Source organism: Streptomyces laurentii (assembly GCF_040635425.1).
GTDB classification, from domain to species: Bacteria; Actinomycetota; Actinomycetes; order Streptomycetales; family Streptomycetaceae; genus Streptomyces; species Streptomyces laurentii.
This window is the reverse complement of record NZ_JBEYHT010000056.1, coordinates 1-51,012: the sequence shown is the minus strand read 5'-3', so window position 1 is coordinate 51,012 and position 51,012 is coordinate 1. Positions and strand designations below refer to the sequence as shown.

Here is a 51,012-nt window from a genome sequence, read left to right as displayed (position 1 = left end):
TTTTCCCGCCAAACGACGGAATAGCGGTGGCCGGTGCCCCGGAACGTCCGTTCCGCGACACCGGCCAACACGCCCCTTCCGTCGTGCTCAGTACCAGGTGTCGATCGTGGCCTCTTCGCAGAGCCGGACGACCGGCCTGCGGCCCGGGACGACGGGGTCCTGCGCGAGCCGGACCCGGACCCCGGGACGTACCGCGTGCGGCGGGCCGTCGACCCGGCAGCGCACCACGAACCCCTCGGCCATGTGCACCGGCCAGAGGTCGGACTGGGCGGCGCTGACCCCGCGCCGTACCGAGATCACGCCCTCCCCCGTGCTGAGTTCGGGCGCCAGGTCGGTGGAGCCGCAGGTCGGACAGAGCAGGCGCTGGAAGGCGATGGTGTTGCACCAGCGGCAGCGCTGGAAGTAGAGCTCGGACTCGTCGGCCGAGACATCGGCCAGGACGGCGCTGGTTCCGTTCGGCAGGCCCGTGGATCCGGTGGGGAACACGACACTTCTCCTTGCACTGGGCGGCTCAACCATGCACGGCGCAAAGATATGGCACTGAGTGCCAGTAAATAAAGACCTGAGTTCCCTCATGTGACGATACTGAGATCCCCGGGAGTCCGAGGAGCCGCAGGAGCCTTGTCCGTCCCTGGAGTTCCAGGGGATCGGGGAGCCAAGGGATCCGAGGGCCTGGGATATCCGGGCCCTGGAACGTCTCAGTCCTCGCCGAGGCTCGCCTCCACCTCGCGCACCACACGCCACATCGGCGTGGACCGCTTGGCGATCACGACGACCACGTCGTCCGGCTCCCGCTCGCCGGCCGCCCCCGGGCCCGCGCCGCCGGGTACGGCGTCCGGGTGCCAGGTGTCCCGGACGAACTCCAGGGCCCGGTCCACCTCGGCCAGCGGGTCGCCCTCGCCGCCCGAGCGCAGCCAGTGCCGCAGGGCGTGGTTGTGGGCGGCGACGACGGCCGCGGCCAGGACGTTGGCCCGCAGGGTGCCGTCGCGGCGGTCGGCGAACCGGGTGCGCAGGTAGTCGCCGAGGGTCTTCTCGTACCGCCACACGACGGAGAGTTCGTACGTGCGCAGCCCGGTGACCTCGCGGGTGAGGCGGTAGCGCTGGACGGAGAAGGTGGGGTTCTCGGCGTACATCCGCATGACGAGCCGGGTGGCCTCGCAGACCCGGAGCAGCGGGTCGTCGCCGTCCTCGCTCGCGGCGAGGAACTCGGTCATGTCGGCGAGGCTCTGTTCGTGGTCGGGGAAGACCACGTCCTCCTTCGACGGGAAGTACCGGAAGAACGACCTCCGGCCGACCCCGGCCGTGCGGACGATGTCGTCGATCGTCGTCTGCTCGTAGCCGCGCTCCAGGAAGAGCTGGAAGGCCGCCGCGACGAGGGAGTCACGCATCGAGGGCTTGGCGGGGTGGCTGGTCATGTCCCGAACCTAGCACTCGGATCCCTCGCACGACGGCACTAGGTGCCACGAATGGATCTTGGTCCGCTGTGGCGCGTCCGGGGCCCGGACGGGTCAGCGGGCGGCCATGCGCAGGGCGCCGTCCATCCGGATCGTCTCGCCGTTGAGGTAGTCGTGCTCGGCGATCATGGTGACCAGGCGGGCGTACTCGTCGGGGCGGGCGAGCCGCTGCGGGAAGGTGACGCCCGCCGCGAGGCCGGCCCGGATCTCCTCGCTGAACCCGGCCATCATCGGGGTGTCGACGATGCCGGGGGCGACGGTGACGACCCGGATGCCGTACTGCGCGAGGTCGCGGGCCGCGGTGATGGTCATGCCCGCGACGCCCGCCTTGGAGGCGGCGTACGCGATCTGCCCGACCTGGCCCTCGAAGGCGGCGATGGAGGCGGTGTTGACGACCAGGCCACGCTGCCCGTTCTCGTCCGGCTCGCGGCGGGCGATGGCCTCGGCGGCGAGCCGCATCACGTTGAACGTACCGACCAGGTTGACGTCGAGGACCGTACGGAACAGCTCCAGGTCGTGCGGGCCCTTGCGGCCGAGCAGCCGCGCGGAGGGCGCGATCCCGGCGCAGTTGACGGCGAGCCGCAGCTCGGCGCCGTCCTCGTCGATCCGGGCGAGCGCGGCCCGTACCTGCTCCTCGTCGGTGACGTCCGCCGCGATCAGGGTGACCCCGTCGGCCGGGGCGGCGGCACCGGCGACCGCCTTGTCGAGGTCCAGCCCGTAGACCGTGGTGCCCTTCGCGGCGAGCGCGGCGGCGGTGGCCGCCCCGAGCCCCGAAGCGGCACCGGTGACGAGCGCGGCGGAACCTGCGATGTCCATGGATCTCCTCGTACGTACCCCGGCGGCGGGTGTCGGGCCGCCGGATGGAGTGGATGGCCCGCCCGCCGCGCCTTGTGGGCGGTGCGGTCACGGGACCGAAGACCGGGCACGGTCGACGCCACAGCCTATCGACCGGCCCTGGCCCGCCAACTCCCCGGCGGCGGCACCGATCTCCACGTACGGGGTGAAGCCGCGTGGCCGGCCTTGCGGTGCGCGTGACACCGTCCCCGGGGCCCGGGCGCGGCGGACATCTGCTTCGATACGTCGTCATGATCCGTGTCTGGCTCCTGCCCGCCGCTCTCGTGCTCTGCGGCGCCCTCGCCGCCTCCTCGCTGTTCCTCGGCGATACGAGCCTGCCCTCCCCCGTCATCCCGGTGCTGTTCCTGCTGCTCGCCTACGTGGAGTCGCCGCTGGTGTTCCCCCGCCCCACGGGGGCGGCGGAGGCGCGGCGGCGCAGCGAGGCCGACGGGCGCCCGGTGATCTACTGGCGGCCCACCTGTACGTACTGCCTGCGGCTGCGCCTCCGGCTGGGCCGTACCGCCCGCCGGGCCTACTGGGTCGACATCTGGCGCGACCCGGAGGGCGCGGCGGTGGTGCGGGCGGCGAACGGCGGGAACGAGACCGTCCCGACGGTCGTGGTCGCGGGCCGGCCGCACACCAACCCCGACCCGGCGTGGGTACGCGCCCGACTCACCGCGCACCCGGGCGGCGACGTCCGGGACGCCGCCTGAGATCCCTTCCCCTGAGCGGACTTCTCGTCGATGATGGCGGCGTGGCTCACCGCATCACCGCTCTTCTCACGGTCGCCGGCGTTGTCGCCGGCACGCTGTTCCTGGCCGCCTCCATCGACGCGTTCCGGGCCGGGGGCCCGGCCCTGTGGCTCGTCGCCGGGGGGACGGTCTTCCTCGGCACCGTCCTCGTACGCGTGCGCGACATCCGCCGCGCGCGCCCGCGCGTGGTGGACGGGAACTGACCGGCCGACGGCCGCGCGCCGGGCCGGGTCATGGTGCACCAGCCGGAGCACGAGGCGCTCGCCGGGAAGGACGACGTGTCGGAGGCAGACGTACGCACGGACGGGGAGCCTGCTGTGGACGCTGAAGGGAAGGCCGACGCGGACGCACAGGCGAACGCGGAGACACCCGGCATCCACACGGCCACGCTCCAATGGCGAGACCAGGGGCCCTTGTTCGCCACCCGGGCCGACGCGACCGGCCTGGCGTATCTACGTGGGCTGATCACGGGCGAGGCCGTCGCGCCGCCCGTCGCGCAGGTCCTCGGGATCGAGGTCGTCAAGGCCGACCCCGGGACGGTCCGGTTCACCATGCCGGTCCAGGACCACTTCACGAACCATCTGGGATTCCTCGCCGGCGGCATCCTGTCCACCGTCGTGGACGCGGCGCTCGGCTGCGCGGTCCTCTCCGCCGTCCCCGCGGACAAGGACATCGTCACCCTCGACCTGAACGTGGACTTCCTGCGCCCGGTGCGCGAGATCGCCGGGCCGGTCACGGTCGATGCCGAGGTCGTGCATCTGGGGCGCAACCGGGGTCTGGCGTCCTGCCGGGTCGTGGACGCCGACGGCCGGCTGTGCGCGGTGGGCAAGAGCAGCTGCCTGATCCGCGACAAGGCCCCGGGCGGGGCGTGATCCGCCCTTGAACCCCGTCCGTGAGACCTCGTCCCGGAGGTGGGGCCGTACGCGGGGGTGAGCGGGCGTGGTGGTGGGGGGGCGGGCCCGATTCCCTCACTCGATCGCAAGTGGCTCCTAGTCCACCTGGCCTCACGTGACGCGGTGACGGTGGACATCCGTGCTTCCATCTCGCCAGGGGGCCCACATGACGGCGGACGGCCGACAGGAGAACTCCCCATGACCCCTGGCGATGAGGCGATCACGTGCCCGTTCGACTACAGCAAGGCACTGGATTTTGATCCCGCTCTCGCGGGCCTGATGGACCTCGAGACCCTGACCCGCTTCCGTCTGCCGTACGGCGACGCCGAGGCGTGGCTGGTCACCGGCTTCGACGGGGTCCGCCAGGTGACCACCGACCAGCGTTTCAGCCGGGCGGGGATCATCGGCACCGACTACCCGAGGCTGACCCCGGAGCCCATCGTGTCCCCGGAGTCGGTCAATGTGATGGACCCTCCGCACAGCAGCCGGGTGCGGCACCTCGCGTCGCAGGCCTTCACCCCGCAGCGCGTGGAGGCGATGAAGGACACGATCGTACGGCTCGCCGACGACTTGCTCGACGAGATGGCCGCACGGGGGCAGCCGGCGGACCTGGTGCGTCATCTGTCGGACCCGTTCCCGCGGCAGACGATCTTCCACCTGCTCGGCATCCCCCGGGACGACTGGCCGCGGATGCAGGCGTATGTGCACCAGCTGCTCGCCACCGGACCCGAGACGCGTGAGACCGCCGCGAAGGCCAAGGCCGAACTGCGGTCGTACTTCGGCGCCTTGGTCGAACAGCGGCGGCGCTCGCCCGGGAAGGACCTCATCAGCGCGCTGGCCGCCGCCAGGGAGGGTGACGACGTCTTCGACGACCAGGAACTGGCCGTCATGGCACTGACGTTGACCCTCAGCGGCCAGGACACGGTCACCTGCCAGATCAGCAACATCGCCTATCTCCTGCTGAGCCGCCTCGAGTTGATGGAACGCCTCCGGGACCGGCCCGGGAGCCTGCCGGAGGTCCTGGAGGAGCTGCTCCGCTACATCCCCTTCCGCAAGGGCGTCGGCATCCCCCGGGTGGCGCGGGAGGACATCGAGATGGACGGGACGCGGATCCGGGCGGGAGACTTCGTCCACGTCTCCTACCTGACGGCGAACCGCGACCCTGAGCGCTTCCCGGACCCGCACGCCATCGACCTCGACCGCCCCTCCGCCCCGTTCATGACCTTCGGCTGGGGCGGCCACCGCTGCATCGCGGTCCCCCTGGCCATGGCGGAACTGGAAGCGGCCTTCGGTCGCCTGCTGGAACGCTTCCCGACCCTGCGCCTGGCCGTCCCCCCGGAAAAGGTCCGCTGGGACACGGAGACGATCCGCCGCTTCCCCCTCGAACTCCCGGTGGCCTGGTAACCCCGGTCCGCTACTTCTCCGTGGTGATCAGCCCGCGGCTGATCACCAGGCGCTGGATCTGATTCGTCCCCTCGAAGATCTGCATGATCGAAGAGGGGTCGTCGGTTGCCGCAGGTCAGAGACCCTCTATGACCTCTGCCCTGCGACGCACCGGAAACCGGCGGATGCATTCCAGTGCCTCCGGATGCAGGCCGATGCACCCCTCAAGATCATCTCCCACTCAACGCAAGCGCCGCCGCTCGACGAGCGGGGGCGCGGGACGCTGGATGGAGAGGTGGCAGTAGTTCCCAGCGCCACTACAGGTGCATCAAGGCCACGGCAGCTTCAGGCTGGCGTTGGAGGCCGCCATCACGGGGGGCACGTGTGTCAGGTCGCTCGGCCCGCCGGGCCTCCTTACCCGCGCGAGTACTCGGTGGCAGTCTCATGTCTCTCACTCCATCTCGCATATGAGTTCCCCCCTCCGCGCCATGCCGACCCGGACTGGTATCGACCGGAGGCAAACGCTCCGCATGGGCATCAGACCGCGCGGCCTGGCTTGAAGACGCGCCTGGCGGATGACTTCACCCTGACGAGTGATTGCACCGGTGGCAGAACCCCGGGGGACGTGGTCCAACTCCTTCTGGCGGGCCCCGGACGGAGAGTCCGGGGCCCGCTGCCGTCGCCTGAGTGTGTCGCGGTACTGAGGTGGAGGCCGGCGCCGGCCTGGAAGCCGGCCCCACGAAGAGGACCCGGCCGGGACGGTCTGTAGGGTCGGCAGCCCACTTCCTCGGGCTCCTTCGTGCGAGCCCGAGGTTCAGGCCCGGCCGATGCGTTCCAGGAGCGCCTGGGTACGTGCCTCCAGCACCTTCTCCGCGTCGGGGGTGATGGTGGAGAGGGCCACCATGGCGGTCACGATGACGTCCGCGAGTTCCTTCTCCACGTCCGTCCAGGTGTGGCTTGCGCCCTTTCGCGGGTTGGCTCCGAGCGCCCCCGTGATGGCCTCGGAGGCTTCACCGAACTCCTCCCCGATCTTGAGGACCCGAAGCAGCCGTACGTCACCGGCCGCGGCCTGGCCCTCGTCATCCAGCCACTTCCGCAGCTGGGTCACGCCGTCCCACGTGGTGTCCACGTCGATCTCCGTTCTTGTCGTTCAGGTGGTCAGAAAAGCGCCGGCGTCAGGGCCTCGCCCCGGGCCGGGTCTCACACGTCCAGCGGTGCCGTGGCGGCGAGCGCCAGGGAGACCGTCAGCGCGGAGTGGTCGGTGAGCCGGTCCTCGTTGGTACGCGGCTCGTGCACGTACCGGCAGCCCTCCACGCTCGCCGCGAGGGGCCCGGAGACGTGGGCGTGGTCGTAGCGGTAGCCGTCGCCGGTGCGCCCCACCCAGGAGTACTCCAGGGCGTCCGGGGCCAGGAACCGGAAGGCGTCCCGATACCCGGCCGCACCGAGGCCGGTGTAGAACGCGTACTCCCATTCCTGGAAGATCCGGTATCGCGGGACGTGAGCGGGTTCCAGGATGTTGAAGTCCCCGAGGACCAGGCGGCGGCCGACAACCCCGGTGGGGAGGACGGCGGCCAGGCCCTCCAGAAACCGGCGCTTCCTGGTGATCTTCGCCTCCGTGGCGTCCCGGGACGGCACGTATACCCCGACGACCTCCAGCGGGCCCGTGCTCGTCTCGACGGTCACGGCGGCCACCCGGTGCGGGAGGTAGTCCACGGGCAGCGGGAGCGGGCTCGTGGCGAGGCGGGACACGATCATCACGCCCCGTTCCCGGGTGCCCTGCGGCGGCCGGGGGAAGTTCACCGAGTACCCGGCCCCCTCGAACCGCTCGGCCAGGAACTCACACCCCGCGCTGCGCGCCGTCTCCGTGAGCACGAGCACCGGCTCCGGCCGCTGCGCCAGGTACCGGAGCTGTCGCTCCGCGCGCTCCCGGGACGGGTTGTTGAGGTTGAACGTCAACACGTCCAGCATCGGTCGGGTCCTTCCGGAGTCGGGTGATCGCGGCGACGGTCAGGCGGGCGACCTCTTCGGCCGGCGTCTCGGTGGCGTCCAGGTCCAAGACGCGATGCCCTTTACCCCGCAGGAACTTACCGGCCTCGGCGAAGTAGGCGCATTCCACAAGGCTGGAGTCCTCGGCGCGTTCGTACCGGGAGTGCGCGCCCCTCGCGGTCAGCCGGGCCTCGATCACCTCCGGGTCGCCGCTGACCATCACGGTCAGGTCCGGCTGGACCTGCCGCTCGTTGAGGAGCCACACGAACTCGCGGTCCACGCCGTCCATGCATTGGAGCGCCAGGCTGCTGGCGATGTACCGGTCGCAGACCACGACGTCCCCGCGCTCCAGCGCCGGCTGGATCGTCTCGCCGTGCTTGAACCGGTCGGCGGCGACAAGGCACGCCATCGCCTCGCCCTGGTAGTCGTCCGTGCCGTGCCGCGCGAGGTTGCCTAAGGCGGTGTCCGTGGGCTCCCGGGTCGCCAGCACGGGCACACCCTCCGCCCCGAGGAGGCGGGCGACCAGAGCCGTGACGGTCGACTTCCCGACTCCGCCCGGGCCCTCGATGGCGACCAGAAGGCCGCGGCCGGCGATCACGAGACACCGACCACGGGCAGGACGCGGGTCTGACGCGGGACCACGGGGCACTGTTCGGTGTCCACGGCGCCAATCCGCTCGCCGGCGGCCACCACGGCGGCCGGGCAGCCCTTCCCGCACGAGGGCGACAGGGAGCACGCGCCGCACGTCGAGTTGCCCCCGAGGTCCCACCGGTCGGAGAACTTCCCGTACGCGGCCAGGCGGGCCGCGATGTCGTCGTGCTGCCAGACGTTGCCCACGAGGAAGTCGGAGTCCGGGTGCTGGGAGGCCGTCGTCCGGGCCGCGAACACGAGGTACGGGCAGATCGCCACACCGCCGTCCGTGAAGACGTAGACGATGGTCCCGGCCTCGCAGCCGGCCAGCGGCTTGTCCTCGTTGGGGAACCGGATGTTCACCAGCTCCACGTCCTCCCCGAACGGCTCGGTGAGGGCGGCGATCTCCCGCATCTGCTCATCCGGGGTACGCAGCTTCCCCTGTGCCTTCCTCGACTGGCCGCGCCCCATGTTCCCGAGCGGGTTCATCAGCACGTACTTTGCGCCCTGCTCCCGCGCGAACCTGACCAGGTCCCGGTACTCCCGATCCTCGGCCAAGCTGTTCGGCGTGCACAGCAGGCCTTGGAGGATGCCGGCGGCGGCGAACCTCCTGACGGTGTCCACGGTCTCCGCGAAGCACCCGGGCAGGCCACGGAACACGGAGTGGGACTCCTCGGAGAACCCGTCCAGCGACACGTTCATGTGGGCGTCCAGCTCCACCAGGGCGGAGATCTGCTCATCGCTGCACATGGTGCCGTTGGTGCACACGCCAACGGACATGCCAGCCTCACGGAACGCGGCGATGATCTCCAGGAGGTCTGGGTGCATGAACGGCTCGCCGCCGGTGATGGTCACCCGCGTGACGCGGGCCTCCGCGAGCTGGGGAACCAACTGCTCCCGGATCTTCTCCAGCGGCATATAGGTGCCGCGCTTCGTCGCCGTCACAAAGCAGTGGGCGCACAGCGCATTGCACGGCTCGCAGATCTGGACGAGAGCCTTCCGGTGCGGGTGGTCCACGGTCGTACGGAAGTAGCACGAGGCGGCCTGCTCGCCGCCGCTCAGGATGGGGCGCGCGCTCAAGAGTGTTCTCCCTTACTCGCTGGGTGGTGTCCGGCCGTCCTGGGCCAGGTGGCGGGCCGCCCTTGCCGTCACAGCAGGAGCGGCGCCGCGCTCGGGACCTCCGACGTCAGCCGGCGGATGGTGCCCCGGCCAGGGTGGAGTCCGGCCAGGGCGGTCGTGCCCTGCCCCAGGCCCAGATACGTCCACGGCCGCGGGCAGGTGGTTGAGGCCCCGGCCGGCCGGTGGGGGACTGCAAGCCGGCCGGGGCGGTCTGAGGGGTCAGCGGCGCAGGAACACGCCGAGGCAGAGCACCGCGAGGAGCGCAGCCAGCACGAGCACGTACAGCCACTGCGCGGCCCGACCGTTCATCGCGGCACCTCCGGGGTGCGGCGGCGGCCGCGGCCGTCGTAGCAGCTCCGGCACTCGTACGTACTCCACCCGGGGCCGCACATCTGCGGTGTGAAGGCGACGAGTTCGGCGTCCCGGGTCGCGGCGCCGCACTCGTGGCACACGGCCACCGGGCCGAGCGCGCCCGCGTCCTCCAGTGAGCCGATGACCGTCTCGACCGCGCGGCGCAGCACGCCAGGGTCGGTGAACGGCCGCTCGGCCGCCGGTGGGTGGAGCCAGGGCATCCCGGGCATGCCCTTGAGGCCGGGGACGAGGAGGCGTTCTCCCGGCTCGGTCGGGAGTACGCCGGCGGCGGTCGCGTCCGGCCAGTCGTCGGCGCCTCCCGGCGGAAGCGGCCACACGATGTGGCACAGGCCAAGGTCTTCGAATGCCGGGCCGCCCTGGGCGCCCAGGGCGCCCAGGGCGCCGAGGACGAGGTGGCTCCAGTGCGAGAGGACGCGTACGGCGCTCCAGCGCTCATCCACACCCATCAGGGCGGAGCGCGTGCTCGGGGCAGGGAGGTAGGGCGGTGTGCGGTCGGCGGTCATCGGGCGCCCACCCCCGCGAGCCCCGCGCGCTCGGCTTCGGCCCGGAGGTCGACCGGCCGGCAGCCGTCCAGCTCCACCACGGCCTGTCGGGCCAGGACGCGGGTGATGTACGGATCCTCGTAAGCGACTTGTACGCGCGGGTCGACGGGGACCAGGTGGTCACCGATCGAGGCATGAAGAACCCCGAGGACACCCCACGGTCGGACCGTGGGGACCCGGGCCGCGGCCATGCCCTCCAGGAGGTGCGGGCACGAGCGCGCAGACTCCCACGCGCATTCCAGATGCACCGGAGGGTGGGGCGTGCGCTCGCCGTCCTCGATCGGCCCGGCGGTCCCCGCCCTGCTGGACGCGCCCACGACGAACAGCGTCCCGCCCTCCCGGGCAGCCTCGGTGCCGGTCTGCAGGAAGCAGACCTGACACAGCAGCCGGCGCATGGCGAGGCGCTGCCGGGCGGGGTGGACCCCGCCGAGCTCCGGGACGCCCTTGTCCCGGGCCAGGGACCACACGCGCCACAGCGCGCCACGATGCCGCTGGGACGCGTCGAACAGCGGGTCGGCATACGAGATCCGGCCGCCCCGCAGATACACCGCCGGGGTGACCTCCCACTCGCCCTCCCATGTGGCGACCGCCGGCACGGGCAGCCCCCGGTAGACCGGGCGACACTTCCAACTCATCCACAGATCCTTCGGGATGGGCCCGCACCCGGCCGTCTCGGGACGGTCCGGCCGGGTGCGGGAGTCAAGAGGCCGCAAGCTGATCGCGGCGGCTATGGTGCGCGCGGGCAAGCTCTTCAAGACGCTCGACGCACGGCTCGCAGACGTAGAACGGGGCGGCGCCGGCATCCTGGCTGTGACCGGGCCGAGCCACATCACTGGCCGTTCGTCGCTCTCGCAGCGCCAGCACAGTCCGGAGACCCAGATGCGCTTACCCACCGGACGGCCCCTCGCGGATGATGCCGAGGCACACGGCGCCGAGGATCACCAGGACCACGGCCCAGTAGATGGCCTCGCCAGCCGACGGCCTCACCGGCCAGCCCCGCCGGTCTCCAGCAGGACCCACACGTGCTTGCCCCACCCGAGCGGGTCCACGCCCCACCGGCCACCGCAGAGGGCGTCGACGGTCGCCAGCCCTCGGCCGGACTCCTCGTGCGCTCCGGGCTCGTGAAGCTCCGGCAGCGCGCGGGAGCGGTCGACGACGGCGATCCGCACGAGGTCCGGCTGGACGCGGGCGACCGTGACCAGGATCCGGCTGTAGCGGGCGTGCAGGGCCGCGTTCCCCACCAGTTCGCTGACGATCAGGCACGCGTCGGTCTCGGCGCTCTCCAGCCCCCAGGAGCGGAGCGCCGCGGACACCAGGCGTCGTGCGGCGCCAGCGGACTCCGGCCGCCGCTCCAGGTGCCGACTGAACACCTCCTCGACCGGCTCGCAGGGCGACGTCCGCGTGGCCTCGACCACGCTCGGGCTGCTGATGCTGGTCACGACGGCTCACCACCCGCAGCGATCCGCTCCCGGCCCCGGCGCACGATCCCCTTCAGCCGGGCCGGTGTGCAGAGGCGCATGTGGCGGTCCGGCGGGATGACCCACCACGGACCCTCTCCGCACGGTGCAAGCACCTCGGGGGCCGGGACGAGGAGTTCCGCGCGGGCAGGGAGCACGACCACGCTCGGCTCCCGCCAGTCGGACGCGGCCGAGGGCAGCAGCGCGGTGTACCCGCCCTCCTGCCGGAAGCCGACGGGCCCGTAGAAGACGGGCCCGTCCAGGAGGCTGGCGAGCACCGGCGCGCAGTCCTCGGGACTGGCGGCCTCGCATGCCGCGTGCACGACTTCGGCCGGGACCGAGACTGCGGTGTACCAGGCGCCCGACCGGAGCATCGCCGCCCCGGCATTCGCCCACCGCTCTTCCGCGGCCTCCCTCGACGGCGCGGACTCAAGGAGCCATTGACCGGAGACGAGGCGACGCTCAGCAGGGGGCGCCACGACGGAACGGGGAAGATGGCCTGAATCCCCATCAGGCCGAGAGTTCGTGCTCGACATCCGTGCACTCCCAAGGTGGGTCGATCGGGAGAACACACCTTGGGCCTGTTCAATCGCGCTGTGCCATGACTGCCCCGCGACGAAATTGACAGCCAATCACCGCTTGGGAGTGAAGTCCGCGCTCTGGTCACTGCGAAGGTATGAAAACGCCCTCGCCCGGCAGCACGGCGCCACTACGTTGGGCCCGGAGGTGGTACCCGTGCCGCGCAGCGACGGAAGGCGTACGGCAGCCCGCGCGATCGTGGGACGTGCCCAAGCCGCCAGCTGGACCGGCTGGGAGACGTCCGTCGCCATCGCCGCCGAGACCGGGTGCGGCCTGCTCCAGGCGCACCGTCTCGCCCGCGGCTGGACCCTGGCCGAGGCCCGGCAGCACCTGGCCGAGGTAGGCACCCGCGTCTCGGTGCAGCAGCTCTCCGGCTGGGAGACAGGACGTGGCCGCCCCAGCGAGGACAACCTTGACTGTCTGTGCCGCCTGTACGAGACCCGCCCTGACCGACTGGGCTACGGGCACGACTACACCCCAAGCGCAGAAGCTGCTTCCTCGCCCGCCACCGCACCCCTGCCGGGCGCCTCCGCCCGGCATGACGCCGCCCCGGAGACGAACGACGTCCGGCTCGTCTCCCTCACGGCCCTTCGCACCAGCGCTGCCGCTCTGCTCGCCGGCGGAGTACCCGAGACCACCCTCGACCAGCTGGAGCGGCGCGCGTCCGAGCACGGCCACGAGTACCAGATTCTCCCGCCATCCGAACTGCTGGCCGGCTCCGTCGAGGACTTCCGGGCAGTCAAGGCGCTGCTCGCGGGCCGCCAGTCCGCCGATGTCCGCGCGCGGCTCTGCCGGGTCGGCGCACAACTCGCGGGTACCACTGGCATGGCCCTGGTCGCGCTCGGCGATCACCGCGAGGCGAGGGCCTGGTACCACCTCGGGCAACTCCTCGCAGAAGAGACCGGAGACCGTGGCCTCCGAGCGTGGCTGTTGGCCAGAGAAGCCGTGATCCCCTTCTACTTCGGCGCTCCCGCCGCCGCCCTCGCGCTCGCCGAGCGGGCCCGCCTCGTCGCCGGCTCCACAGTGTGTGCAACAGCGGCATGGGCGCCGGCTCTTGAGGCGCGGGCGCTCGCGAGGATGGGGCGCGGACGGGAAGCACAGGACGCGCTCGCGCTCGCCCAAACGGCGTTCGCCCGGCTCCGCGCCGAGGACATCGCCGACATGGCGTACGGGTACACCGAGAAACAACTGACCTGGCACATCGGAAGCATGTGGACGACGCTCGGCGACACCCGCCGGGCTCAGGCCGCACTACAACGGGCCCGCACCCTGTACGCGCCCACCGAGTACCTGGACCAGGCGCTGATCTCAATGGATGAGGCGCAGAGCCTCGTCTCGGTCGGCGAGGTGTCGGTTGCGTGCCGGTCGACGGAGAGCGTGCTGCTCGGCCTGCCGCCGGCTCACCTGACCGGCATCGTGGTCTCCCGGGCCCGGGAGGTGGTGGCGGCGATCCCGATGTGTGCGGCCGGCACAGCGCCGGTGCGGGACCTGCGCGAGCTGATCGCCTCGGTCCCGGAGCTCACTGCGGGCGGCGCGCCAGCAGCTGAAGCAGCCCCGTGACGGCGACCCCGGCGACGATGGCGCGGTCGTCGATCATCTGCTGCACCTCGTCCAGGGGCCGCCACTCGATGCGGTCGGCCTCGTGAGTGTCGACTGGGTCCGCGACGGGCCGGGCGTTCCGCGCGAGGTAGACGTGGTGCACTGCGTCGCTCATGCCGCCGATCGGCTCGATGTACGCGAGGGGCGTGAGGTCGTCCGGCTGGATCTCGTAGCCGGTCTCCTCCAGGACTTCGCGGACGGCAGCGGCCTCCGAGGTCTCGCCGTCCTCGACGATCCCGCTCGGGATCTCCCACGACCAGGTGTCGGTGGCGAAGCGGTGGCGCCACATCAGCAGCACGTTCGAAGCATCGTCGAGGAGGACGACGGCGGCGACCGGCGCCAGCCGGATCAGGTGGTGCTCGTACCGGGCGCACCCGGGTGGCTCGACGTCGACGAGTTCGAGGCGCACCCAGGGGCTGGTGTAGACGGGGCGCGATCCGTGCACGGTCCACTGGCTCATGGCTGCCAGCCTCGCACAGCGATACGGCCCGCTCGCAGGCGTGCGTACGAAAACACGAAAGCCAGGCCGCAGGGGTGGGGTGGAGTACGCGGCCGGGCTCCTCGCAATGCCGCTGGGGAAGCGTATCCTGCACGCGCCCCGGGGAGTGGGCCGCGCGGCGCATCTCAGTCTCTCGCATGCAGGGGCTTACATGCACGCAGACACCGAGATTCGGCCCAGGAAGTCCGCCGAGGGCGCTCGGGCGTCGCCTGCGCCCGAGCTTCCTCGGCGGGCGCAGGGCATCCTGGGCATATGGGCAGTGCGCCGATCGTCGTGCATCCGCCCTCCCCTCGTGTTTGAGTCGGAGGTTTTTTCGGTAGATCTCCGCCTCGATCGACCCGTGGTCGCGCCCGCTTCCTACAGGCTGCGGCTCGATTTGGCATCGCTGGCCGCAGTGTCGGGAGCGAGCGAATTGCCTAAGAACCTCCTGCCCAGGACAACTAGGGCGTTTCCTTCGGTCATCTGACCGTTGGTTGGTATGTCGTCAAGGAGGACGGGGTGCGGACATCGGGAGCCCAAGTGCCGCACGGGGACGAGGTGTTGGAGCTGAACGAGTAGCTTGGACTGCTGCGAGGCGCCGTCTCACGAGGAGGCGGAGCAAATTGGGGGAAGTGTGGCGAACAGGGACAATCAGCAGATGGCCTGGTTCTTCTTTGGGATGGCCGCAGGATTTGTCCTGCTTGCCAAGATGCGCAGGGCTGTACCCCACGAGCAGCCGATGAAGTTCGTGGTGGTCGTCGGCACGATGGCCGCCGCCGGGCTCCTCTTCGGAGCGATCGGCACCCACCTACACGACGAGGTTGCCCAGGAAAAGATCTCCCGGGCAACGTACTGGTCGACGGTATTCGGCATCGCCGTAGCGTCGTTCACGCTTCTGGGGATCACCGGCTTGGATGACCTTCTTGCCTTGTTTGACAAGGCTGACTAGATATATTGCCCCGGGAGGCTGTGGACGGCTGATGGAGGTCTCGGCTGAGGGATCTTGAAATGGGTGAGGGCCTTCTGGTGGCCGTACTTTGTCCACCTGACAAATGCGAGGGTCCGATGTCGTCGATCCGCTGTCAGCATCGGGGCATGAAACCCAACCGGTACATCACCGCTCTAGCGCTGATAGCGGGCGCTTTTGCCGGCGCTGCGTCCCCAGCCGGAGCAGCGTCTCCCTCACCACAAGCGGCAGCAAGCTACCCCTGCTGGGCGTACACGTTCAGCCACTGGGGCACGCCGACCGCCGGTTCGCAGTGCCAGGCGGGAACAGTGAGTTGGCAGCACCGTGCTGTCGCGAAGTTCTCAAAACGCGGAAGCAACCCCATCACGATCTACGGCCCGTGGGTAGGCGCAAATACGAAATCGTATGCGTACTCCCCCGGCCCCGGATACTTCATCGTCGAGAACTGGGTGGAGCAGGAACTCGGCTGACCTCACCGTCCAGCCTCACGGGCCCGGTGTTTCCGAAAGTATGGCCAGGCGCCAACACGCGCAGCCCGCCGTGACCTTCCGGTGACCGGCATGGCCAGGGCCTGGTCGGGGCAGACCACAGCCACCCCGACCAGAGCCCGACCACCGGGGCCGACGTACCCCGACCATGCCGGCCGGGCCGCGGGTCTCATCACGCCTACCCGCCTGGCCAGGGTCGTGGTCGGGGCGTTCCGGCGCGTGCCTGGCCGTCGCCGCCGACGTCGCGCGGCTGGTATTCACCGCGCCCCGGGGCGGCCGGCTCCTCATCGGCGGCGAGTTCTACAGCGACACGTTCCACCCGATCGTGGACGGTCACGCCCCTGAGCCGAGCAGCCGGGGGCACGCAGCTCGGCCGGGCATCCGGCCGGTGCTCGGCGTAGCGAGCATGACTCCTCACGGCCTGCGCCACTCCAACAAGGTGTGGCTGGACGAGGACGGCCACCCGAGGGTGGCCGTCGAGGAGCGGATGGGGCGCGAGGCCCGAAGGGACGTACTCCCACTCGACGCTCGGCATGGAACTCAAGATCGCTGCGAGCCTGGAGCGCATGTGGTGGGAGCCTGTGAGACCTGTGATCGACTCCCGGAAGTTCGGGCCGATCCCTTCGGGAGAAGAAGTTGAAAACTTGATCTCCCGAAATTCTCCCAAACGGCGCCCCAGGCGGCACGCGAAGCGCTCGACAGCAGAGCCTCAGGGTTGAGCCACGCTCCCCTTAACCCCCAGCGGCCTGCTACTTCTCCGTGGTGATCAGCCCGCGGCTGATGACCAGGCGCTGGATCTGGTTGGTGCCCTCGAAGATCTGCATGATCTTGGCTTCGCGCATGTAGCGCTCCACCGGGAAGTCGCGGGTGTAGCCGTATCCGCCGAGGACCTGGACCGCGTCCGTGGTGACCTTCATCGCGGCGTCGGTGGCGATGAGCTTGGCCGCGCTGGCCTGGCGGCTGAAGGGGCGGCCGAGGTCGCGGCGGCGGGCGGCGTCGAGGTAGGTGGCGCGGGCCGCGTCGACGGCGGCGGCCATGTCGGCGAGGAGGAAGCCGAGGCCCTGGTGGTCGATGATCTTCCGGCCGAAGGTGGTGCGCTCGTTGGCGTAGGCGACGGCGGCGCTCAGCGCGGCCTGGGCGACGCCGGTGGCGCAGGCGGCGATGCCGAGCCGGCCGGAGTCGAGGGCACTGAAGGCGATCTGGAGGCCCTGGCCCTCGGAGCCGATGCGCCGGTCGGCGTCGACGAGGGCGCCGTCCCAGTAGGCGGAGGTGGTGGGCACGGCCTGGAGGCCCATCTTGCGCTCGGGCTTCCCGAAGCTCAGGCCCTCGGTGGCGCCGGGGGCGAGGAAGCAGGAGACGCCGCGGTTGCCGGCGCCGGTGCGGGCGAAGAGGGAGTAGAAGTCGGCCTTGCCGCCATGGGTGATCCAGGCCTTGGTGCCGGTGATCCGGTACGCGGTGCCGTCCGCGGTCGCCTCCGCCTTGCAGCTGAGCGAGGCGGCGTCGGAGCCGGCCTGCGGCTCGGAGAGGCTGTAGCCGCCGATCCGCCGGCCTTCGAGCATCCCGGGCAGCCAGCGCTCCTTCTGCTCCGCTGTGCCGAAGGCGTACAGCGGGTGGCAGGCGAGGGTGTGGACGCTGGTGGCGACGGCGACCGCGGCCCAGCGTGCCGCCAGCTCCTCCAGGACCTGGAGGTAGACCTCGTACGGCTGGCCACCGCCGCCGTGCTCCTCGGGGTACGCGAGGCCGAGCAGCCCGGCCCGGCCGAGGGTCGCGAAGAGGCCCTCGGGGTACGTCTCCGCGGCCTCGTGGGCGTCCACGCGCGGGGCCAGCTCCTTGTCGGCGATCTCCCGCGCGAGAGCGAGGAGGTCCGCCGCCTCGGGGGTGGGAAGCAGGCGGTCGACGTCCATGGCGACTCCATCACGGCGCAGAGGGTGAGCTACGAAACGGTACCGAGAGGGGTACGTCAGTACCGGTCAGCGTAGCGCAGAAGGATCTCCCCGTAACCCCCCGACCTGCGCGACCGGCATACTGGTCAGGTGATCGAGACCCCGGCCGCCGGCCCCCGCCACACGGGGCGCGGCGCCGCCCGCCGCACCGAGCTGTTCGAGGAGCTGGTGGCGCTACTGGTCGACGAGGGCTTCGCCCGGTTCACCCTGGACGACCTGGCCGCCCGGCTGCACTGCTCCAAGCGCACCCTCTACGGCCTCGCGGGCAGCAAGGAGCAGCTGGTCCGGGCCGCCGTGGTGCACTTCTTCCGGCGCGCCACCGGACGGGTCGAGGCGGCCGTCTCCGCCGAGTCCGACCCCGCCGGGCGGCTGGCCGCCTATCTGCGCGCGGTCTCCGCCGAACTCGCCCCGGTCTCCCCGCGGTTCTTCGACGACGTGGCCGCCTTCGAGCCGGCTGCCGAGGTCTACGAGCGCAACACCCGCGCCGCCGCCGGCCGGGTGCAGCAGCTCATCGAGGAGGGCGTGACGGCCGGGGTGTTCCGCGAGGTCCACGTGGCCTTCGCCGCCGACGTGATCGCCTCCGTCATGGTCCGCATCCAGCGGCGGCAGGTGGCCGCCGCCACCGGACTCGCCGACGCCGCCGCGTACGAGCAACTGTCCGAGCTCCTGCTCAACGCGCTGCGCAAGGCCTGATCAGCGGGCCGCCCGCCGACGCACGACAACCCCCTGCCGATTCTGGCCGGTTCACACCGCAACCCGGTCACCGTGAGCGTACGTTCGACTACCTTGTGCCGCGCACCCCGCCCCCGTCGCAAGGAGATCTCCGCGTGGAACGCACCCGTACGGCCGCCCGGATCCGTGCCGTCCTCGCCGGGCTCGGCGCCACCGCCGTCCTCGCCACCGCCGTCCCGGCGACGGCCGAGGCCAGCCCGGCGGACCCGCTGCCGTCACCCCGGCCCGACACCGCCGCACCCGCGCAGTGCACCGGCGAGTTCGAGAGCGACCAGCGGCTCGGCCCGCGGCACCTGCCCCGGAAGGCACGGGAGCAGGTGGGCCCGCTGCTGCGCGGCTACCACCGCACCGGCCGGCTGTCGTCCGCCGACTTCCTCAAGAAGTACTGGGAGGGCCCGGCCGACACCGGTGGCTGGAAGTACCCGCCGAACGACGGCTTCGCCGAGGTCAACGGCCAGGTCGACAAGGCCCCCGAGACGCTCGCCGAGGGCGAGCGGCTCGACCGCTTCGGCTCGGAATACGGCGGCTACCTCGCCCCGGCCGGCGACGCCTACGCGAAGCGGGCGCTGCCGCCGCAGAACCTCAACACCCGTGAGCCCGCCTACCCTTGCGACTATCGCGTGTACGAGGTGACCCGGAGCTTCGTCGTCTGGGAGGGCTCCATCGCGCCCTGGTTCGACCAGCCGGGCGGCGGCCGTCAGATCAAGCTCGACCCGGCCTTCCTGAACCCGGGCGAGGGGCAGCGGCTCAACGTCAAGTGGCTGCTGGACAACGGCTACTTGGCCCGCGTTCCGGCGTGAAGGACCGGCGCGGACTCGCGCGGGCGCTCCGGGACGCCGGGGTGCCCGACGGGCGGTACTGGATCGAGGACGTCCACGAACCGGCGCCCACACCACCGGACTTCGTCTACCTCCGCCGCGCGCCCGACGGCTCCGGCTGGGAGACCGGGGTGTACGAGCGCGGCGCGCACCACCCGGTCGGGCGCCACCCCACCGAATCGGCGGCCTGCGCTCACTTCCGCACGCTCGCGCTCTGACGCAGCGCCTCGATCGCCCAGGCGAGCACCGGGGCCAGCGGTTCGGGCGGCGGCCAGCCGTTGATCCGGGCGAGCAGTTCCTGGTGGCGGTCGCGGCGGGGGTCGTCCATGCCCTCCAGGCGGGCGAGCAGGGTGCCCGCCTCGCCGCACGCGAGCACGGCCGCGACCACCGGCGCGGCGCCGGAATCGCCGGGCGCGAGCCCGGCGGCGAGCGCCGGGGCCACCGCCGTACGGACCCGGGCCACCGGATCGGGGCGCGGCGGTCCGTCGGCGGCCCGCCCCGCCTCGTACTCCTCGGCCATCGTCCGCAGCAGCGCCCGGAACTCCGGGTCCCGCGCCAGCTCGGCCCACTCGATCCAGGCTTCGATCCGCTCCCGGTCGGCGTCGGCAGGGAGTTCGGGGGTGAGGCTGTGGACGACTCCCGCCGTCCAGGGCGCCCGAAGGCCGTTACCGAAGACCGCTTCGACGAAGTCCCTTACCAGGTGATCCTGTTCCTCGACGCTGAGCACGGCGAGCCGGTGCAGCAGGGCCAGTTCGGTGGCGTCGGACCCGCGCCGGGCGGCGATGGTCAGGACCGCCTGGCGCCGGCGCAGCGCCCGGATCTCCACTTCCAGGGCCTCGGCGTGGACCGCCGCGGCCTCGGCCGGGCTCGACTCCCGCGCCAGCACGGCCCGGATGGCTGCCCGGTCGAGGCCCAACTCACGCAGAGTGCCGATGAGTTCGAGGCGGGCGGCGGCCTCGGCGCCGTAGCGGCGGTATCCGGCCGGGGTGCGGGCGTCCGGGGGCACGAGACCGGCGTCGGACCAGGCACGGATCGTCTTGACCGACAGGCCGGTGCGCCGGGCCAGTTCGCCGATGGGGAGAAGGCTGTCCATGGCCCCACTGTGGCGTCTCCCCCGGCGGGAGACTCAAGCGGACGGATCCGAGGAGTTGGCGGCGGGCCCCGGGAGGGCCGGCGGGAGGTCGTGGTGGATCGGGGTGTCCGCGCCGGTGAGGGCGGCCCCGCTGCCGCCGCGCCGGGCGGCGACGATCTCGGCGGCGATGGACAGGGCCGTCTCCTCGGGCGTACGGGCCCCGAGGTCGAGCCCTATCGGCGAGCGCAGCCGGGCGAGTTCGGCCTCGGTGACCCCGGCCTCGCGCAGCTGCCGCTCCCGGTCCTCGTGGGTGCGCCGGGAGCCCATCGCGCCGATGTAGGCGACGGGGAGCCGGAACGCGGCCTGCAGTAGCGGCACGTCGAACTTGGCGTCGTGGGTGAGCACGCACAGCACGGTGCGCGCGTCGACCTCGGTCGACTCCAGGTAGCGGTGCGGCCAGTCGACGACGATCTCGTCCGCGTCCGGGAAGCGGGCCCGGGTCGCGAAGACGGGGCGGGCGTCACAGACGGTCACGTGGTAGCCGAGGAACACGCCGACCTTCACCAGCGCGGCCGCGAAGTCGACGGCCCCGAACACGATCATGCGCGGGGCGGGGACGGAGGACTCCACGAGGACGGTGACCGGCTCCCCGCAGCGGCTGCCGTCCGCGCCGATCTCCACGGTGCCCGTGCGGCCCGCGTCCAGCATCGCGCGCGCCTCGCCGGCGACGGTGCGGTCCAGGTCGGGGTGGCCGCCGAAGCCGCCCTCGACGCTGCCGTCGGGGCGTACCAGCATCGCCCGGCCCAGCATCTCCCGCGGCCCGGCGACGATCCGGGCAAGGGCCGCCGCCAGCCCCGCGGCGGCGGCTTCGAGCGCCTCGGCCAGGACCGGGCCGCGGAGCGGGGTGACGAGGATGTCGATGACGCCGCCGCAGGTCAGGCCGACGGCGAAGGCGTCCTCGTCGCTGTAGCCGAAGCGTTCGACGACGCTGCGGCCGTCCTCGATCGCCTGCCGGCACAGCTCGTAGACGGCGCCCTCCACGCACCCGCCGGACACCGACCCGATCGCCGTGCCGTCGCGGTCCACAGCGAGCGCGGCACCGGGCTGCCGGGGCGCGCTGCCGCCGACGGCCACGACGGTGGCGACGGCGGCGTCGCGTCCCCGCGCGATCCATCGGTGCAGCTCCTCGGCGATGTCCAGCATCTCGTCACTCCTCGGGTCCTCGGGATGGGGCGCCGGCGCGGGGACCCGTACGGCACCACGTAGGTCCACACGGGTTCATGCGGGTTCGCGCGGGTTCGCGCGGGTCCATACGGTCCATATGGTCCGTGCGGGTCCGGGTACGGCCGTCAGCCGACGCCCAGCCAGCTCTCGATCGGATGGATCGCGAAGTAGACCACGAACACGACGGTCAGCGCCCACATCAGGCCGCCGACCTCCCGGGCCCGGCCCTGCACGGTCCGGATGACGGTCGACGAGATGATGCCGGCCGCGACACCCGCGGTGATGGTGTACGTGAAGGGCATCAGGACCACGGTGAGGAAGACCGGGATCGCGACCGAACGGTCGTGCCAGTCCACGTGTTTGGCGTTCTGCATCATCATCGAGCCGATGACGACCAGGGCCGCGGCGGCGACCTCCTGCGGCACGATCGCCGTCAGGGGGGTGAAGAACAGGCACAGCGCGAACAGTCCGCCGGTGATCACGGCGGCGAGGCCGGTGCGGGCGCCCTCGCCGACGCCGGTGGCGGACTCCACGAACACGGTCTGGCCGGAGGCGCTGCCCACGCCGCCGATGACGCCGCCGGCGCCGTCGATGAACAGGGCCTTGGACAGACCGGGCATCCGGCCCTGCGCGTCGGCGAGTTCGGCCTCCGTACCGACGCCGAGGATGGTCGCCATGGCGTCGAAGAAGCCCGCCAGCACCAGAGTGAAGACGATCATCGTGATGGTGAGATAGCCGACGTCGCCCCAGCCCCGGAAGGTCACGTTGCCGAGGAGCGAGAAGTCCGGCATGGAGACGGCGCCGCCGTGCAGGACGGGCGGGCCGGCGAACCACTCCTTGTCGGGGATGTTCACGACGGCGTTGAGCAGGACGGCGAGTCCGGTGCCCACGATGATGCCGATGAGGATGGCGCCGGGGATCTCGCGGGCCTGCAGCGCGAAAATGAGCAGCAGGGTGATCGCGAAGATGAGGACGGGCCAGCCTTCGAGCTGCCCGTTCGGACCGAGGGTGACGGGGCCGCCGCCCGGGGCCGGGTTCTCGTGCACGAAGCCGGCCTTCACGAAGCCGATGATCGTGATGAACAGGCCGATGCCGATGGTGATGGCGTGTTTCAGGCCGAGCGGGATCGCGTTCATGATCATCTCGCGCAGGCCGGTGACGACCAGCAGGCAGATCACCGCGCCGTACGCCACCGCCATGCCCATGGCCTGCGGCCACGTCATGACGGGGACGACCTGCGAGGCCATCACACCGGAGACGCTGAGCCCGGCGGCGAGGGCCAGCGGGACCTTGCCCCACAGGCCCATCAGCAGGGTGGTGGCGGACGCGCACAGGGCCGTGGCGGTGATGAGCGCGGGCTGGCCGAGGACATGGCCGTCGATGTCCTTGCCGGACAGGATCAGGGGGTTGAGCAGGAGGATGTACGCCATCGCCATGAAGGTGGTGACGCCGCCGCGAAGCTCGGTCCCGACCGAGGAACCTCGCTCCGAGATGTGGAAGTAGCGGTCGAGCCAGGACTGGTCGGCGGGGTGGCGCGGGCCGCTGCCCGCGCCCTCCGCCGGGGTCCCCGGCTCCACTGACGGGTGGGTCATGGGCCTGTCTCCCAGGGTTCGGGGGCACCCGCAAGGATCTCCGAAATCGTCCGGGAAGTGCGGGAGGCGGGATGCCCGATGGGTCGCACGGCCCGGGGGACGGCCCGAGACGGACGGGATGACACGGTCGGGGCGCGGTCGGCGAGCGGTCGACGCGCGGTCAGGTCGGGCTCCGGGTACGGCCTCTGCGTGGCCTGGGCACGGCCTGAAAACGGTACGGACGGCGGTACGGGCCGCGGCGGCGCGACACGCCGGGAGCGGGGACCGGGGCGGGGCCGGGGGCGCGGCGGTACGGGCCGTGCGGCGTGTCACACCGCTGTCGTCCCGTACCGCCACCCGAGGGCCCCGCCCCCGTACGGCCTACGCCGTGCCGGTCAGGTGCTCCGGCCGGACCGGGGTCTTCGTCAGTTCCAGCCCGGTCGCCGCCCGGATCGCCGCGAGGACGGCCGGAGTCGACGACAGGGTCGGCGCCTCGCCGACGCCCCGCAGGCCGTACGGCGCGTGGGGATCGGCGAGTTCGAGCACGTCGACCGGGATGGTCGGCGTGTCGAGGATGGTGGGGATGAGGTAGTCGGTGAAGGACGGGTTGCGCACCTTCGCGGTCGCCGGGTCGATCACGATCTCCTCCATGACCGCCACGCCCAGGCCCTGGGTGGTGCCGCCCTGGATCTGGCCGACGACGGACAGCGGGTTGACCGCCTTGCCGACGTCCTGCGCGCAGGCCAGTTCGACGACCTTGACCAGGCCCAGCTCGGTGTCGACCTCGACGACCGCGCGGTGCGCGGCGAAGGAGTACTGGAGGTGGCCGTCGCCCTGCCCCGTACGCCGGTCGAGTGGTTCGGTCGGCCGGTGCCGGTGGACCAGTTCCAGGTCGATCGCCTCGTCGCCGAGGACGTCGGCGAGCGGGGCCAGGACCTCGCCGCCGTCGGTGACGACCTTGCCGCCCTCCAGTCGCAGTTCCGCGGTCGCCCACGCCGGGTGGTACGCGCCGAAGCGGCGCCGGCCGAGGGCGAAGACCCGCTCCCGGACTGCCTCGCAGGTGTTCTTGACCGCGCCGCCGGTCACGTACGTCTGCCGGGAGGCGGACGTCGAACCGGCGGACCCGACCCGGGTGTCGGCCGGATGGAGGGTGACCTGGGTGACGCCGAGCTCGGTACGGGCGATCTGGGCCTGGATGGTGACGCCGCCCTGCCCGACCTCGGCCATGGCCGTGTGGACGACGGCGACGGCCTCGCCGCCGACCACCTCCAGGCGGACCCGGGCGGTGGAGTAGTCGTCGAAGCCCTCGGAGAAGCCGACGTTCTTGATGCCGACGGCATAGCCGACGCCTCGCACCACGCCCTCGCCGTGGGTGGTGTTGGACAAGCCGCCGGGCAGCTGGCGGACGTCGGCGCCCTCGGTGGTCTCCCACTGGCGCTCGGGCGGCAGCGGCCGGGCCTTGACCCGGCGCAGCAGCTCGGCGACCGGTGCCGGGGAGTCGACGCGCTGGCCGGTGGGCATGAGCGAACCCTGCTCCATGGCGTTGATCTGCCGGAACTCCACCGGGTCCATGCCGAGCCGGGCCGCGAGCTTGTCCATCTGCGCCTCGTACGCGAAGCACGCCTGCACCGCGCCGAAGCCGCGCATGGCGCCGCAGGGCGGGTTGTTGGTGTAGAGGGCGAGGGCCTCGATGTCGACGGCGTCGACGACGTACGGTCCGGCGCCCAGCGAGGCGGCGTTGCCGACGACCGCCGTGGAGGACGACGCGTACGCGCCGCCGTCGAGCACGATCCGGCACGTCAGGTGGGTGAGCTTGCCGTCCCGGGTGGCGCCGTGCTCGTAGCGCAGCTTCGCGGGGTGGCGGTGGACGTGGCCGAAGAAGGACTCGAAGCGGTCGTAGACCATCTTGACGGGCTTGCCCGTGCGCAGCGCGAGCAGGCAGGCGTGGATCTGCATGGAGATGTCCTCGCGGCCGCCGAAGGCGCCGCCGACCCCGGCGAGCGTCATCCGCACCTTGTCCTCGGGCAGGCCGAGGACGGGGGCCATCTGGGCGAGGTCGGCGTGCAGCCACTGGGTGGCGACGTAGAGGTCGACGCCGCCGTCCTCGGCGGGCACCGCCAGGCCGGACTCGGGGCCGAGGAAGGCCTGGTCCTGCATGCCGAAGGTGTACTCGCCCTCGACGATCACGTCGGCCCGTGCGCGCGCCGCCGCCACGTCGCCGCGCACGATGGGCTGGCGGTGCAGGATGTTGGGGTGCGGGACGTACGCGGCGTAGTGGTCGGTGCGGTGCTCGTGGATCAGCGGGGCTCCGGGGGCGGTGGCGGAGGCCTCGTCCGTGACCAGCGGCAGTTCGCGGTACTCGACCCGGATGCGGGCGGCGGCCCGGCGCGCGGTCTCGGGGTGGTCGGCGGCGACCAGGGCGACCGGTTCGCCGTGGTGGCGCACCTTGCCGTGGGCGAGGACCGGGGTGTCGCGGATCTCCAGGCCGTAGTGCTTCACGTCGGCCGGCAGGTCGTCGTAGGTGAGAACGGCGTACACGCCGGGGGTGGCGACGGCCTCGGTGATGTCGAGCGACACGATCTCGGCGTGCGCGACGGTGGACCGCAGGGTGTGGCCCCACACCATGTCCTCGTGCCACATGTCGGAGGAGTACGCGAACTCGCCGGTGACCTTCAGGGTGCCGTCCGGGCGCAGGGTGGACTCGCCGACGCCGCCGCGGTGGTGGCTCTGGGTGAGGCCGGTGGGAGTGCCCGCGGGCGCGGTGAGTGTGGGCCGGGTCATCGCGGTCCCTCCTCGGTACGTGAGCCTGCGGCGCCCCCGCTACCGTCCCTACCGTCCCGGCCGTTGCCCTGGTCGCTCTCCTGGCGGGCGGCGGCGAGGCGGACGGCGTCGAGGATCTTCTCGTACCCGGTACAGCGGCAGAGGTTGCCGGAGAGCGCCTCGCGGATGTCCTCGTCGGTCGGCGAGGGGTGGTGTTCCAGCAGGTCGTCGGCGGCGACGAGGAGCCCGGGGGTGCAGAAGCCGCACTGGACGGCGCCGGCGTCGAGGAACGCCTGCTGGACGGGGGACAGCGCGGCGCCGGAGCGGCCGGCGGGCGCTTCCTCCTCGGGCCGGGCCTGCCAGCGGCGTGCCTCGTCGAGCGAGGTGCCGTCCGGCCTCCTCGCCTCGGTCCCCGGCTCCGTACCCCCGCGATCCCCTCCGTGCTCACGCTCACGCTCGCGCTGCTCGGCGTACCGGGCGAGCCCCTCGACGGTGTCGACCGTACGACCCTCCACCTGCCCGGCGGCGACCAGGCAGGCGCACACCGGCACCCCGTCGAGCCGGACCGTGCAGGATCCGCATTCGCCCTGCTCACAGGCGTTCTTGGAGCCGGGGAGCCCCAGCCGCTCGCGCAGCACGTACAGCAGGGACTCGCCCTCCCAGACGTCGTCGGCCGTCTGCGCGCGGCCGTTGACGGTGAAGTGGACTCGCATGGTCATGCAGCTCCTTCGAGGGTGCGCCCGTCGCCGGTGCGGTACTGCTCCCAGGCCCAGCCGAGGGTGCGCCGGGCCATGACGCCCACGGCGTGCCGGCGGTACGCGGCGGTGCCCCGTACGTCGTCGATCGGGGAGCAGGCGCCGGACGCCAGCTCGGCGAACCGGCGGGCGATCGAGGGGGTGACGGTCTTCCCGTTGTCCCAGAAGCCGCCCTCGTCGAGCGCCGCCGTCAGGAACTCCTCGGCGACGCGCGCGCGTACGGGGGTCGGCGCGGCGGAGCCGATGCCGGTGCGCACGGTCCGGGTCTCGGGGTGCAGCGCGAGACCGAAGGCGCAGACGGCGATCACCATCGCGTTGCGGGTGCCGACCTTGGAGAACTGCTGCGGGCCGTCGGCCTTCGCGATGTGGATGGCCTTGATGAGTTCGTCGGGTTCCAGCGCGTTGCGCTTCACGCCTGTGTAGAAGGCATCGATGGGGATGCGGCGGCTGCCGCGCACCGACGCGACCTCGACCTCGGCGCCGGCCGCGAGCAGCGCGGGATGGGCGTCGCCGGCCGGGGAGGCGGTGCCCAGGTTGCCGCCGACGCCGCCGCGGTTGCGGATCTGCGGGGAGGCGACGGTGTGCGCGGCGAGCGCCAGGCCGGGCAGTTCGCGGCGCAGGTTCTCCATGATCCGGGTGTACGGGACGGACGCGCCGAGCCGCACCTCGCGCTCGCCGACCTCCCAGGTGTTCAGCTCGTCGATCCGGGTCAGGTCGAGGAGGTACGGGGGGCGCCGGTGGTCGAAGTTGATCTCGACCATGACGTCCGTACCGCCCGCGAGGGGCACGGCCGCGGGGTGCTCCGCCTTGAGGGCGAGCGCCTCCTCCCAGCCGGCGGGGCGAAGGAAGTCCATGCTGGCTCTCTTCTGCTGCGTGACGCGTGATTCGGTTCGGGACGTCGTACGGACGTCGTACGGGGCGCGAAGCCCCAGGTGCGAAGCTCAGGGCGCGAAGCCTGCGGCGCGAGGCTCGGGGCACCGCGCCGGGAAAGCCGTCGAACGGGCCGAAGGGACGGGGCATCCGGCCCTGGCCATGTGCGTGCCCCACACAACCCCACACCCTGTGTGTGATCCAGTACACAAGCCCGGGTGTCCGGGGTGCAGTGACAGAAACCATGAAGCGGTTGGCTGGCTGCGGCGGTCGTCTTGTAGATTCGAACGAACGACGGGGAGCGGTCTGCTCTCCGATCCCCCGAACACGGCACCTCCGGGTCGCCGTCGTTCGCACCACTCCCACGACGGACCACGGACGAGAAGGAACGGCGGCGACATCATGCGGCTGCGCGCACTGCTGGAGAACGACGCGCTGGGGCTGCGGCTGCTCTACGGCGAGAACGAGCTCGACCGGACCGTCCGCGGCGTGATGACCACGGACCTCAAGGACCCGAGCCGCTACCTGTCCGGCGGCGAGCTGGTCCTCACGGGCCTCGCCGGGCTGCGCGAGCCGGCCGACGCGGAGGTCTTCGTGCGGGCCGTGACCGCGGCCGGGGTGGCCGCGGTCGCCGCCGGCGAGCTGGATCTGGCGGACCTCCCGGAGGACCTCGTCCAGGTGTGCGCGCGGCACGACCTCCCGCTGTTCGCGGTGAGCCAGTCCGTCGCGTTCGCGACGATCACCGAGCACGTCGTACGCCAGGTGTCCGGCGAGCGGGCGGGCGACCTGGCCGCCGTCGTGGACCGGCACCGGCGGCTGATGACCTCCGGTCCGGCGGGCGGCGGCCCCGACGCCGTCCTCGACCTGCTGGGCTCCGACCTCGACCTGCGGGCCTGGGTACTCTCCCCCACCGGCCGGCGGATCGCGAGTGCCGGCGACCCGCTCGACAGCGAGCGGGCCGCCACTCTGGCGGGCGAACACCTGGCCGCCACCCGTGCCGGGCGGCGTGCCCCGCACCGGGTCGCCGCGGGCGGCACGACGTACTCCCTCTTCCCGATCCGCAACAGCGGCCGCGCCGCCGCGCCGGGCCCGCGCGACGTGCGCGAGACGGTGCTGTCCGACTGGCTGCTCGCCGTCGAGGCCGACGCCGGCGAGTGGCCTGCCGCCCGGCTCGACCTGCTCCAGGGCGTCACCCAGCTGATCTCCGTGGAGCGCGACCGGCGCGACGCGGCCCGTACGGTACGGCGCCGGCTCGCCCAGGAGATCCTGGAGCTGGTGCAGGCGGGCGCGGCGCCCGCCGAGATCGCCGCCCGGCTGCGGGTGGCCGCGCCGGTGCTGCTGCCGGGCTTCGGCAACGCACCGCACTGGCAGGTCGTCGTGGCCCGCGTCGAGTGGACGCAGGAGCCGGGGCAGACCCCGGTCGACAGCGGGCCGGTCGCCCAGGCCCTGCTTGAGGAGATCCTGGTCGACCCGGCCGCCACGGGCGCCGACTCCGCCGACCGGATCGCGGTCGCGCACGGCGGCGACGAGGCCATCGCGCTCGTCCCGCTGGCCGCCGCGCCGCTGCCGGAGTCCGAGGACGGCCTGTCGTCCGCGGCCCTCGGCCTGCACGCCGACTCGCTGCTCCAGGCCATCCGCGGGCCGCTGTCCGCCGGGCTCGCCGAGGACGGGCGGCTCACCCTGGGCGTCAGCGCCTCGGTGCACTCCGCCGAGGGGCTGCGCGGCGCCCTGGAGGAGGCCCGGCACGCCCGCCGGGTCGCCGCCGCCCGCCCGGGCCGGGTGTGCGCGGCCGGCCACCACGAGCTGGCCTCGCACGTGCTGCTGCTGCCGTTCGTCCCGGACGACGTCCGGCGCGCCTTCACCGCCCGGCTCCTCGACCCGCTGCGCGACTACGACCGCCGGCACCGGGCCGAGCTGATCCCGACCCTGGAGGCGTTCCTCGACAGCGACGGCTCCTGGACCCGCTGCGCGACCCGCCTCCATCTGCACGTGAACACGCTGCGCTACCGGGTCGGGCGGATCGAACAGCTCACGGGCCGCGATCTGTCCCGGCTGGAGGACAAGCTGGACTTCTTCCTCGCGCTGCGGATGAGCTGACCGGATGAGTGGAACCGGTGAGCCGACCGGATGAACTGAACGGGTGAGCTGAACGGGTGAACGCCGAGGTCACCCGCCCCTGTTCATCTCATCGGGTGATCATCCGCGTCCGGCCGGGTGAGGGTGGCGACCCCCTTTATCCGGTCCGGACGGCGTTCCGCCACCCTTTCCCTTTGTGAAAAGTTTCACCCGACCCCTTGGCCCGTCCCCGAGATTCGTGCTGAGATGCCGTCCTACTCAACAGCTCGATGGCGCGCTCGGGGAGGGCAATGTGGCGTACGGCCGGGGAACCCCACTGGAATCCGCGGTCTGGAGGCTTCGCTCACGCGGCTGTTGGACGGACGCGGCGGAACTGCTCACGTCCCGCGCGGCCGACCCGGCCGCGGCCCTGGAGCGGGCGGCCCTGCTGATCGAGCGCTGTCTGTACACCGAGCAGGGCTGGCCCGAGGCCGAGGACGCGCTGCGCGGGGCGGAGGCGGTGGCCCGGACGGACGAGGAACGCGGCGCCGCGGCCTGCGAACGGGGCTATCTGGCCTACGCCTCCACCCTGTTGGGGGTACGGGACCGGGCCGACGAGGCCCGCTCCGCCCTCGGCCGCGCGGCGGCCCTCATCCACCCGGAGGCCCCGCGACGGGCCCTGCTCGACTTCCGGCGCGGCCTCGTCGCCCAGAACCTCGGGGACTCCCCGCAGGCCGCCCGCGCGGCCTACCGCCGCGCCCACGAGGCCGCGACGGCCCACGGGGACTCCTTACTCCTCTCCTTCACCTGGCGCCACCTCGCCGGACTCGCCCTGCGCGAGGGCGAGTTGAAGGAGGCCCGGCACGGCTTCTCCGAATCCCTCAGGATCCGCGAGGAGTTGGGCTACCTCGTGGGTACGGCCCCGGCCCTCGCCTCTCTCGCGGCCGCCGAGTCCGAACCCGAGGCGGGCCGCCTCCGCGCGGAAGCCGCCCGCCTGTTCCGCCTCCTGGGCGGCGTCCCCACCTGGCTGGCCGCCCAGTTGACTCCGCGCCCGGCCATCTGACCGCGCTCACACCCCATTCGCCGCGCGCACAGGGCCGCGTCCACCACGTCGCCCATGCGCTCCTTGGCCGTCGCGTCCGGCTGCGTGGTCACCGCGACACCGACCGCGCGGCCGTTCCCGGCGACGGTGGTCCGTATCTGGTCGAGCTGGGCCTTCGGCAGGAGCCGGCCGGACAGCAACACGCTGTAGAACCGGTTGAGATCAACTTCCCCGCGTCACCACCCACACATCTCAGCGCACCGCCCCCGGACCCGCGCCCCCCTACCTCAACGCCACGCACACCAGCGCCTCGTCCATCCCCACCACCAGTCCCCCGTCCGGCGTCACCGCCACCGCCCGCACGCCCGGCCCCGGCCGGAACCCCACTCGGTCCCGCCGCTCCAGCCGGTGCAGCTCCACGGTCCCGTCGCCCCACGCCGCCGCTATGACCGGCCCGTGCGGCGTCTCCGCGGCGGACAGGGCGACGACGGGCGAGGGGCGCCGGCGCAGCGCGTCGGGTTCGGGGTCACGGCCGGGTGTCCACAGGCGGACCGCGCCGTCGCTGCCGCCGCTGCACACGAACGGCGTCTCGGATTCGACGGCGGCGACGGCCGTGACGCGTCCGCTGTGCAGGGCGGCCTGGTGCAGTCCGGTGAGTCCGAAGGCGTGGACGGAGCCGAGCCGGTCGCCGACGACGACCGAGCCGGCGATCGCGGCGAGCGCCGTCCCGGGGTGCCGGGTGAGGGTCGCGGTGACTGCTTCGGTGAGCCGCCGCAGGTACGGGGCCCGGGGTTCCCGTCCCGGTACGGTGTGCAGCCGGCCGCGCTCGTCGAGGAGCAGGACCGTTCCGTCGGGTGCGGGCGCGAGGGCGGTGACGCGGCCGCCGACGGGGTGGTCGAGCCGTCCGAGCGGCCGGGCGTCGGCCGCGGCGAGGAGCCGTACGGTGCCGCCGAGGTCGGCGACGAGCAGCATGCCGTCGGGGGCGGCGAGCGCGGCGACGGGCCCGGGCCAGGGCGGGGCGACGTCGCCGGTGACGCGGCTCCACCGCGTCGTCCAGGACGAGTCAACGGCGAGTTCGGTGAGGGCGGGCCGGAGCCGGGGGTCGGCGCCGTCGCCGAGCAGGGCGAGCAGTCCGAGGGCCCGGTCAGCGGGGCGGGGCGCGGCGCAGAGCGCCTGTCCGGCGCGCATCCAGGCGGCGCGCAGCCCGCCGTGGTCGTCCCACGGGTCGCGTACGTATCCGGTGGTGACGGTGACGGGGTCGGCGGCGCAGACGGCGGCGGGGTCCGAGAGATCGACGGGGCACACCGGACCCGCCACCCCGCCAGCGCCGCCACCACCCGCGTCGACCGTGCCCTCGACTCCGCCCTCGTCGCCGCCCTCGTCGCCGTCCGCGTCGCCGTCCGCGTCGACCACCGTCACCCGCCCCCGCGCCAGCACCTCGTACTCGGGTGTGCCGGGCCGTGCCTCGACGACCAGCCGGACCCGCCCGAGCCGGGCGAGTTCGGCGAGCAGGGTGGCGACGGCCACGGGTTCGGCGGCGTCGTGGAGGGCGGGAAGGAGCAGGACGGTGCGGGCGGCGCGCCCGTTCTCGCTGGTGGCGAGGGCGCGGACGACGTCGGCGGGGGACGGGGCGACGATGCCCAGGTGGTCGGCGACGGCCCACGCGGTGCCGAGGGCGCTGCGGCCGGCGAGCGGGACGAGCGCGCGGACGGTGCGCCGGCGGCCGGCGTCGCGTGGTCCGTACCGGGCGAGCCAGTCGAGCAGCCCGGTGCCGCCGGTGACGAGGCAGAGCCGCGGGGCGTCGGGGTCGGTGAGCCAGCCGAGCAGGGCGGCGGCCCCGGGTCGTTCCGCGCGGACGGACGGCATGGCCACCTCCGGGAACCTCGGCATATGCGCTTGGCCTGTTGCTGTCGACCTTAGCCGTCAGTCCCGCCATCCGGGGTAGTGCTGCCGCATGAGGGCCGTCACGGTTTCGGTGTCCTCGGCGATCAGTGCGTCGAGGAGGGCGGAGTGCTCGGCGGCGTCGGCGACGAGTTCGGCCCGGCGGGTGGTACCGGCGGCGGCGACCAGGGGCCACTGGGCGCGCCGGTGAAGGTCCTCGGCGACGGCGAGGAGCTGGTCGTTGCCGGCGAGGGCGAGGACCGCGCGGTGGAAGGCGCGGTCGGCGTCGGCGTAGTGGGCGCGGTCGCCGCGGCCGGCGGCGCGGGAAGCGGCGTCGGCGAGCGGGCGGAGCGCGGCCCACCGGTCGGCGGGGACGGTGCGGGCGAGCCGGAGGACGACGGGGACCTCGACGAGGGCGCGGACCTCGGCGAGCTCGGCGAGTTCGCGCGGGGTGCGTTCGGTGACGCGGAAGCCGCGGTTGAGGACGACCTCGACGGCGCCCTCGGTGGCGAGCTGCTGCATGGCCTCGCGGACGGGGGTGGCGGAGACGCCGTAGCGTTCGGCGAGGGCGGGCGCGGAGTATACCTCGCCGGGGACGAGTTCGCCGGCGACGAGGGCGTCGCGCAGGGCCTGGAGGATCTGGCCGCGGACGGAGTGACGGCGTACGGGCCGGGGGACGGGCGCGGCCGCGGGTCCGGCCGGTTCGTCGTGGACGTGCTCGCCCCGGGCGGCCGGGACGGCGGGGGCGGCGGGGGCGGTGCCCCGGTCGACGCCGGCCTGCTGCGGCACCCGGAGCCCGTCGCCGTACCCGGCACCGCCGAGACGGCCGAGCCCACCGAGCCCGCTCAGCCCGCCCAACCCGCCGAGGGCACCCAGTCCGGCTCCCCCGAGGCCGACCCCGCCCGAACCGGGCGCACCCGCGCTCCGGGCGTCCCCGTACCCCGTACCCCTGTACTCCGCGCCACCGTCCTCGGGGGCCGCGGCGTGTTCGCCCGCCCGCGTCCCCGTCCGGCCGCGCGTGCCGCCCTGCTCCACCCCGGTCCTCCTGCGCCTTCGTCTCGGGCCCGGCTCGCGATGCCGGGGTCCCCCGTGCACGATAGGCGGACGGCGTCGCAGTTCAAACACCGTACGTGTCGGGTAAGGTAAGGCTAACCTGCCCACGAGCGCGATTCGGTGGCCCCGTATGACCGTCCCCACTCTGCGAACTCCGCTGTCTCCCCCGGCCGGTTCGCCTGTCGCGGCGGCCTACGCGCGGCTCGCCGGGGTCTTTCCGGCGCTGGGCGTCGAGGAGTGGGCGGACGGCGCCGGAGCACGCGGCCCGGGCTGGGTCGGCGCGGCCGAGCTGGGGGCCGGGGGCGCGGCCCTGGACGCCTTTCTGTCCTGGGACGAGGAGCAGGTACGGCGGGATTACGGGCGGACGGCGCGGCCGGACGTGGTGGCGGGCTTCGGGCTGCACCGGTACGCCTGGCCGGCCTGTCTGCTCGTCACGCTCCCCTGGTTCCTGGACCGCCGGGTGCCGCGGATCCCGGCCCGGAACGTGTCCTTCCAGCGCGCGCTCGGACGGCTCGCGGTGCGGGTGGAGGAGTTCGCCTGCCTGCCGGACGATCCGGCGGCGGCGCTGCCGGGCGCGCGGGTGGTGGCGGACGAGGAGGCGCTGCGGGCGGAGGCGCGGACGGCGCTGGCCGAGCACTTCGAGGCGGTGCTCGGCGGCTTCGGGCCCCGGATGCGGCGGGGCAGGCGGGCATTGTGGGGGATGGTGACGGACGAGATCGTCGAGGGCCTCTGGTACGTGGCCGCGCTGCTCGGCGAGGAGGACCGGGCGCTCGGCGAGCTGGAGCGGCTGATGCCGGGGGCGGTCCGCCCGTACGCGCCGTACGCGGGGGCGGCGAACTTCCGGGAGCTGCCGGGCTCGGCGGAGGCGTGTGGCGGGGTGCGGGCCACCCGGGACCGGGTGACCTGCTGCCTCTTCTACACGCTGCGCCCGGAGGACACCTGCCTGACGTGCCCGCGCACAGCGGACCCGGAGCGGGTGCGCCGCCTGGCGGCGACGTCCTGACGACCTGACGACCTCACGCCCGGACGACCCGACAGCTCGGCGGGCGCACAGGGGGCGCACTCCGGCCGGCCGCCCTCACTCCCCTCCCGATGTCCCCGTCCGGCGGAGCGCCCCTCCACTCTCAGGCGGCCCCGCCGTTCAGTTCGAACCACACCACCTTGCCCACCCCCTGGTTCTCGACACCCCAGGAGTCGGCGAGGGCTTCGACCAGGACGAGCCCGCGGCCGTGCGTGCCGTCGTCGGCGTACGGCACCCGCGGCGGGTCGATGCCGGGCACGAAGTCCCGCACCTCGACCCGTAGTTGTTCGGGCACCACGGTGGCGGTGACGACCGCCCCGTGATCGGTGTGGACGAGCGCGTTGGTCACCAGCTCGCTGGTGAGCAGTTCCGCGACATCGGTGGCGCCCGGTGTTCCCCAGGCTCCCAGCATCGCGCGTAACGCGTGCCGTACCTCCGGTACCGCGGTGAGATCCGCGCCTCCCACCTTTCTGAGCAGTTGAGTCGGCTGTTTCGCCTCCCCGGCCATAACCCCCACCCCGTGTCGGATCGAACAGGCTCACGGGGATGCATGCCCCGCCCGGGGACCCGCATTCATGGCGCCACGGTCGCGGAACGGGTGCACGGAATCACGGACGGGGCACGTTCCGCAGATTCGAGCGGGCCATCTGCACCATGCGACCCACTCCCCCGTCCAGGACGATCTTGCCGGCGGACAGCGCGAAGCCGGTGACCATGTCGGCGCTGATCTTCGGCGGGATGGACAGGGCGTTGGGGTCGGTGACGATGTCGACGAGGGCCGGACCCCGGTGCCGCAGGGCGTCCTTCAGCGCGCCCGCCAGCTGTTTGGGCTTCTCGACGCGGACTCCGTAGGCGCCGGCCGCGCGGGCGACTGCGGCGAAGTCCGGGTTCTTGTTGGTGGTGCCGTACGACGGCATGCCGCCGACCAGCATCTCCAACTCCACCATCCCCAGCGAGGAGTTGTTGAAGAGGACCACCTTCACCGGCAGGTCGTACTGGACGAGGGTGAGGAAGTCGCCCATGAGCATGGTGAATCCGCCGTCGCCCGACATCGACACGACCTGCCGCTCGGGGTCGGTGAACTGGGCGCCGATGGCCTGCGGCAGCGCGTTGGCCATGGAGCCGTGACTGAAGGAACCGATGATGCGGCGGCGCCCGTTGGGCGAGAGATAGCGGGCGGCCCAGACGTTGCACATCCCGGTGTCGACGGTGAACACGGCGTCGTCGTCGGCGAGTTCGTCGAGGACGGCGGCGACGTACTCGGGGTGGATCGGGACGTGCTTGTCGACCTTCCGCGTATAGGCCTTGACCACGCCTTCCAGGATGGCGGCGTGCTTCTTCAGCATCCTGTCGAGGAAGCGCCGGTCGTTCTTGGCCCGGACGCGCGGGATCACACAGCGCAGCGTCTCACGGACGTCTCCCCACACGGCGAGGTCGAGCCGGGAGCGGCGGCCGAGGCGCTCGGGCCGGACGTCGACCTGGGCGATCCGCACATCGTCGGGCAGGAAGGCGTTGTACGGGAAGTCGGTGCCGAGCAGGAGCAGCAGATCGCACTCGTGGGTGGCCTCGTAGGCGGCACCGTAGCCGAGCAGCCCGCTCATGCCGACGTCGTACGGATTGTCGTACTGGATCCATTCCTTGCCGCGCAGCGCGTGCCCGACGGGCGCCTTCACGCGCTCGGCGAAGCTCATGACCTCCTCGTGCGCCCCCGCCGTGCCGCTGCCGCAGAACAGCGTCACCCGGTCGGCGGAGTCGATCATCCGGACGAGGGCGTCGATCTCGGCGTCGCCGGGCCGGACGGTGGGCCGGGAGTTGACGAGCGCGGTCACGGCGGTCTGCTCGGGGGCGGGCCGGGCGGCGATGTCGCCGGGCAGCGAGACGACGCTGACGCCGCCCTGGCCGACGGCGTGCTGGATCGCGGTGTGGAGCAGCCGGGGCATCTGGCCGGGGTTGGAGATCAGTTCGCTGTAGTGGCTGCATTCGCGGAACAGCTGGTCCGGGTGGGTCTCCTGGAAGTAGCCGAGGCCGATCTCGCTGGACGGGATGTGGGAGGCGAGCGCGAGGACCGGGGCCATGGAGCGGTGGGCGTCGTACAGGCCGTTGATGAGGTGCAGATTGCCGGGGCCGCAGGAGCCCGCGCAGGCGGCGAGCCGTCCGCTGATCTGGGCCTCGGCGCCGGCGGCGAAGGCGGCCGTCTCCTCGTGCCGGACCTGGATCCAGTCGATGCCGTCGGTGCGGCGGATGGCGTCGACGACCGGGTTCAGGCTGTCGCCGACCACTCCGTAGAGGCGCTGGACGCCCGCGCGGACGAGGATGTCGACGAATTGTTCTGCGACATTCTGTTTGGCCATGGGTCCATCAACCCATGGGCGGGGAGGTTACGCCTCCCAGACGGCCACCGCCGTACGGTCGTCGGCGTAGCCGGTGACGCGCACCTGGGTGTCGGCGAGGAAGGCGGCCAGGCCGGGCGGCTCGGCGCCGGTCCAGCGGGTGGCGAGTTCGCCGGCGAGTGCCGGGGCGCCGCGCAGCGGTTCGGCGAGGCCGTTCGAGGCGAGGAGCAGGACGTCGCCGGGGCGGGCGGTCGAGGCGCGGAAGCGGAACGGCTCGGCGGGCGGGGGCGGCGGGGCCTCGACGAAGGGGCGGCCGGGCGCGGCGGCGAGCCCGAGTCCGAGGGTGAGCCCGTCGTCTTCCTCTTCCTCGCCGGCCACCGAGGTCCCGGGCGTCCGGGGCGTCCCGGGCGTCCCGGGCAGGGGATCCGCCGGCGGCTCGATGTCCTGCCAGGAGCCGTCGCGGAGCCGGAACAGCCCGCCGGGGCCGACGCCGAAGACGACCCGGGCACGGCACTCGGGGTCGGCGGACAGAAGCAGACAGCGCAGCCCGGCGGCGTACGCGTCGGGGGCGAGGCCGCGCTCGGCGGCGCGGGCGCGCAGCTTGCCGTAGGTGCGGTCGGTGAGCCGTTGGAGTCCGGATCGGAGGTCGCCGCCACGGCCGGAGCGGAGGTCCTCGGACAGCCGGGCGTGGCTGCGGCCGACTGTCTCGCCGATCCACTGGCACACGTCGGCGGCGGCGAGATGGGCCTGGTCGGCGGCGCGGGTCCCGGCGGCGACCGCGACGAGCACGAGCGCGGCCTCGCCCTGGCCGAAGCGGGCGGTGAGCAGGGCGTCGCGGCGGGGTTCGCCGCGGAAACGGGCGGAGTCGCCGCGGACGGAGGCGGCGCGCAGGGTGCAGGCGCCGTAGCGGGCGCCGTCGAGGACGGTGTCGGGGACGAGGTCGCCGAGCGCGCCGGGCCGGGCGGCGGGCAGCGCGGTGGGCTCGGGTTCGTACGTGGGCGGCCGGCTGCCGACGTGTCCGGTACGGGGCCGGGGCGCGGGCACCGCCACGGGCGCGGGGTCGTCGAGGGGAGCGGCGGCGGCCGGAGTGGCGGCGGTGGTCGCCGCGGCGGAGTCGTAGCGCTCGTCGAGGCTGTCGGGGGTCGGCGCGGGCGCGGTGTCCGGGGCCGCGCCGTCGTAGAGCCTGTCCCACCAGCCGGTGTCGCCCTGCTGCGTCATGCCCCGATTGTCCACCGGAGGGGCCGCCCGAATCCGGCACATCGCCGAAGAGGACCCCCGAACAGAGTGGTCCGCCGGACGTCTCCAACCCCCCACGGGAAGGACGCCCGGCGGACCGGCGTGGTCAGCGCACGTCGTAGGCGCGGACCACGGTCTGGGTGACGGAGTTGCCGTGGGCGTCCGTCAGTTCGGTCTTCAGGGTGACCTGCTTGCCGCCGGCGCCCGCGTGATCCACGGTGGCGGTCCAGCCGTCGCCCTGGCGGGTGACCGGCGCCTCGGTCCAGGTCTTGCCCTCGTCATAGGAGTACGAGAGCTTCGCCGAGGCGAGCGTGCCGGGCGTGTACCCGGCGTGGCCCGTGGCGTCGAGGCCGATGTGCTGGCCGTCGACGGCGGCCAGGGTCTTCAGCCCGTCCTCGGGAAGGTCGTAGCGGGGGAAGAGAACCGGGAGGGCCTGGGAGGCGCTGGAGGTGTCGCGGGCGGAGGTGAAGGTCCACTTCGAGTTGACGGAGGTGGAGCGGGCCCACACCCGGCTGCCGATCTTCATGGTGTTCTGCTCGAGGGTGTACGTGCCGGGCTCGGCCTGCACCTCGAACGCGCCGAACGGGTAGGAGCTGGAGCCGATCTCCTCGCCGTCGCGGAACAGCCGCAGGTTGCCGATGTCACCGAAGGAGCCGGGCTCGGCGTGGTGGGTGCGGTCGCCCCACATGGCGTCGGAGAAACCGATCCAGTCGCCCTGGCGCTCGGCGACGAGAACGGGCTTTCCGGTGGCGTCGCGCGGGGCGGTCGGGGCGAGGACTCCGTCGTACCACGTCTCGGTGTGCTTCTCGCCGGGGGCGTAGGCGCGCTGGGCGCCGATCATCAGCTCGCCGAACGGGAAGCTGGAGCCGGTCATCTGCTGCCAGGTGGTGTCACCGGGCGTGTAGTACTCGGTGCGGGTGCCGGGGGCCGCGACGGTCTCCAGGGAGGCGAAGGAGACGGAACCGCCGCCGGGCCGGGAGGTGACGGGGAAGTCCATGAAGTCGGTGGCGATGCCGGCCGATCCGTAGCGGGACTCGGTACGGCCGAGCGCTCCGTCCCGGACCCGGTAGACGCGGTCGTCGCGCACGGCGCCGGCCTCCGGGAAGGCCAGGTTGTAGACGTACGGGGTGGCGGCGGTGGCCTGCCACGCCAAGGTGACCTCGCCGGCGGCGAGTTCGCCGAGCAGCGCGGTGGCCTCGTCGGCGGGGACGGAGACGACGGGCAGACCGAGTCCGGAGTAGCTGCCGCCGGGGTACCAGCGGCCGGGGGCCTGGTGGTAGGCGACGACGGCGACCGCTCCGGCGGCCTTGGCGTCACGGGCGAGAGCGAGGGCGCTGGTCGCGTCGTCGGGCAGCCGGACGAGCGCGATCCTCCCCTTGACCTGGGCGGCGGTGAGCTCGTCGCGGCTTCCGGTGCCCGCGTCGACGAGCCGGGCGGAGCCGGTGCCGTCGAGGTTGTCGGAGCCGGTGGAGCCGGTCAGCGGGTGCAGGACGCGTCCGCCGGCCGTCTTCAGTTCGGTGATCTGCGGGGCGGCGGCGCGCCAGTAGCTGCCGAACTCGAAGGTGCCGTCGCCGGCGCGGCCTTCCACGTCCGCGTAGTAGCCGCGGATGCTGCGCGGGCCGCCGGCGGTGCCCGAGTGCAGCCAGGTGTCGTCCCAGGCGCGAGCGAACGCGAGGGTGGCGCCGCGCAGTTCGTGGGGCTGGTCGGTGCGCACGGACAGGCGGTGGGCCTGGCGGGCGTCGAGGACGACGGTGGTGTCCTTCTTCAGCTCCAGCTGCGGGCGGGCCAGGTAGCTGAGCGAGTCGTCGAGCGTGGCGCCCTCGCCCGCGTCCCGGGTGGTGACGTAGGAGGAGAGGAAGTAGCGGCCGGCGCGCAGCCGGTAGACCTGCTCGGCGGCGCCCTCGTTGAAGCGGCGTTCGCCGGAGGCGTCGTCGGTGCCGATGACGTCGAGCGAGGAGGAGCCGTTCGCGGGCTTGCCCTGACGGTCGATCATCTTGACGCGCAGGGTGAGGGTTTCGGGCTCGACGTAGAGCGAGAACGGGGTGGAGACGTGGACGCCGCCGGGGCCGGTGGCGAGCACGCGGCCGGTGACGTCGCCGTACTGTGCGCGCTCCAGGTGGGCGGTCGGGTCGACGGCGAGCGGCACCTGGACGGTGGCGCCGGCCGGGACGGTCACGGTGCGCTTGCCGAGGCGGGCGACCGGGCCTCGTACGGCCGAGCCGTCGTTGCCGGTGACTTTCTCGACCGCGAGGTCGAGGGTGACGGGCTTGTCCCCGGTGTTGGTGTACGGGACGGAGACGGTGCTGCGGTCGGCGGGGCGCTGCGGCCAGGAGAAAGTGCCGCCCTGGACGGCGGGGGCGCCGAGCACGGTCTGGTCGACGGCCGCCTTGACGTCGAGCCGGCCGCCACCGGTCTCGCGGGCGTCGCCCGGGATGCCGCTGTCGGCGGAGGAGACGAGCGCGGCCTTGATCTGCTGGGCCGTCCAGTCGGGGTGGCGCTGCTTGACGACGGCGGCGGCGCCCGCGACGTGCGGGGTGGCCATCGACGTACCGGACATCGACTGGTACGCGTCGTCGCCGCGGCCGCCGGCCGCCGCGGCGGAGATGCCGACGCCGGGGGCGGCGATCTCCGGCTTGAGGGTGTGGGCGACGTTGTCCGTGGGGCCGCGGCTGGAGAAGTACGCGGTGGAGTCGTCGCGGTCGGTGGCGCCGACGGTCAGCGCGCCGGGTGCGCAGCCGGGCGAGGAGACGGTCTTGTTGCCCGGACCGGAGTTGCCGGCGGCTATGACGAACAAGGTGCCCTCGCTCTGGGCGAGTTGTTCGGTGGCGGCGCTCAACGGGTCGGAGCAGTCGGTCTGGGAGGGGTCGCCGAGGCTCATCGAGACGACGTCGGCACCCTGGGCGACGGCCCACTCCATGCCGGCGATGATCCACGAAGTGGCGCCCGATCCCCCGTCGTTGAGGACCTTGCCGTTGAGCAGCGCGGCGCCGGGGGCGACGCCCTTCTTCTTGCCGCCGCTGGCGGCGCCGGAGCCGCCGACGGTGGAGATGGTGTGGGTGCCGTGGCCCTGGCGGTCGCCGGTGGTGGCCGAGTCGGTGAAGTTCTCGGCGGCGACGATCCGGCCCTTGAGGTCGGGGTGGTCCGCGTCGGCCCCGGTGTCGAGGACGGCGACCTTGGTGCCGGTGCCGTCGTAGCCGGCGGCCCAGGCCTCGGGGGCGTGGACTTGGGCGGTGGAACGCTCCAGGGTGGCCTTGACCTTGCGGTCGAGCCACAGCTTGGTCGGCCCGGGGGAGGTACCGCGCGCGGCGGGGGCGGTGACGTCTGCCCAGAACGCGGCGGCCTGCTTCTTGTCGGCCTTGAGCGCGACGGCGTCGACCGTCTTGAGGACCTTGCCCCGGGTGGCGCCGCGCGGGGCGGGCGGCAGGGTGCGCGCCTTCGCGAGGTCGGTGCCGTAGACGGCGATGAGCGGCAGGGTGGCCGAGCCGGCGTCGTCGTACCCCTGCCGGATCAGTCCGGTGACGTTGAAGAGTTCCTCGTCGACCCGCCCGGCGGCGAGGGCGGCGGTGGCGCCCTCGGGGTAGACGTACAAGTCCGGTCCGGTGCGCCGGGTCTGGACGAACGGGACGGTGCCGTCCTCGCGGGGCAGCACGGTCGCGGCCGGGTCGCCCTGGGCGTCCCTGCTCACCACGACCCGGTCCCCGGTCACCAGGGTGACCGTGGCGGTCCGCTGCTGTCCGGCGCCGGCGGCCTCACTGCCGACCAGCGGTCGCTTTCCGGTCCCCGGCTCGTCCTGCGGCGTCGCGGCCGCGGACGCCGTGACCGCGGTGACGGCCAGGACGGCTGCGGTCGCCGCCCCCAGGGCCGTACGCGAAATCGGGCGCATCGCTCTCCCCATCTGGTTCCGGGCACGGCGGGGCGAAGGCCCCGACGGCCGGAGGTTGTCAGTGCTGCGGTGGCGCCACATTGGCAGAGGTGAGGGTGGTGCAGGCAGGATGATCGAGGCGGGAATGCGCCGTGGCCGTTTCCCGCCAGGCACCAATTGGAACGAATGCGTCCGCGGGCCGTCCCGGGATGTCCGGGTCGTCCGGGGGCGTCCGCGCGAGGGGTGGGTCGGCAGATGCTGGGTGCGATAGGTCTCGACGAACGGCAGGAGTCCGCCTACCGCGCGCTGGTCGCGCTCGGCGCGGCCGAGGTGTCCGACCTGGCCCATCGCCTCGCCCTGCCGGAACTCGACACCGAGCGGGCGCTGCGGCACCTGGAGTCGCAGGGCCTGGCCGCCCAGTCCTCGGCCCGCATGGGCCGCTGGGTCGCGGCCCCGCCCGGGGTGGCCCTCGGCGCGCTGCTCACCCAGCAGCGGCACGAGCTGGAGCAGGCGGAGCGGGCGGCGTCGCTGCTCGCCCGCGAGTACCGGACCGAGGCGACCGAGCCGGCCGTGCACGACCTGGTGGAGGTGGTGACCGGCGCGAGCGCGGTGACGCACCGCTTTCTCCAGCTCCAGCTGGGCGCCACCGACGAGGTGTGCGCGCTGGTGACGGGCAAGCCGATCGCCGTATCCGGGATGGACAACGAGGCGGAGGCGCAGGCCGCCGAGCGGGGTGTGCGCTACCGGGTGGTGGTCGAGCGGGACGTCCTGTCGCTGCCGACCGGCCTGGTCGAACTGTCCGCGGCCCTCGGGCGGCACGAGGAGATCCGGGTGGTGGACCGGGTGCCGACGAAGCTGGTGGTGGCGGACCGCACGCTGGCGATGATCCCGCTGTCCGGCCGCAACGCCGAGCCCGCCGCCCTGGTGGTGCACGCGAGCGGCCTCCTCGAATCCCTCACCGGCCTGTTCGAGTCGGTGTGGCGCGAGGCGCTGCCCCTGCGCCTCGGCGCGGGCGCGCGCCTGACGGAGGAAGAGGTGCCGGGCCCGGACCCGGTGGACCTGGAGGTCCTGTCGCTGCTCCTCGCGGGCATGACGGACGCGACGGTGGCCAAGCAGCTGGACCTGGGGCTGCGCACCGTACAGAGGCGGGTGAAGGGCCTGATGGAACTGGCGGGCGTGACGACCCGGCTGCAGCTGGGCTGGCACGCGTACGAGAAGGGCTGGGTCGCCCGCCGCTGAGTTCCGTCCCCCGGCCGTACTTCTTGGGTGCACCTTGACCTGCGATGACGCCGGGTCTCCGGCACCCTGGGCAGATGGGAGTGTGGCAGCTTCTGCTGATCGGGCTTGTGATGCTGCTCGGTCTGTTCGGGGTGCTGACGCCCGGCGTGCCCGGGACATGGCTGGTGTGGGCGGCGGTGCTGTGGTGGTCGCTGCACGAGCGGACCGGTCCGGCCTGGATCCTGCTGGTGTCCGCGACAGGGCTGCTGCTGCTCACGCAGGTGGCGGTGTGGCAGTTGCCGCCGCGCCGGTTCCGGGGGGCGGGGGTCACCCGGCGGACGATGGCGTACGCGGGGGCGGGGGCGCTGCTCGGGTTCGTCCTGATCCCGGTGATCGGCGCGATCCCCGGTTTCGTGGGCGGGGTCTATCTGTCGGAGCGGCTGCGGGCGGGCGGCCACGGCCAGGCGCGGACGGCCACCCGGACGGTGATGCGGGCGGCGGGGACGAGCGTGCTGGTGGAGCTGTTCGCCTGCCTGCTGATCATGGGGGCCTGGGTCGGCGTCCTGGTCCTGGACTGACGGCGTCAGCGCAGGAGCCCGATCCCGGTCAGCATCACGGCGCCGGCGATCAGCCGCAGCCGTCCGAAGGGTTCGCGGAAGAACAGGGTGGCGATGACGGCGGCGACGAGGATGCCGGTCTCGCGCAGGGCGGCCACGGAGGCGACGTCACCGTGCGCCTGGGCCCAGATGACCAGCCCGTACGCGGCCATGGACAGCACCCCGCCGGTAAGCCCGGTCCCGAGCACGGGCCTGACCTGGGCGAACAGGGCGCGCCGCCGCCGGGCGAGCGCGACCAGCGGCAGGATGGGGCCCTGTAGAAGGAAGAGCCAGGCGATGTACGCGAGGGTGTCGTCGGCGTGCCGGACGCCGGAGCTGTCGACGAGCGTGTACGCGGCGATGAGCACGCCCGTGCCGACCGCGGCGCCCAGGGCGGGCAGCTGGGCCCGCCCGACGCGGCCGGACCCGAGGGCGAGCGCGCCGAGCCCGCCGGACACCAGCAGCACCCCCAGGGCCTGCGGCAGCGTGAGGCCGCCGCCGAGCAGGGTGACCGAGGCGACGGCGACGAGCAGCGGCGCGAGACCCCGGGCGAGCGGGTACATCTGCCCGAAGTCGCCGAGCTGGTAGGCACGCAGCAGGAACAGGTGCGAGGCCACTTCGAGCGCGGCCGAGGCGGCGATGAACGGCCAGGCGGCGGCCGGCGGGACCGGGGTGAAACGGACGAGGACGGCGGCGCAGAGGGTGTAGCCGCAGTTGATGAGGGCGAAGCCGACGAGTTTGTCGGGGATCCGGTGGGCCATCGCGTTCCAGACCGCGTGGAGGACAGCGGCGGCGAGGACGGCGGTGAGGGCGGCGGTGGACATCGATCCGGGCATGGCGAAGTGACTCCTGCACGGGACGGGGCGGCGTCAGGGAACTCCTGGAATGGAATTCCACGCTAGGCTAAGCACATGGAACAGAATTCCGAAAGCGGGGGTCGCCTCACCGCCCGGATCCGCGCCCGGCTGCCGGAGCTGCGCGAGACGGAGGCCCGGGTGGCACGGGTGGTCCTGGACCAGGGCCCGGCCCTGGTCCACCTGAGCGTCAGCGACGTGGCCGCGCTGGCCGGCACGGCGTCCTCGACCGTCGTACGCGCCTGCCAGCGGCTCGGCTTCCGGGGCTTCCAGGAACTGAAGATCGAGGCCGCCCGGATCGCCGCCGACCCGCCCCCGCAGACGCCGGACGACCCGGCGGCCCAGGCGCTCACCGCCACGGTGCGCGCCTCCCGGGAGGCCCTGGACGGCCTCGCGGCGACCCTCGACACCACCGTGCTCGCGGCAGCGGCCGCGGCCCTGCGCGCGGCCCCGCGCGTGGTCGTCGCCGGAGCCGGACTCTCGGCGGCCGTCGCCCTGGACGTCGCCTACCGGCTGCGGGCCCTGGGCTGCCCGGTCGACGCCCCCTCAGACCCGCTCACCGCCCAGCTCGCCGCGGGCCAGCTCCCGCCCGACGGCGTCTGCCTCGCCATCAGCCACACCGGCGCCACCCGCACCACGGTGGACACCGCCCGCCGGGCCCGTACCGCAGGGGCCGCGGTGGTCGCCCTCACCAGCTACGCCCGCTCACCCCTGAGCGAGAGCAGCACCCACGTCCTCGTGGCGGGCGGCCAGGACCTCGTCTTCGGCCTGGAAACCTCCGCCAGCCGCATCGCCCACCTGGCCGCCGTGGACGCCCTCACGGCAACGCTCATGTCCCTCTCCCCCGAAGCGGCCCGCCACCACCTGGACCTCTCGGCGGACGTGACAGCCGACCACGCGTACTGACCAAGCCGTCCCACAGAAGAACTGCCCCTCCCCCGCACTCGCGCCCCACACCACTTCACCCGCGCCCCAGATACCGCGCCGCATACGACCGCCACGGCCGCCACTCCTCCCGCCCCCTCACCCCCGGCACCGCCACGTCCGGATCCCCCAGCGCCCGCACCCGAATCGCCGCGACCGCCTCCGCCCCGACCCCTGGAACCCCAGCCAGCGCCGCCGCGGACGCGTCCCGGTCGGCGCCCGGGTCGAGCCGTACGGTGTCGTCGGCGAGGGCGCGGGCGAGCGGGCCGGCGACGGGGTGGGCGGTCAGTTCGGCGGGCGCGGGAAAGACATGGGTGAGGCCGCCGCAGGGGGTGTCGAGCGGAAGTCCGTGGCGCGTGACGAGCCGGGCGGCTTCGGCGGGGCCGACGAGGGTGCGGATCGCGAACTCCTCGGGTTCGGCCGTTCCCGGGGAGCGTACGCCGGGGCGCGCGGCGACTTCGGCGGCGAGTACGGGGTCGGCGCCGAGACGTTCGGCGACGGCGTACGGGTCGGCGTCGAGGTCGAGGAGCCGGCGGAGCCGCTGGACGGCGGTGGCGAGGTCGCGGAGTTCGGTGAGCCGGATGCGGGCGTCGAGCCAGGGGCCCGGGGAGTGTTCGTCGACGGAGACGAGGCCGGTGCCGTAGGGCAGGCGCAGGGTGCGCCGGTAGGTGCGGGTGCCGGGTGCGCCGACGACTTCCTCGATGCCGGGTACGGCTTCGGCGGCCAGCAGGTCGAAGACTTCCCGTGCGGCGTACGGCCCCCGGTGGGCGAGCCGCAGCGGTACTCCGGCGGCGAGGGCGGTACGCGCGTTCGTGCCCGTACGCGCGTCGGCGGTGGTCCCGGTGCCCGTGCCTGATTCGGCGCGCAGGGCGGTGGGGGTGCGGGCGTAGACGGCGCGGATGGTGGCGTTGAACTGCCGGACGCTGGCGAATCCGGAGGCGAAGGCGATCTCGGTGACGGGCAGCTCGGTGGTCTGGAGGAGCACGCGCGCGGTGTGCGCGCGCTGGGCGCGCGCCAGCGCGACGGGTCCGGCGCCCAGCTCCGCGGTGAGCTGCCGCTGGACCTGCCGGGTGCTGTAGCCGAGCCGTCCGGCGAGTCCGGGGACGCCTTCGCGGTCCACGACGCCGTCGCCGATCATCCGCATGGCGCGGCCGACGACGTCCGCGCGGACGTCCCACTCGGGCGAACCGGGCACGGCGTCGGGCCGGCACCGGCGGCAGGCCCGGAAGCCGTGCGCCTGCGCGGCGGCGGCGGTCGGGTAGAAGCTGACGTTGCGGCGTTTGGGGGTGACGGCGGGGCAGCTGGGCCGGCAGTAGATGCCGGTGGTGGCGACGCCGAAGAAGAAGACCCCGTCGAAGCGGGCGTCCCGGCTGCCGACCGCCCGGTACCGGGTCTCCTCGTCCAGCGGCGCGCCGGTCACACCGGTCGCCCCCACCGCCGCCAGGGCACCCGCCGTACCCGCCGCCACCTCGGTCTTCGTGTCCGTCATGCTTCCAGTGTGCGCGGCCCACCGGGGCCGGGCTGGCGGATTTCGGACACGGAGACCGAGGGGGCGGCCTCCACCCTCGGCTGACGGCTGACGGCTGACGGCTGACGACCGGCGGCCGTCAGCGGAAGCGGCCCTGCTTGATGTCCATCGCGGCGCGGCCTTCCATGCCCCGCTGCTTGTAGACCTTCCGCATCTCGTGACGCATGCGGGCGTCGGTCTTGGCGGCCAGCCGCTGGTTCTCGCGCAGCAGCTTGCGGTAGCTGTCAAGGCGGCGTTCCGGGAGGGTGCCGTCGGCGATGGCGGCGGTCACGGCGCAGCCCGGCTCCGCCTCGTGGGCGCAGTCGGGGAAGCGGCAGGACGCCGCCAGGTCGTCGATCTCGGAGAAGACCTGGCCGACTCCGGCCTCCGCGTCCCACAGGCCGACCCCGCGCAGTCCGGGCGTGTCGATGAGGACGCCGCCGGCGGGCAGGGCGAGCAGGTTGCGGGTGGTCGTGGTGTGCCGGCCCTTGCCGTCGGCGTCGCGGGTGGCCTGGACCTCCATGGCGTCGAGGCCGAGGAGCGTGTTGGCGAGGGTCGACTTGCCCGCGCCGGAGACCCCGAGCAGCACGGCCGTGCCGCCGGCGGCGACCGCCTGGAGTGTGTCGAGGCCGTCGCCGGTGTGCGAGCTGACCGCCAGGACCTGGACGCCGGGGGCGACGGTCTCGACGTCCTCGACGAGATAGGACAGGCCGACCGGGTCGGGCACCAGGTCCGCCTTGCTCAGGACGACGAGCGGCTGCGCGCCGGACTCCCAGGCGAGGGCGAGGAAGCGTTCGATCCGGCCCAGGTCCAGCTCGACGGCGAGCGACACGACGATGATCGCGTGGTCGACGTTGGCGGCGAGGATCTGGCCTTCGGAGCGCTTGGAGGAGGTGGAGCGGGCGAACGCGGTCCGGCGCGGCAGGTAGGCGCGTACGTACCGGGGGTCGCCGATCCCGTCGGGGTCGACGGCCGCCCAGTCACCGGTGCAGACCACCCGCATCGGGTCGTGCGGGGTGACGAACGCGGTGTCGGCGCGCACGAGGCCCTCGGGCGTCATGACGTCGCACTGCCCCCGGTCGACCCGGACGACCCGCCCGGGCAGCAGGCCCTGCGCGGCGTACGGGGCGAACGCGGCCGCCCAGTCGTCGTCCCACCCGTACACGACGAGCGGGTGCTGGGCAGCGGAGGAGGAAGAGTGGAGCGAAGCGTGGAACAAGGGGAAACCCTTCAAAGGGTGGCCCCGGCGGCGCGCTCCAGGCGCGCGGATCGTATGGGTGTCAGCCGGAGACCACAGGGGTGGGAACGATGAACTCCTGAATGCGGGCAGAGCCCGTCACGGTGACAGTCATCAATGTCCTCACCTCCTGCTTCTTTTCCACGTACTGACATTGGCTCGGGAAGGGGCACACCGCCCAACTTCCGAGGACGGGAGAAACATAACCCGCCCCGAGGCCCGACACCACCGATTTGATCCCCCCTCCTCTGTAACGAGGCGCGAGACCGCCTGCCTGGCCGGGCCGGCTCCTGTTCAACGAGGAGAACGGATGCACACCGGCCGGCACATACCTCCTTGGCCCGGGTCCTCGACCGGACCACGGGGGCGACCGACCTGTGTGCGGCGATCGAGCAGAACACGCCCGAGAACCGCGCGAACGACGCCAAGACCGATAGCCGAGGATGGGCCTGGGTCGGGACCATGGCCTACGACAAACAACCGCGCAACGCCGCGCTGTACCGGGTCGACGACGTCCGGGTGGTCCGCGTGGCTGACGCGGCTCCGTCGAAGGTGCCGTCGGGACGGTAGCGGTGGACGGCACTCGCTCGTCCGAGGCTGCTCCGGCGGACCCGCCCTCGACGAACCGGCAGGGCGCCTGCACCTCGCCGACACCACCATCATGATCGTCGACGTCTTCGACCTCGACGTCGGAACCGGCACCCTGAGCGACCGGCGACGCTTCCTCGACTTCCGCGAAGCCGGGGTGTGGCCGGACGGCATGAGCGTCGACGACGACGGCATGCTGTGGATCGCACAGCCGTCCCCGCTCCCGGACCGGCGCGACACACAGCGGTCCTCCGCACGTGCCCGGCCGCCGCCTCCCGTCCGCTTTCGGGCGGCGGTCGCAGCGCGCGGAGGGCGAGTTCACCCGAGCGAGCACAAGCGGTGGCACGGGTGTCACTCACGGTATCTCCTGGAGCGGGTGCGATGTCAGTGCGACCGCCGCCCCCGCCTCTGTCAGAGGACCCGACGCAGGGAGATGCCATGCCGAGCGGCACACCCGACCCGGCTTCCGATCCGACGGGCGACAGCCCGCAGCAGGGCCGTCCCGACAGCGAACCGCCCGGAACCGGCCGGCCCGCACACTCCGCGCCCGAGCCCCGGGGCATTGCGGGCGACCGCACCGAGCTCGATGAGCTGCGGCAGCGGCTCGCCGCGCTCGAGGCATCGAAACCACCACCCCGGGCGCGTCACCACCTTCTTCGGACGTCCGGCTCGGTCGTCCTGATCGTCATCTCCTCCCTGCTGGCACTGCTCGCGGTCGTCGCGGTGTGGACCGACTCGATCGTCGGCGACACCGACCGGTACGTCGCCACGGTCGCGCCGCTGGCGAGCGACCCCGACGTCCAGGCCGCGGTCACCAGCCGGGTCACCTCGGAGGTCCTGTCCCACATCGACGTGAAGGCCCTGGTGGGCCAGCTCTCCCAGGCCGCCGCCGAGCAGGGTGCGCCGCCCCGGCTCAGCAAGCTGATCGGCGACCTGACCGGGCCGATCACCAACGGCCTCACCCAGCTGGTCAGCGGCACCGTGAACAAGGTGGTGACCAGCGACCAGTTCGCGACCCTGTGGGCCGACGCCAACCGGGCGGCACACGCCTCGCTCGACAAGGCGCTGACCGGCAAGGGCGGCGGCGCGATCTCGCTGGAGAACAACCAGGTCGCCATCGACATCGGGCCGTTCGTCGCCAAGGTGAAGGACGAGCTGGTGAGCTCCGGCTTCGGCCCCGCGGCGAAGATCCCGGAGGTGCACACCAACTTCGTGGTGTTCGCCTCGAAGGACATCGGCAAGGTCAAGACCTACTTCCGGCTCCTGCAGATCATGGGGACCTGGCTGCCGATCATCGCCGTGCTGGTCGCCGCCGCCGGCGTGTTCACCGCCGTGAACCGACGGCGCGGCCTGATCGGCGCGGCGGCCGGGGTGGCCGTCGCCATGCTCCTCCTGGGCGTCGTCCTGACGGTCTTCCGGTCCTTGTACCTCGACCACCTGCCACCGGGAGCGTCCCAGGCCGCCGCCGGCTCGATCTACGACGCCCTGATCCGCTTCCTGCGCGCGAGCATCCGCGCCGTCGGTGTGACAGCACTGGTGACGGCCGTCGGAGCCTTCCTGATCGGCCCGTCGAGAGTCGCCGTCGCGATCCGCACCGCCTGCGCATCGGCGATCGGCGCGCTGCGTGAGGTCTCGACGGCGCACGGGCTCCGCCTCGGGCCGGTCGGCCGCTTCGTGAACCGGTACAAGCGTTGGATCGGGGCCGCGATCCTCACCGTGGCGGCCGTCGTCCTCGCGACGTGGAGCTACCCGACCGCGGCAGTGGTGATGTGGATCGTCGTCGTGGTGCTGGTCGGCTTCGCCATCCGGGAGTTCCTCGACACGGGGCCGGCGACCGCCCGTACCTCGCCGACCGGCGCCGGCGGCGCGAACATCCCACCCCCGGGTGAGTGATCCGGCGCATCCGATGTCATCACTTTCCGGGTGGTCCACAATCGCGCTTTTCGTTCGTCGGGCGAGTGGCCGGCACAAGGCGTCTACTGGATCGGAGCCTCCGTTGCGGCGCTCCAAGCAGGTGGGAAAGCCTGCCGTGGCGGGGGTGGACGGGGCCGCTACCGATGAGGCAGCGACAGGTGAGCCGAGAGACAGATGTCGGGGTCGCGGCGGTAGGCATCATCAACCCCCTCCGCTGATCGCGGTGGTGCTGATGCCGGCCACCCCGAGCGACACGATCAACGGCACTTTCTGCAAACGTTTTAGCCGCGACGAATACGCGATCGTTCACCGCGATCTTAACCTCGCCGTTTCAGTTGCGGCTGCTGGGTAGCCGGGCAGAGTCGTTGGGGGCGGTGCTGGTTGGTGGGCATGGTGAGGGCCCGGCGCGGTGGTCG

The 51,012-nt window shown here is 72.9% G+C and carries 46 protein-coding genes and 1 pseudogene; 19 read left to right on the top strand and 28 right to left on the bottom strand.

Translation table 11 applies throughout. The features are described from left to right. Positions 1–87: 87 nt before the first annotated feature. From ABZ693_RS28250 to ABZ693_RS28240, 3 genes are all read right to left on the bottom strand, one after another. Complete coding sequence (locus tag ABZ693_RS28250; protein ID WP_359882840.1) at positions 88–486, bottom strand: Zn-ribbon domain-containing OB-fold protein; 399 nt, start codon at positions 484–486, stop codon at positions 88–90. Between the two features lie 212 nt (positions 487–698). After that, a complete protein-coding gene (locus ABZ693_RS28245; RefSeq protein ID WP_359882837.1) occupies positions 699–1,415 on the bottom strand; it encodes a TetR/AcrR family transcriptional regulator in 717 nt (238 codons plus the stop codon). 93 nt (positions 1,416–1,508) lie between these two features. Then, positions 1,509–2,270: an SDR family NAD(P)-dependent oxidoreductase gene (locus ABZ693_RS28240; protein WP_359882835.1), complete on the bottom strand. Its 762-nt coding sequence runs from the start codon at positions 2,268–2,270 to the stop codon at positions 1,509–1,511. Between the two features lie 269 nt (positions 2,271–2,539). Between ABZ693_RS28240 and ABZ693_RS28235 the strand changes: the two genes are divergently transcribed. The 4 genes from ABZ693_RS28235 to ABZ693_RS28220 all read left to right on the top strand — a co-directional run bounded on the left by ABZ693_RS28235 (position 2,540) and on the right by ABZ693_RS28220 (position 5,337). Next, positions 2,540–3,001, top strand: coding sequence for a glutaredoxin domain-containing protein (locus ABZ693_RS28235; protein ID WP_359882832.1), 462 nt, complete (start codon positions 2,540–2,542; stop codon positions 2,999–3,001). Positions 3,002–3,042: 41 nt separating this feature from the next. Continuing rightward, on the top strand, positions 3,043–3,243 hold the full coding sequence (locus tag ABZ693_RS28230; RefSeq protein ID WP_359882826.1) for a hypothetical protein: 201 nt from the start codon (positions 3,043–3,045) through the stop codon (positions 3,241–3,243). Positions 3,244–3,357: 114 nt separating this feature from the next. Continuing rightward, positions 3,358–3,912 carry a PaaI family thioesterase gene (locus ABZ693_RS28225; RefSeq protein ID WP_359882823.1) on the top strand — a complete coding sequence of 185 codons (555 nt, stop codon included), beginning with the start codon at positions 3,358–3,360 and terminating at the stop codon, positions 3,910–3,912. Positions 3,913–4,131: 219 nt separating this feature from the next. After that, positions 4,132–5,337, top strand: a complete 1,206-nt coding sequence (locus ABZ693_RS28220; RefSeq protein WP_359882821.1) for a cytochrome P450 — start codon at positions 4,132–4,134, stop codon at positions 5,335–5,337. 793 nt (positions 5,338–6,130) lie between these two features. Here ABZ693_RS28220 and ABZ693_RS28215 read toward each other — a convergent pair. From ABZ693_RS28215 to ABZ693_RS28180, 8 genes are all read right to left on the bottom strand, one after another. Continuing rightward, positions 6,131–6,445, bottom strand: coding sequence for a MazG-like family protein (locus ABZ693_RS28215; RefSeq protein WP_435842567.1), 315 nt, complete (start codon positions 6,443–6,445; stop codon positions 6,131–6,133). A gap of 71 nt (positions 6,446–6,516) precedes the next feature. Next, on the bottom strand, positions 6,517–7,272 hold the full coding sequence (locus ABZ693_RS28210) for an endonuclease/exonuclease/phosphatase family protein (protein WP_359882851.1): 756 nt from the start codon (positions 7,270–7,272) through the stop codon (positions 6,517–6,519). Beyond that, a complete protein-coding gene (gene tmk / locus ABZ693_RS28205; protein WP_359882819.1) occupies positions 7,154–7,900 on the bottom strand; it encodes a dTMP kinase in 747 nt (248 codons plus the stop codon). The genes ABZ693_RS28210 and tmk overlap by 119 nt, the downstream gene beginning before the upstream one ends. Then, positions 7,897–9,012 carry a radical SAM protein gene (locus ABZ693_RS28200; RefSeq protein WP_359882816.1) on the bottom strand — a complete coding sequence of 372 codons (1,116 nt, stop codon included), beginning with the start codon at positions 9,010–9,012 and terminating at the stop codon, positions 7,897–7,899. Before ABZ693_RS28200 ends, tmk begins: the two co-directional genes overlap by 4 nt. 344 nt (positions 9,013–9,356) lie before the next feature. Continuing rightward, entirely contained in the window at positions 9,357–9,926 is a 570-nt protein-coding gene (locus tag ABZ693_RS28195; protein WP_359882813.1) for a hypothetical protein, read from the bottom strand. Next, positions 9,923–10,600: a hypothetical protein gene (locus ABZ693_RS28190; RefSeq protein ID WP_359882810.1), complete on the bottom strand. Its 678-nt coding sequence runs from the start codon at positions 10,598–10,600 to the stop codon at positions 9,923–9,925. The genes ABZ693_RS28195 and ABZ693_RS28190 overlap by 4 nt, the downstream gene beginning before the upstream one ends. 348 nt (positions 10,601–10,948) lie before the next feature. Continuing rightward, positions 10,949–11,404 (bottom strand): ATP-binding protein, encoded by a 456-nt coding sequence (locus ABZ693_RS28185; protein WP_359882807.1) that lies wholly within the window; start codon positions 11,402–11,404, stop codon positions 10,949–10,951. Then, entirely contained in the window at positions 11,401–11,700 is a 300-nt protein-coding gene (locus tag ABZ693_RS28180; protein ID WP_359882805.1) for a hypothetical protein, read from the bottom strand. Before ABZ693_RS28180 ends, ABZ693_RS28185 begins: the two co-directional genes overlap by 4 nt. A gap of 457 nt (positions 11,701–12,157) precedes the next feature. On the opposite strand from ABZ693_RS28180, the gene ABZ693_RS28175 reads away from it, so the two are divergent. Continuing rightward, a complete protein-coding gene (locus ABZ693_RS28175) occupies positions 12,158–13,561 on the top strand; it encodes a helix-turn-helix domain-containing protein (protein ID WP_359882802.1) in 1,404 nt (467 codons plus the stop codon). Here ABZ693_RS28175 and ABZ693_RS28170 read toward each other — a convergent pair. Next, positions 13,521–14,060 (bottom strand): NUDIX hydrolase, encoded by a 540-nt coding sequence (locus ABZ693_RS28170; protein ID WP_359882800.1) that lies wholly within the window; start codon positions 14,058–14,060, stop codon positions 13,521–13,523. The genes ABZ693_RS28175 and ABZ693_RS28170 overlap by 41 nt on opposite strands. A gap of 676 nt (positions 14,061–14,736) precedes the next feature. Here ABZ693_RS28170 and ABZ693_RS28165 point away from each other — a divergent pair. Further along, entirely contained in the window at positions 14,737–15,027 is a 291-nt protein-coding gene (locus ABZ693_RS28165; protein ID WP_359882797.1) for a hypothetical protein, read from the top strand. Between the two features lie 1,255 nt (positions 15,028–16,282). Here ABZ693_RS28165 and ABZ693_RS28160 read toward each other — a convergent pair. Further along, a complete protein-coding gene (locus tag ABZ693_RS28160) occupies positions 16,283–17,437 on the bottom strand; it encodes an acyl-CoA dehydrogenase family protein (protein ID WP_359882795.1) in 1,155 nt (384 codons plus the stop codon). Between the two features lie 129 nt (positions 17,438–17,566). On the opposite strand from ABZ693_RS28160, the gene ABZ693_RS28155 reads away from it, so the two are divergent. The 3 genes from ABZ693_RS28155 to ABZ693_RS28145 all read left to right on the top strand — a co-directional run bounded on the left by ABZ693_RS28155 (position 17,567) and on the right by ABZ693_RS28145 (position 19,244). Further along, positions 17,567–18,169 (top strand): TetR/AcrR family transcriptional regulator, encoded by a 603-nt coding sequence (locus ABZ693_RS28155; protein ID WP_359882793.1) that lies wholly within the window; start codon positions 17,567–17,569, stop codon positions 18,167–18,169. A 134-nt stretch (positions 18,170–18,303) separates the two neighbouring features. Beyond that, a complete protein-coding gene (locus ABZ693_RS28150; RefSeq protein WP_359882791.1) occupies positions 18,304–19,008 on the top strand; it encodes a TNT domain-containing protein in 705 nt (234 codons plus the stop codon). Beyond that, on the top strand, positions 19,005–19,244 hold the full coding sequence (locus ABZ693_RS28145) for a hypothetical protein (protein WP_359882789.1): 240 nt from the start codon (positions 19,005–19,007) through the stop codon (positions 19,242–19,244). Before ABZ693_RS28150 ends, ABZ693_RS28145 begins: the two co-directional genes overlap by 4 nt. On the opposite strand, the gene ABZ693_RS28140 is transcribed toward ABZ693_RS28145, so the two are convergent. The 6 genes and pseudogenes from ABZ693_RS28140 to ABZ693_RS28115 all read right to left on the bottom strand — a co-directional run bounded on the left by ABZ693_RS28140 (position 19,220) and on the right by ABZ693_RS28115 (position 27,262). Beyond that, positions 19,220–20,119: a helix-turn-helix domain-containing protein gene (locus ABZ693_RS28140; protein ID WP_359882786.1), complete on the bottom strand. Its 900-nt coding sequence runs from the start codon at positions 20,117–20,119 to the stop codon at positions 19,220–19,222. The genes ABZ693_RS28145 and ABZ693_RS28140 overlap by 25 nt on opposite strands. 33 nt (positions 20,120–20,152) lie before the next feature. Continuing rightward, positions 20,153–21,301, bottom strand: a complete 1,149-nt coding sequence (locus tag ABZ693_RS28135) for an XdhC family protein (RefSeq protein ID WP_359882783.1) — start codon at positions 21,299–21,301, stop codon at positions 20,153–20,155. 146 nt (positions 21,302–21,447) lie between these two features. Next, positions 21,448–22,914, bottom strand: coding sequence for an NCS2 family permease (locus tag ABZ693_RS28130; RefSeq protein WP_359882781.1), 1,467 nt, complete (start codon positions 22,912–22,914; stop codon positions 21,448–21,450). Between the two features lie 360 nt (positions 22,915–23,274). Next, a complete protein-coding gene (locus ABZ693_RS28125; RefSeq protein WP_359882778.1) occupies positions 23,275–25,674 on the bottom strand; it encodes a xanthine dehydrogenase family protein molybdopterin-binding subunit in 2,400 nt (799 codons plus the stop codon). Between the two features lie 77 nt (positions 25,675–25,751). Beyond that, positions 25,752–26,366, bottom strand: a pseudogene (locus ABZ693_RS28120) ((2Fe-2S)-binding protein); the annotation flags it as partial. Between the two features lie 2 nt (positions 26,367–26,368). After that, positions 26,369–27,262, bottom strand: coding sequence for an FAD binding domain-containing protein (locus ABZ693_RS28115; RefSeq protein WP_359882776.1), 894 nt, complete (start codon positions 27,260–27,262; stop codon positions 26,369–26,371). Positions 27,263–27,680: 418 nt separating this feature from the next. Here ABZ693_RS28115 and ABZ693_RS28110 point away from each other — a divergent pair, with 418 nt between their 5' ends. From ABZ693_RS28110 to ABZ693_RS28100, 3 genes are all read left to right on the top strand, one after another. Then, complete coding sequence (locus ABZ693_RS28110) at positions 27,681–29,375, top strand: PucR family transcriptional regulator ligand-binding domain-containing protein (protein ID WP_359882773.1); 1,695 nt, start codon at positions 27,681–27,683, stop codon at positions 29,373–29,375. A 271-nt stretch (positions 29,376–29,646) separates the two neighbouring features. After that, complete coding sequence (locus ABZ693_RS28105) at positions 29,647–30,396, top strand: hypothetical protein (RefSeq protein WP_359882771.1); 750 nt, start codon at positions 29,647–29,649, stop codon at positions 30,394–30,396. A gap of 54 nt (positions 30,397–30,450) precedes the next feature. Beyond that, positions 30,451–30,585 (top strand): hypothetical protein, encoded by a 135-nt coding sequence (locus ABZ693_RS28100; protein ID WP_359882768.1) that lies wholly within the window; start codon positions 30,451–30,453, stop codon positions 30,583–30,585. Between the two features lie 72 nt (positions 30,586–30,657). On the opposite strand, the gene ABZ693_RS28095 is transcribed toward ABZ693_RS28100, so the two are convergent. Together ABZ693_RS28095 and ABZ693_RS28090 are read right to left on the bottom strand one after the other, a co-directional pair. Continuing rightward, a complete protein-coding gene (locus ABZ693_RS28095; protein ID WP_359882765.1) occupies positions 30,658–32,241 on the bottom strand; it encodes a WD40 repeat domain-containing protein in 1,584 nt (527 codons plus the stop codon). 57 nt (positions 32,242–32,298) lie between these two features. After that, positions 32,299–33,105: a GntR family transcriptional regulator gene (locus tag ABZ693_RS28090; protein WP_435842568.1), complete on the bottom strand. Its 807-nt coding sequence runs from the start codon at positions 33,103–33,105 to the stop codon at positions 32,299–32,301. A 334-nt stretch (positions 33,106–33,439) separates the two neighbouring features. On the opposite strand from ABZ693_RS28090, the gene ABZ693_RS28085 reads away from it, so the two are divergent. Then, positions 33,440–34,312: a (2Fe-2S)-binding protein gene (locus ABZ693_RS28085; RefSeq protein WP_359882762.1), complete on the top strand. Its 873-nt coding sequence runs from the start codon at positions 33,440–33,442 to the stop codon at positions 34,310–34,312. A gap of 121 nt (positions 34,313–34,433) precedes the next feature. Here the strand turns inward: ABZ693_RS28085 and ABZ693_RS28080 are convergent, their stop codons facing one another. The 4 genes from ABZ693_RS28080 to ABZ693_RS28065 form a co-directional block, all read right to left on the bottom strand. Then, a complete protein-coding gene (locus tag ABZ693_RS28080; protein WP_359882759.1) occupies positions 34,434–34,838 on the bottom strand; it encodes an ATP-binding protein in 405 nt (134 codons plus the stop codon). A 100-nt stretch (positions 34,839–34,938) separates the two neighbouring features. Next, a complete protein-coding gene (locus tag ABZ693_RS28075) occupies positions 34,939–36,681 on the bottom strand; it encodes a pyruvate dehydrogenase (protein ID WP_359882758.1) in 1,743 nt (580 codons plus the stop codon). Positions 36,682–36,708: 27 nt separating this feature from the next. After that, positions 36,709–37,878 carry a protein phosphatase 2C domain-containing protein gene (locus tag ABZ693_RS28070; RefSeq protein WP_359882756.1) on the bottom strand — a complete coding sequence of 390 codons (1,170 nt, stop codon included), beginning with the start codon at positions 37,876–37,878 and terminating at the stop codon, positions 36,709–36,711. A gap of 124 nt (positions 37,879–38,002) precedes the next feature. Continuing rightward, positions 38,003–41,779, bottom strand: a complete 3,777-nt coding sequence (locus tag ABZ693_RS28065; RefSeq protein ID WP_359882753.1) for a S8 family peptidase — start codon at positions 41,777–41,779, stop codon at positions 38,003–38,005. A 234-nt stretch (positions 41,780–42,013) separates the two neighbouring features. Between ABZ693_RS28065 and ABZ693_RS28060 the strand changes: the two genes are divergently transcribed. Next, positions 42,014–42,997 carry a helix-turn-helix domain-containing protein gene (locus ABZ693_RS28060; RefSeq protein ID WP_359882751.1) on the top strand — a complete coding sequence of 328 codons (984 nt, stop codon included), beginning with the start codon at positions 42,014–42,016 and terminating at the stop codon, positions 42,995–42,997. A 74-nt stretch (positions 42,998–43,071) separates the two neighbouring features. Beyond that, on the top strand, positions 43,072–43,554 hold the full coding sequence (locus ABZ693_RS28055; protein ID WP_359882749.1) for a DUF456 domain-containing protein: 483 nt from the start codon (positions 43,072–43,074) through the stop codon (positions 43,552–43,554). 5 nt (positions 43,555–43,559) lie between these two features. Here ABZ693_RS28055 and ABZ693_RS28050 read toward each other — a convergent pair whose 3' ends face one another. After that, complete coding sequence (locus tag ABZ693_RS28050) at positions 43,560–44,408, bottom strand: EamA family transporter (RefSeq protein ID WP_359882746.1); 849 nt, start codon at positions 44,406–44,408, stop codon at positions 43,560–43,562. Positions 44,409–44,483: 75 nt separating this feature from the next. Between ABZ693_RS28050 and ABZ693_RS28045 the strand changes: the two genes are divergently transcribed. Continuing rightward, the gene (locus ABZ693_RS28045) at positions 44,484–45,332 is read left to right on the top strand and encodes a MurR/RpiR family transcriptional regulator (protein WP_359882744.1); all 849 of its coding nucleotides are present in this window, start codon (positions 44,484–44,486) and stop codon (positions 45,330–45,332) included. Between the two features lie 55 nt (positions 45,333–45,387). On the opposite strand, the gene ABZ693_RS28040 is transcribed toward ABZ693_RS28045, so the two are convergent. After that, positions 45,388–46,755: a bifunctional transcriptional activator/DNA repair enzyme AdaA gene (locus ABZ693_RS28040; protein ID WP_359882846.1), complete on the bottom strand. Its 1,368-nt coding sequence runs from the start codon at positions 46,753–46,755 to the stop codon at positions 45,388–45,390. Positions 46,756–46,957: 202 nt separating this feature from the next. Further along, positions 46,958–48,076 (bottom strand): ribosome small subunit-dependent GTPase A, encoded by a 1,119-nt coding sequence (rsgA, locus tag ABZ693_RS28035; RefSeq protein ID WP_359882741.1) that lies wholly within the window; start codon positions 48,074–48,076, stop codon positions 46,958–46,960. 354 nt (positions 48,077–48,430) lie between these two features. On the opposite strand from rsgA, the gene ABZ693_RS28030 reads away from it, so the two are divergent. The 3 genes from ABZ693_RS28030 to ABZ693_RS28020 are packed head-to-tail and all read left to right on the top strand — an operon-like array spanning position 48,431 to position 50,575. Next, positions 48,431–48,664 (top strand): SMP-30/gluconolactonase/LRE family protein, encoded by a 234-nt coding sequence (locus ABZ693_RS28030; protein ID WP_359882738.1) that lies wholly within the window; start codon positions 48,431–48,433, stop codon positions 48,662–48,664. Then, on the top strand, positions 48,627–49,364 hold the full coding sequence (locus tag ABZ693_RS28025) for an SMP-30/gluconolactonase/LRE family protein (RefSeq protein WP_359882844.1): 738 nt from the start codon (positions 48,627–48,629) through the stop codon (positions 49,362–49,364). The genes ABZ693_RS28030 and ABZ693_RS28025 overlap by 38 nt, the downstream gene beginning before the upstream one ends. Beyond that, complete coding sequence (locus ABZ693_RS28020) at positions 49,274–50,575, top strand: hypothetical protein (RefSeq protein ID WP_359882842.1); 1,302 nt, start codon at positions 49,274–49,276, stop codon at positions 50,573–50,575. The genes ABZ693_RS28025 and ABZ693_RS28020 overlap by 91 nt, the downstream gene beginning before the upstream one ends. Positions 50,576–51,012: the final 437 nt, after the last annotated feature.

Bases quoted from the DNA above. Each gene is read 5' to 3' on its own strand.
- ABZ693_RS28060 (WP_359882751.1), top strand. From the start codon at position 42,014: ATGCTGGGTGCGATAGGTCTCGACGAACGGCAGGAGTCCGCCTACCGC.
- ABZ693_RS28100 (WP_359882768.1), top strand. From the start codon at position 30,451: ATGCGCTCCTTGGCCGTCGCGTCCGGCTGCGTGGTCACCGCGACACCG.
- ABZ693_RS28160 (WP_359882795.1), bottom strand. From the start codon at position 17,437: ATGGACGTCGACCGCCTGCTTCCCACCCCCGAGGCGGCGGACCTCCTC.
- ABZ693_RS28085 (WP_359882762.1), top strand. From the start codon at position 33,440: ATGACCGTCCCCACTCTGCGAACTCCGCTGTCTCCCCCGGCCGGTTCG.
- ABZ693_RS28170 (WP_359882800.1), bottom strand. From the start codon at position 14,060: ATGAGCCAGTGGACCGTGCACGGATCGCGCCCCGTCTACACCAGCCCC.
- ABZ693_RS28235 (WP_359882832.1), top strand. From the start codon at position 2,540: ATGATCCGTGTCTGGCTCCTGCCCGCCGCTCTCGTGCTCTGCGGCGCC.
- ABZ693_RS28070 (WP_359882756.1), bottom strand. From the start codon at position 37,878: ATGACGCAGCAGGGCGACACCGGCTGGTGGGACAGGCTCTACGACGGC.
- ABZ693_RS28220 (WP_359882821.1), top strand. From the start codon at position 4,132: ATGACCCCTGGCGATGAGGCGATCACGTGCCCGTTCGACTACAGCAAG.
- ABZ693_RS28130 (WP_359882781.1), bottom strand. From the start codon at position 22,914: ATGACCCACCCGTCAGTGGAGCCGGGGACCCCGGCGGAGGGCGCGGGC.
- ABZ693_RS28110 (WP_359882773.1), top strand. From the start codon at position 27,681: ATGCGGCTGCGCGCACTGCTGGAGAACGACGCGCTGGGGCTGCGGCTG.
- ABZ693_RS28165 (WP_359882797.1), top strand. From the start codon at position 14,737: ATGGCCTGGTTCTTCTTTGGGATGGCCGCAGGATTTGTCCTGCTTGCC.
- ABZ693_RS28095 (WP_359882765.1), bottom strand. From the start codon at position 32,241: ATGCCGTCCGTCCGCGCGGAACGACCCGGGGCCGCCGCCCTGCTCGGC.
- ABZ693_RS28135 (WP_359882783.1), bottom strand. From the start codon at position 21,301: ATGCTGGACATCGCCGAGGAGCTGCACCGATGGATCGCGCGGGGACGC.
- ABZ693_RS28240 (WP_359882835.1), bottom strand. From the start codon at position 2,270: ATGGACATCGCAGGTTCCGCCGCGCTCGTCACCGGTGCCGCTTCGGGG.
- ABZ693_RS28195 (WP_359882813.1), bottom strand. From the start codon at position 9,926: ATGACCGCCGACCGCACACCGCCCTACCTCCCTGCCCCGAGCACGCGC.
- ABZ693_RS28055 (WP_359882749.1), top strand. From the start codon at position 43,072: ATGGGAGTGTGGCAGCTTCTGCTGATCGGGCTTGTGATGCTGCTCGGT.
- ABZ693_RS28245 (WP_359882837.1), bottom strand. From the start codon at position 1,415: ATGACCAGCCACCCCGCCAAGCCCTCGATGCGTGACTCCCTCGTCGCG.
- ABZ693_RS28045 (WP_359882744.1), top strand. From the start codon at position 44,484: ATGGAACAGAATTCCGAAAGCGGGGGTCGCCTCACCGCCCGGATCCGC.
- ABZ693_RS28115 (WP_359882776.1), bottom strand. From the start codon at position 27,262: ATGGACTTCCTTCGCCCCGCCGGCTGGGAGGAGGCGCTCGCCCTCAAG.
- ABZ693_RS28125 (WP_359882778.1), bottom strand. From the start codon at position 25,674: ATGACCCGGCCCACACTCACCGCGCCCGCGGGCACTCCCACCGGCCTC.
- ABZ693_RS28065 (WP_359882753.1), bottom strand. From the start codon at position 41,779: ATGCGCCCGATTTCGCGTACGGCCCTGGGGGCGGCGACCGCAGCCGTC.
- ABZ693_RS28075 (WP_359882758.1), bottom strand. From the start codon at position 36,681: ATGGCCAAACAGAATGTCGCAGAACAATTCGTCGACATCCTCGTCCGC.
- ABZ693_RS28080 (WP_359882759.1), bottom strand. From the start codon at position 34,838: ATGGCCGGGGAGGCGAAACAGCCGACTCAACTGCTCAGAAAGGTGGGA.
- ABZ693_RS28050 (WP_359882746.1), bottom strand. From the start codon at position 44,408: ATGCCCGGATCGATGTCCACCGCCGCCCTCACCGCCGTCCTCGCCGCC.
- ABZ693_RS28140 (WP_359882786.1), bottom strand. From the start codon at position 20,119: ATGGACAGCCTTCTCCCCATCGGCGAACTGGCCCGGCGCACCGGCCTG.
- ABZ693_RS28190 (WP_359882810.1), bottom strand. From the start codon at position 10,600: ATGAGTTGGAAGTGTCGCCCGGTCTACCGGGGGCTGCCCGTGCCGGCG.